The sequence below is a fragment of the Pseudomonas sp. GW822-FHT02G04 genome (assembly GCF_058802085.1).
The window spans coordinates 56,088-111,678 of the sequence record NZ_JBXANU010000003.1 but is presented as its reverse complement, the minus strand read 5'-3'; the positions used below and the strand labels follow the sequence as shown (position 1 = coordinate 111,678).

Annotated in this window: 54 protein-coding genes and 1 pseudogene (2 of these 55 only partly in view); 31 read left to right on the top strand and 24 right to left on the bottom strand. The window is 60.2% G+C overall.

The features are described from left to right. The 3 genes in view from AC1RO5_RS05340 to AC1RO5_RS05330 are tightly spaced (each overlapping or abutting the next) and all read right to left on the bottom strand, a layout consistent with a single transcriptional unit that may run on beyond the window. Window positions 1–606: the 5' portion of a tyrosine-type recombinase/integrase gene (locus AC1RO5_RS05340; RefSeq protein WP_493173367.1), read on the bottom strand. Its footprint begins 411 nt before the window's first position; only the first 606 of its 1,017 coding nucleotides appear in the window; it begins with the start codon at window positions 604–606; its stop codon lies off the left edge, out of view. After that, the gene (locus tag AC1RO5_RS05335) at window positions 603–1,595 is read right to left on the bottom strand and encodes a tyrosine-type recombinase/integrase (RefSeq protein ID WP_493173365.1); all 993 of its coding nucleotides are present in this window, start codon (window positions 1,593–1,595) and stop codon (window positions 603–605) included. The genes AC1RO5_RS05340 and AC1RO5_RS05335 overlap by 4 nt, the downstream gene beginning before the upstream one ends. Continuing rightward, window positions 1,592–2,851, bottom strand: a complete 1,260-nt coding sequence (locus AC1RO5_RS05330) for a tyrosine-type recombinase/integrase (RefSeq protein ID WP_493173363.1) — start codon at window positions 2,849–2,851, stop codon at window positions 1,592–1,594. The genes AC1RO5_RS05335 and AC1RO5_RS05330 overlap by 4 nt, the downstream gene beginning before the upstream one ends. Before the next feature lie 142 nt (window positions 2,852–2,993). Here AC1RO5_RS05330 and AC1RO5_RS05325 point away from each other — a divergent pair. Next, a pseudogene (locus AC1RO5_RS05325) lies at window positions 2,994–3,152 on the top strand (JAB domain-containing protein); the annotation flags it as partial. Window positions 3,153–3,221: 69 nt separating this feature from the next. Here the strand turns inward: AC1RO5_RS05325 and AC1RO5_RS05320 are convergent. Next, window positions 3,222–4,808, bottom strand: coding sequence for an ABC transporter substrate-binding protein (locus AC1RO5_RS05320; protein ID WP_493173361.1), 1,587 nt, complete (start codon window positions 4,806–4,808; stop codon window positions 3,222–3,224). 447 nt (window positions 4,809–5,255) lie between these two features. On the opposite strand from AC1RO5_RS05320, the gene rpmB reads away from it, so the two are divergent. Then, window positions 5,256–5,489, top strand: a complete 234-nt coding sequence (gene rpmB / locus AC1RO5_RS05315; protein ID WP_007894701.1) for a 50S ribosomal protein L28 — start codon at window positions 5,256–5,258, stop codon at window positions 5,487–5,489. Between the two features lie 11 nt (window positions 5,490–5,500). Further along, on the top strand, window positions 5,501–5,656 hold the full coding sequence (gene rpmG, locus AC1RO5_RS05310; protein ID WP_003177274.1) for a 50S ribosomal protein L33: 156 nt from the start codon (window positions 5,501–5,503) through the stop codon (window positions 5,654–5,656). A 115-nt stretch (window positions 5,657–5,771) separates the two neighbouring features. On the opposite strand, the gene AC1RO5_RS05305 is transcribed toward rpmG, so the two are convergent. Next, the gene (locus AC1RO5_RS05305; protein WP_493173359.1) at window positions 5,772–6,134 is read right to left on the bottom strand and encodes a cupin domain-containing protein; all 363 of its coding nucleotides are present in this window, start codon (window positions 6,132–6,134) and stop codon (window positions 5,772–5,774) included. Window positions 6,135–6,370: 236 nt separating this feature from the next. Here AC1RO5_RS05305 and AC1RO5_RS05300 point away from each other — a divergent pair, with 236 nt between their 5' ends. Further along, window positions 6,371–7,864 (top strand): aldehyde dehydrogenase, encoded by a 1,494-nt coding sequence (locus AC1RO5_RS05300; protein ID WP_086944351.1) that lies wholly within the window; start codon window positions 6,371–6,373, stop codon window positions 7,862–7,864. A gap of 157 nt (window positions 7,865–8,021) precedes the next feature. Next, on the top strand, window positions 8,022–9,167 hold the full coding sequence (locus AC1RO5_RS05295; protein WP_019650101.1) for an MFS transporter: 1,146 nt from the start codon (window positions 8,022–8,024) through the stop codon (window positions 9,165–9,167). 167 nt (window positions 9,168–9,334) lie between these two features. Here the strand turns inward: AC1RO5_RS05295 and AC1RO5_RS05290 are convergent, their stop codons facing one another. Next, the gene (locus tag AC1RO5_RS05290; protein WP_493173356.1) at window positions 9,335–10,903 is read right to left on the bottom strand and encodes a phospholipase D family protein; all 1,569 of its coding nucleotides are present in this window, start codon (window positions 10,901–10,903) and stop codon (window positions 9,335–9,337) included. Window positions 10,904–10,962: 59 nt separating this feature from the next. Next, window positions 10,963–12,384: an aminotransferase-like domain-containing protein gene (locus tag AC1RO5_RS05285; RefSeq protein ID WP_493173354.1), complete on the bottom strand. Its 1,422-nt coding sequence runs from the start codon at window positions 12,382–12,384 to the stop codon at window positions 10,963–10,965. A gap of 179 nt (window positions 12,385–12,563) precedes the next feature. Here AC1RO5_RS05285 and AC1RO5_RS05280 point away from each other — a divergent pair, with 179 nt between their 5' ends. Beyond that, the gene (locus AC1RO5_RS05280; protein ID WP_493173352.1) at window positions 12,564–12,809 is read left to right on the top strand and encodes a DUF1127 domain-containing protein; all 246 of its coding nucleotides are present in this window, start codon (window positions 12,564–12,566) and stop codon (window positions 12,807–12,809) included. Window positions 12,810–12,928: 119 nt separating this feature from the next. On the opposite strand, the gene AC1RO5_RS05275 is transcribed toward AC1RO5_RS05280, so the two are convergent. Further along, window positions 12,929–14,242 (bottom strand): NAD(P)/FAD-dependent oxidoreductase, encoded by a 1,314-nt coding sequence (locus tag AC1RO5_RS05275; protein WP_493173350.1) that lies wholly within the window; start codon window positions 14,240–14,242, stop codon window positions 12,929–12,931. A gap of 147 nt (window positions 14,243–14,389) precedes the next feature. Here AC1RO5_RS05275 and AC1RO5_RS05270 point away from each other — a divergent pair, with 147 nt between their 5' ends. Next, on the top strand, window positions 14,390–14,743 hold the full coding sequence (locus AC1RO5_RS05270) for a YkgJ family cysteine cluster protein (protein ID WP_007934627.1): 354 nt from the start codon (window positions 14,390–14,392) through the stop codon (window positions 14,741–14,743). Between the two features lie 3 nt (window positions 14,744–14,746). On the opposite strand, the gene AC1RO5_RS05265 is transcribed toward AC1RO5_RS05270, so the two are convergent. After that, window positions 14,747–15,235: an Lrp/AsnC ligand binding domain-containing protein gene (locus tag AC1RO5_RS05265; RefSeq protein WP_003177284.1), complete on the bottom strand. Its 489-nt coding sequence runs from the start codon at window positions 15,233–15,235 to the stop codon at window positions 14,747–14,749. A 156-nt stretch (window positions 15,236–15,391) separates the two neighbouring features. On the opposite strand from AC1RO5_RS05265, the gene dadA reads away from it, so the two are divergent. The 6 genes from dadA (at window position 15,392) to AC1RO5_RS05235 (ending at window position 21,539) form a co-directional block, all read left to right on the top strand. After that, window positions 15,392–16,696 carry a D-amino acid dehydrogenase gene (dadA, locus tag AC1RO5_RS05260; protein ID WP_493173348.1) on the top strand — a complete coding sequence of 435 codons (1,305 nt, stop codon included), beginning with the start codon at window positions 15,392–15,394 and terminating at the stop codon, window positions 16,694–16,696. Beyond that, on the top strand, window positions 16,668–17,021 hold the full coding sequence (locus AC1RO5_RS05255; RefSeq protein WP_493173346.1) for a RidA family protein: 354 nt from the start codon (window positions 16,668–16,670) through the stop codon (window positions 17,019–17,021). The genes dadA and AC1RO5_RS05255 overlap by 29 nt, the downstream gene beginning before the upstream one ends. A 110-nt stretch (window positions 17,022–17,131) precedes the next feature. Then, window positions 17,132–18,205 (top strand): alanine racemase, encoded by a 1,074-nt coding sequence (gene alr / locus AC1RO5_RS05250; protein ID WP_493173344.1) that lies wholly within the window; start codon window positions 17,132–17,134, stop codon window positions 18,203–18,205. A 127-nt stretch (window positions 18,206–18,332) separates the two neighbouring features. Next, window positions 18,333–18,881 (top strand): cupin domain-containing protein, encoded by a 549-nt coding sequence (locus AC1RO5_RS05245; protein ID WP_007894746.1) that lies wholly within the window; start codon window positions 18,333–18,335, stop codon window positions 18,879–18,881. A gap of 182 nt (window positions 18,882–19,063) precedes the next feature. Then, complete coding sequence (locus AC1RO5_RS05240) at window positions 19,064–19,477, top strand: c-type cytochrome (RefSeq protein WP_493173833.1); 414 nt, start codon at window positions 19,064–19,066, stop codon at window positions 19,475–19,477. Between the two features lie 136 nt (window positions 19,478–19,613). Further along, entirely contained in the window at window positions 19,614–21,539 is a 1,926-nt protein-coding gene (locus tag AC1RO5_RS05235; RefSeq protein WP_493173342.1) for an acetyl-CoA hydrolase/transferase C-terminal domain-containing protein, read from the top strand. A 122-nt stretch (window positions 21,540–21,661) separates the two neighbouring features. Here the strand turns inward: AC1RO5_RS05235 and AC1RO5_RS05230 are convergent, their stop codons facing one another. Beyond that, window positions 21,662–22,234, bottom strand: coding sequence for a xanthine phosphoribosyltransferase (locus AC1RO5_RS05230; protein ID WP_007934646.1), 573 nt, complete (start codon window positions 22,232–22,234; stop codon window positions 21,662–21,664). Window positions 22,235–22,291: 57 nt separating this feature from the next. Beyond that, entirely contained in the window at window positions 22,292–24,301 is a 2,010-nt protein-coding gene (gene rep, locus AC1RO5_RS05225; RefSeq protein ID WP_018927510.1) for a DNA helicase Rep, read from the bottom strand. A 262-nt stretch (window positions 24,302–24,563) separates the two neighbouring features. On the opposite strand from rep, the gene AC1RO5_RS05220 reads away from it, so the two are divergent. Next, window positions 24,564–26,237 (top strand): putative bifunctional diguanylate cyclase/phosphodiesterase, encoded by a 1,674-nt coding sequence (locus AC1RO5_RS05220; protein WP_493173340.1) that lies wholly within the window; start codon window positions 24,564–24,566, stop codon window positions 26,235–26,237. 142 nt (window positions 26,238–26,379) lie between these two features. On the opposite strand, the gene AC1RO5_RS05215 is transcribed toward AC1RO5_RS05220, so the two are convergent. Beyond that, complete coding sequence (locus AC1RO5_RS05215; protein WP_493173338.1) at window positions 26,380–27,777, bottom strand: NorM family multidrug efflux MATE transporter; 1,398 nt, start codon at window positions 27,775–27,777, stop codon at window positions 26,380–26,382. A gap of 157 nt (window positions 27,778–27,934) precedes the next feature. On the opposite strand from AC1RO5_RS05215, the gene AC1RO5_RS05210 reads away from it, so the two are divergent. The 3 genes from AC1RO5_RS05210 to AC1RO5_RS05200 all read left to right on the top strand — a co-directional run bounded on the left by AC1RO5_RS05210 (window position 27,935) and on the right by AC1RO5_RS05200 (window position 32,414). Continuing rightward, window positions 27,935–28,855, top strand: coding sequence for a LysR substrate-binding domain-containing protein (locus AC1RO5_RS05210; protein WP_493173337.1), 921 nt, complete (start codon window positions 27,935–27,937; stop codon window positions 28,853–28,855). 185 nt (window positions 28,856–29,040) lie between these two features. Continuing rightward, window positions 29,041–31,017 (top strand): methyl-accepting chemotaxis protein, encoded by a 1,977-nt coding sequence (locus AC1RO5_RS05205; protein WP_493173335.1) that lies wholly within the window; start codon window positions 29,041–29,043, stop codon window positions 31,015–31,017. A 182-nt stretch (window positions 31,018–31,199) separates the two neighbouring features. After that, window positions 31,200–32,414 carry an aldose 1-epimerase family protein gene (locus tag AC1RO5_RS05200; protein WP_493173334.1) on the top strand — a complete coding sequence of 405 codons (1,215 nt, stop codon included), beginning with the start codon at window positions 31,200–31,202 and terminating at the stop codon, window positions 32,412–32,414. 6 nt (window positions 32,415–32,420) lie between these two features. Here AC1RO5_RS05200 and AC1RO5_RS05195 read toward each other — a convergent pair whose 3' ends face one another. Further along, the gene (locus AC1RO5_RS05195; protein WP_493173333.1) at window positions 32,421–33,914 is read right to left on the bottom strand and encodes a YifB family Mg chelatase-like AAA ATPase; all 1,494 of its coding nucleotides are present in this window, start codon (window positions 33,912–33,914) and stop codon (window positions 32,421–32,423) included. Window positions 33,915–34,082: 168 nt separating this feature from the next. Here AC1RO5_RS05195 and AC1RO5_RS05190 point away from each other — a divergent pair, with 168 nt between their 5' ends. Together AC1RO5_RS05190 and AC1RO5_RS05185 are read left to right on the top strand one after the other, a co-directional pair. Then, window positions 34,083–35,066, top strand: coding sequence for a hypothetical protein (locus tag AC1RO5_RS05190; protein ID WP_493173332.1), 984 nt, complete (start codon window positions 34,083–34,085; stop codon window positions 35,064–35,066). A 396-nt stretch (window positions 35,067–35,462) separates the two neighbouring features. Beyond that, on the top strand, window positions 35,463–35,726 hold the full coding sequence (locus AC1RO5_RS05185) for a HigA family addiction module antitoxin (RefSeq protein WP_018927527.1): 264 nt from the start codon (window positions 35,463–35,465) through the stop codon (window positions 35,724–35,726). Between the two features lie 233 nt (window positions 35,727–35,959). Here AC1RO5_RS05185 and AC1RO5_RS05180 read toward each other — a convergent pair whose 3' ends face one another. Next, window positions 35,960–36,220 carry an accessory factor UbiK family protein gene (locus tag AC1RO5_RS05180; RefSeq protein ID WP_008007559.1) on the bottom strand — a complete coding sequence of 87 codons (261 nt, stop codon included), beginning with the start codon at window positions 36,218–36,220 and terminating at the stop codon, window positions 35,960–35,962. A 416-nt stretch (window positions 36,221–36,636) separates the two neighbouring features. Here AC1RO5_RS05180 and glnK point away from each other — a divergent pair, with 416 nt between their 5' ends. From glnK to sutA, 4 genes are all read left to right on the top strand, one after another. Then, on the top strand, window positions 36,637–36,975 hold the full coding sequence (gene glnK, locus AC1RO5_RS05175) for a P-II family nitrogen regulator (RefSeq protein WP_002555808.1): 339 nt from the start codon (window positions 36,637–36,639) through the stop codon (window positions 36,973–36,975). A gap of 35 nt (window positions 36,976–37,010) precedes the next feature. Next, window positions 37,011–38,348, top strand: a complete 1,338-nt coding sequence (locus tag AC1RO5_RS05170; protein WP_493173331.1) for an ammonium transporter — start codon at window positions 37,011–37,013, stop codon at window positions 38,346–38,348. A 213-nt stretch (window positions 38,349–38,561) separates the two neighbouring features. After that, entirely contained in the window at window positions 38,562–38,987 is a 426-nt protein-coding gene (locus tag AC1RO5_RS05165; protein ID WP_493173329.1) for a secondary thiamine-phosphate synthase enzyme YjbQ, read from the top strand. Between the two features lie 102 nt (window positions 38,988–39,089). Further along, entirely contained in the window at window positions 39,090–39,410 is a 321-nt protein-coding gene (gene sutA, locus AC1RO5_RS05160) for a dormancy-specific transcriptional regulator SutA (RefSeq protein ID WP_305447390.1), read from the top strand. 80 nt (window positions 39,411–39,490) lie between these two features. On the opposite strand, the gene AC1RO5_RS05155 is transcribed toward sutA, so the two are convergent. Genes AC1RO5_RS05155 through lptM form a run of 6 tightly spaced genes read right to left on the bottom strand, consistent with a single transcriptional unit; the run spans window position 39,491 to window position 44,101 of the window. After that, window positions 39,491–40,198: an HAD family hydrolase gene (locus AC1RO5_RS05155; RefSeq protein ID WP_493173326.1), complete on the bottom strand. Its 708-nt coding sequence runs from the start codon at window positions 40,196–40,198 to the stop codon at window positions 39,491–39,493. Next, on the bottom strand, window positions 40,195–41,094 hold the full coding sequence (gene xerC, locus AC1RO5_RS05150; protein WP_493173324.1) for a tyrosine recombinase XerC: 900 nt from the start codon (window positions 41,092–41,094) through the stop codon (window positions 40,195–40,197). The genes AC1RO5_RS05155 and xerC overlap by 4 nt, the downstream gene beginning before the upstream one ends. A 2-nt stretch (window positions 41,095–41,096) precedes the next feature. Next, complete coding sequence (locus tag AC1RO5_RS05145) at window positions 41,097–41,822, bottom strand: DUF484 family protein (RefSeq protein ID WP_493173322.1); 726 nt, start codon at window positions 41,820–41,822, stop codon at window positions 41,097–41,099. A 13-nt stretch (window positions 41,823–41,835) separates the two neighbouring features. Continuing rightward, complete coding sequence (gene dapF / locus AC1RO5_RS05140; protein ID WP_493173320.1) at window positions 41,836–42,666, bottom strand: diaminopimelate epimerase; 831 nt, start codon at window positions 42,664–42,666, stop codon at window positions 41,836–41,838. Window positions 42,667–42,670: 4 nt separating this feature from the next. Continuing rightward, a complete protein-coding gene (lysA, locus tag AC1RO5_RS05135; RefSeq protein ID WP_007941282.1) occupies window positions 42,671–43,918 on the bottom strand; it encodes a diaminopimelate decarboxylase in 1,248 nt (415 codons plus the stop codon). 9 nt (window positions 43,919–43,927) lie between these two features. After that, window positions 43,928–44,101, bottom strand: coding sequence for an LPS translocon maturation chaperone LptM (lptM, locus tag AC1RO5_RS05130; RefSeq protein WP_493173318.1), 174 nt, complete (start codon window positions 44,099–44,101; stop codon window positions 43,928–43,930). Window positions 44,102–44,339: 238 nt separating this feature from the next. On the opposite strand from lptM, the gene cyaY reads away from it, so the two are divergent. The 3 genes from cyaY to rnk all read left to right on the top strand — a co-directional run bounded on the left by cyaY (window position 44,340) and on the right by rnk (window position 45,500). Further along, on the top strand, window positions 44,340–44,672 hold the full coding sequence (cyaY, locus tag AC1RO5_RS05125) for an iron donor protein CyaY (RefSeq protein WP_018927535.1): 333 nt from the start codon (window positions 44,340–44,342) through the stop codon (window positions 44,670–44,672). Window positions 44,673–44,676: 4 nt separating this feature from the next. Next, window positions 44,677–44,895, top strand: coding sequence for a DUF1289 domain-containing protein (locus AC1RO5_RS05120; RefSeq protein ID WP_493173316.1), 219 nt, complete (start codon window positions 44,677–44,679; stop codon window positions 44,893–44,895). Between the two features lie 194 nt (window positions 44,896–45,089). Next, window positions 45,090–45,500 carry a nucleoside diphosphate kinase regulator gene (gene rnk, locus AC1RO5_RS05115; protein ID WP_305410493.1) on the top strand — a complete coding sequence of 137 codons (411 nt, stop codon included), beginning with the start codon at window positions 45,090–45,092 and terminating at the stop codon, window positions 45,498–45,500. A gap of 6 nt (window positions 45,501–45,506) precedes the next feature. On the opposite strand, the gene AC1RO5_RS05110 is transcribed toward rnk, so the two are convergent. The 3 genes from AC1RO5_RS05110 to AC1RO5_RS05100 form a co-directional block, all read right to left on the bottom strand. After that, on the bottom strand, window positions 45,507–48,353 hold the full coding sequence (locus AC1RO5_RS05110; protein ID WP_493173314.1) for a class I adenylate cyclase: 2,847 nt from the start codon (window positions 48,351–48,353) through the stop codon (window positions 45,507–45,509). Window positions 48,354–48,560: 207 nt separating this feature from the next. Beyond that, complete coding sequence (locus tag AC1RO5_RS05105; protein ID WP_007894898.1) at window positions 48,561–48,806, bottom strand: TIGR02647 family protein; 246 nt, start codon at window positions 48,804–48,806, stop codon at window positions 48,561–48,563. A 204-nt stretch (window positions 48,807–49,010) separates the two neighbouring features. Further along, the gene (locus AC1RO5_RS05100) at window positions 49,011–49,295 is read right to left on the bottom strand and encodes a hypothetical protein (RefSeq protein WP_493173312.1); all 285 of its coding nucleotides are present in this window, start codon (window positions 49,293–49,295) and stop codon (window positions 49,011–49,013) included. Between the two features lie 126 nt (window positions 49,296–49,421). Here AC1RO5_RS05100 and AC1RO5_RS05095 point away from each other — a divergent pair, with 126 nt between their 5' ends. Then, complete coding sequence (locus tag AC1RO5_RS05095; RefSeq protein ID WP_493173310.1) at window positions 49,422–50,081, top strand: glutathione S-transferase family protein; 660 nt, start codon at window positions 49,422–49,424, stop codon at window positions 50,079–50,081. 78 nt (window positions 50,082–50,159) lie between these two features. On the opposite strand, the gene argH is transcribed toward AC1RO5_RS05095, so the two are convergent. Beyond that, window positions 50,160–51,554: an argininosuccinate lyase gene (gene argH / locus AC1RO5_RS05090; protein WP_007941585.1), complete on the bottom strand. Its 1,395-nt coding sequence runs from the start codon at window positions 51,552–51,554 to the stop codon at window positions 50,160–50,162. A gap of 462 nt (window positions 51,555–52,016) precedes the next feature. Between argH and AC1RO5_RS05085 the strand changes: the two genes are divergently transcribed. The 4 genes from AC1RO5_RS05085 to AC1RO5_RS05070 form a co-directional block, all read left to right on the top strand. Then, window positions 52,017–52,763, top strand: a complete 747-nt coding sequence (locus AC1RO5_RS05085) for a LytR/AlgR family response regulator transcription factor (protein WP_007899317.1) — start codon at window positions 52,017–52,019, stop codon at window positions 52,761–52,763. Window positions 52,764–52,890: 127 nt separating this feature from the next. Further along, a complete protein-coding gene (gene hemC, locus AC1RO5_RS05080; RefSeq protein WP_019650122.1) occupies window positions 52,891–53,832 on the top strand; it encodes a hydroxymethylbilane synthase in 942 nt (313 codons plus the stop codon). Further along, the gene (locus AC1RO5_RS05075) at window positions 53,829–54,596 is read left to right on the top strand and encodes a uroporphyrinogen-III synthase (RefSeq protein WP_493173307.1); all 768 of its coding nucleotides are present in this window, start codon (window positions 53,829–53,831) and stop codon (window positions 54,594–54,596) included. Before hemC ends, AC1RO5_RS05075 begins: the two co-directional genes overlap by 4 nt. Before the next feature lie 16 nt (window positions 54,597–54,612). Next, window positions 54,613–55,591, top strand: partial view of a uroporphyrinogen-III C-methyltransferase gene (locus AC1RO5_RS05070; RefSeq protein ID WP_493173305.1) — the 5' portion only. The gene runs 176 nt beyond the window's last position; 979 of the gene's 1,155 nt are visible here — the first part of the coding sequence; its start codon is at window positions 54,613–54,615; the stop codon falls past the right edge of the window.

The window sequence follows — 55,591 nt, the reverse complement described above, 5'->3', positions numbered from 1 at the left end:
GGCCTTCGCCGTCTGGCTCCACAAGGGGCAGGTCCGCCACTTCGAGCCTTTGCCCAGCAATCGAACCTGGGCGGGCGACTGCAAATCGAGCTGGCCGACCGTCAACTGGGCCACTTCGGAGACACGCGCCCCCGTGTTGTACAGCAGCATCAAGAGCGCGCGATCGCGTATCGAGAGCCTGTCCTGAGCGGGAATGCTGGCGAACAAGGCTTCGACTTCATCGCGTGCAAGGAACTTCATCTCCGGCAGAGGGCAGCGCTTCATCGGAATGGCCGCGACCTTTGCGCAGGACGGTAGCATCTCGGGGACTGTGCGGCTGATGTACTCGTAGAGCGCGTGCAGCGCCGCCAGGCGCTGGTTGCGCGTGCTGATGGCGTTGCCACGTTCGACCTCCATGTTGCGCAGGAAAGCGAGCACCGCGTGGTAGTCCAGATGTTCCAGCTCCAGTTCGCTTACGCCCCGGTGATGCGCTCCGGCGACGAAGACCAGGAACAGGCGCAGGCTGTCGCGGTAACTGCGGATAGTGCTGGGCTGCAAGCCCTTGTGCCGGGGAAGGTAGTCCAGGATGTAGCCATGGATGACCGATGAAAAACTCTGGAGTTTCATGGCGTCACCTCTTCGGCAAGCAAGGGTGCAAAGGCCTCGAAGCGCTCGTTGGCAGCACTGAGCAGGTCACTGGTGATGGTCAGGTACACGGCCGTGCTGGCTGGGTTGAGGTGCCCGAGGAAGGTCGACAGATGATGCAGGCGATCGGCAGGCGCAATCCCCTGGCGATACCACTTCAGCAGCGTTCGGACTGCAAACGAATGACGCAGTCCGTGGACATGCGGTCCGAAGACACCGGCCGGGACATCCAGGGCCAATTGCGGCAGCAGGTCATCGCGGAACGTATTGCGGATGCTGTTCGTGCTGATGGGGTCTCGTCCATTCCAGGAGAACAGGAAGCAGGCACCCGCGCAGGCATAACCTCGGGCCTCGCGTAGGGCCAAATAGCTGCGCAGCCTGGCGGCCAGCTTGGGGCCGAATGGCACCAGCCTGTCCTTGCCAAACTTGGTGTTTCGGATCTCCAGGACTTCGCGCTCCGGGTCCACGTCGCCCCATTGCAGGCAGGCTACCTCTCCAACCCGGAGACCGAGGCCGGCCAGTAAGGCGAAAATCATCTCGTAGGTGGCGCCCCGCAGCGGCGCGCGCGAGTTGTCCTGCAATGCCTTGGCATGGGCCAGCAGTTGCCGGATGGCCTCGGGCGGGAACAGGAAAGGCAGCCGCCGGGCCGTCTGCGGCTGCGCTTTGGCTTGTACAGGGGACACCGCGAGCAGCTGCTGGCTGACGATCCAGTCGAACAGTCGTCGCACATTGCTCAGCAAGTTGTTGTAGCTGCGTGGGTTGGTGCGATGGCGGGAAATCAAGAAGGCCTGCAGGTATCCAGCATTGATCGCCTCAATGCTGTCGATGCCTTGTTCATCCAGGAACCGGTCGAGCAGACGCAGTTGGCGGTCTTCGTTGGCGAACTTGCATCCCATGGCCCGCTTGGCGCGCAGGTACTGTTCGATGTGAGGCGCGAGGGGGCTGTGAAAGCCATTCCAGTGGGCGGTCATAACACGTCCTCCGCGTTTGCGATGACCAGTTCGCGCAGCTTGTGCAGCGCCACCTTGCCGTAGACCAGTGTGGAGGCCGGGTTGCGGTGGCCGACGTAGTCGCCGATGACCTTGAAGGGAACATCGGCTTCGACGAGATGCTGCACACAGGCGTGGCGCAGGGTGTGTGATCCAGCTCGGGATACCTGGATGCCGGCGGCTCGCAGCCGGATGCCGACCATCGATGAAACCGTGGCGTGCTGCATGGGCGCGTAGGGCGACTTGACCGTGAGAAAGGCTTGGCGATGTACCACGTCGGTGCGTCGAACCTGCAGATACTCAATGACCGCTTCGCCGGCTGTCGCCGAGAGTGGATAGCGGGTCGAGTGCCCACCTTTGCGCATGGGAATACTGACCTGGGCGTGCTTCCAGTCGAAGTCGTCCAGGCAGAGGGCCGCGATCTCCCTAGCACGCAGCCCATAGCTGGCCAGCAGCACCAGAATGGCATAGTCGCGCTTGCCCTGGTCCGAGCGCCGATCGATGCTGGCAAGCAGTCGCTTGACATCCTCCCAGCGAATGGCGCGAGGAATGGAGGCCTGCCTGTAGCTACGCCCGCGCGGCACACTGCGCACGAGATCCGTGACCACGATGCCCTCTCGGTGCAGATAGCGGAGAAAGACGCGCAAGGTCCCTGCGCTGTTGAGCATGCCGGATTTGTGTAGGGTTTTTGCGCGCTCGCTGAGGAAATCGGTGATGCAAGCAGGCGTCAGCCCGGCCAAGGCGATACCGGCTTGCGCTAGGTACGACTCGAATGGACGCAGCGTGTAGATGTAGTTGTGCAGCGTGGTACGGAGCAACCCCTTCTCCTCCAGCAAAAAGGTGAAGAAGTCCGGGACGGAGACGGAAAACGGCATAGCAGGCTTATTGCTCGGTCGCGTGTAGCCGGACAAGGCCACGCACAACATCCGCTCCACGGGAATACGGCTTTGCGCGACAACTGCCGCCATGTCATGAGCGTTCTTGCACCAGCCGCCATGTTCGGCCTTCCATCGTTCGACGAAAGGATCGACATGATCGGGAAGCTCCTGCAACTGCGTAGCGCCTCTTGCGATGGCGAAATCGTTGAAGTGCGCGAGCGCCCGGACATGCTGCCGAACCGTGTCATTGGACGTGTGCCGCTCGTCGAGCGACTGGACGTAACGCTCAATCTGTGGGCCCAGCCACAGGGCCCTGATGCGGTCAATCGCCTTGAACGACCGAAAGTGATGTTCCAACATGACAACCACCTCTCTAGAAAAGCGAAGGAGATGTCATGCTGCGCTTGGCTTGCGGTTATGTGCCTTGATGCTGGGCCGAAATCCTTGATCTACGCCGGTGTGGCTACCTTCGGGCACATAAGAAAACGGGGCACATAACTGCCACAACCATCCGTCGGGTAACTCCAACCCCAGTCAAGCCGACCGAGTGCTGACCAAGCGCCTGCAAGAAGCGCTGGACCTGATCGATGTGCGGGTGCTCGACCATTTCATTGTCGGTGACGGCGAACCGTTGTCCATGGCCGAGTACGGGTGGATGTGAGAGGGGAAGGTGGGCAAATGAGTCCCTGTGGGAGCGAGCCCGCTCCCACAGGTTTTGTGGCGACGCTGATTACTTGAGGTTGACCTTCGAGTAATCCTGGCGACCAAACGGGCTGACCCGATAACCCTCGACGTCTTTGCGCGTCAGGGCGAAGGCCGTCGGGTGGGCCAGTGGCAGCCACAATGCCTGTTGCTGGATCTGCGCCTGGGCCTGTTCGTAGAGCTTGGTGCGTACACCTTGCTCGCCGGTGGTCTTGCCTGCGCTGATCAGCTTGTCCAGATCCTGGTTGCAGTAACGGGCGAAGTTGGTGCCGGCTTTGACCGCCGCGCAGGAAAACTGCGGCGTGAGGAAGTTGTCTGGGTCACCGTTGTCGCCGGCCCAGCCCATGAACAGCAGATCGTGCTCGCCGGCCTTGGCGCGGCGAATCAGTTCGCCCCATTCGATCACGCGGATCTCGGCCTGAATGCCGATTTCCGCCAGGTCGGATTGAAGCAATTGCGCGCCGAGGCTCGGGTTGGGGTTCAGCAGGCTACCGGAAGGGCGAGTCCAGATAGTGGTCTGGAAACCGTTCTTGAGCCCGGCCTTGGTCATCAATGCCCGGGCTTTCTCGACATCATGCGGGTAGCCCGGCAAGTTTTTGGCATAGCTCCAGGTATTGGGCGGGTAGGGCCCGTTGGCAGGCTCGGCGGTGTCTTCGAATACGGCCTTGAGGTAGTTGGCCTTGTCGAACGCCAGGTTGATTGCCTGGCGCACTTCCGGCTTGTCCAGCGGCGGATGCTGGCTGTTGATGCCGACGAATGCGGTCATGAAGGCGTCAGTCTTTTCCACCTTCAGGGTCGGCTCCTGCTTCGCAGCCTGTACGTCCAGCGGTTTCGGCGACAGGGCGATCTGGCACTCGTTGCGACGCAATTTCTGCAAGCGCACGTTGGCGTCCGGGGTGATCGCGAAGATCAACGGGTCCACCGATGGCTTGCCCTGGAAGTAGTCACGGTTGGCCTTATAGCGAATCGAGGCATCTTTCTGGAAACGCGTGAAGATGAACGGGCCGCTGCCGATCGGCTGGCTGTTGAGCTTCTCCGGAGTGCCGGCCTTCATCAGTTGGTCGGCGTACTCGGCCGAATAGATCGAGGCGAAGCCCATGGTCAGGGTCGGCAGGAACGTCGAGTCAGGGTGATCGAGGGTGAAACGGATGGTGAGTGGGTCCAGGGCGTCGATCTTCTTGATCAGTGTCGGTAACTGCATCGACTGAGCGTGCGGGAAGCCGCTCTGGGCGATTTTGTGCCACGGGTTTGCCGGATCGAGCATGCGGTCGAAACTGAATTTCACGTCTTCGGCGGTCAGGTCGCGCGTCGGGCTGAAATACTCGGTGTGGTGAAATTTCACCTGCGGATGCAATTTGAAGACGTAGGTCAGGCCGTCGGGCGTGACGTCCCAGCTGTCCGCGAGGCTGGCGACCACTTTACCGCTGGCGGTGTCGAAGTCCACCAGGCGGTTCATCAGCACGTCGGCCGAGGCGTTGGTGGTGGTCAACGAGTTGTATTGCACCACGTCGAACCCTTCAGGGCTGGCCTCGGTGCAGACGCTCAGGGCGGCGGCATGGGCCAGCGGGCTCAGCAGAAGCGGGGCGAGCAACAGTGGTAGGGCAGCGAGGCGCATGGTCGGATTCCTTTACAGATCGAAGGCCCATCTGCAAGTGCAGTCTGGAAAAGGCTTACCCTAGTGGGCTCTTTTGCAAATGACTATCCCCTTTTTCATTTTCAGGGGAGTATGGGCGATTGTTTTCGGTGAGTGATGGTTGAGAAAAACCCTGAATTGGTCCGTTGGCCGATTCTCTGCGACGAGCGGTCGCTATCGGGCTCAGCCTTTGTCCAAGGCACTCGGCGCCCGAAAAACCGGGTTTTTATCAACTCAATTCACACCGGTTGTTGTTGCTCTCTGGTCTTTCTGGTATAAAGCAGCGCTCTTTTCTAGGGGCCCGGTTCCTTCACTTGTAGGTGTAGCCGGTAAGACCTCTAAAGAAACGCGGCGCCTGGCGCCAAATGACTGAGAGATTAAGCGGCCAACCCATGCCGGGTTGGGCATGTGGTTTTAGAGGGCTGAGGCATGTCGAGAGTATGTCAAGTTACCGGTAAGGGTCCGGTGACTGGGAATAACATTTCCCACGCAAACAACAAAACCCGTCGTCGTTTCCTGCCGAACCTGCAGCATCATCGCTTCTGGGTTGAAGAAGAGAAACGTTTCGTGCGTCTGCGCGTATCTGCCAAAGGCATGCGTATCATCGACAAGCGTGGCATCACTGTCGTGCTGGCCGAAATCCGCAAAGCCGGCAAGATCTAAGGGAGCTAATCATGCGTGAATTGATTCGTTTGATTTCGAGCGCCGGTACTGGTCACTTCTACACTACCGACAAGAACAAGCGCACTACTCCGGACAAAATCGAGATCAAGAAATATGATCCGGTTGTTCGCAAGCACGTGATCTACAAAGAAGGCAAAATCAAGTAATTGATTTTTCCTCCTTACGAAAAAGGCCCGTATCGCGAGATACGGGCCTTTTTTGTTGCCGTTTTGCATCGTCTGTCAGGGCTCCATCGCGGGCAAGCCCAGACAGCACAAACCCTCAAGCCTTCTGTTCAAACACCACATAAATCTTGCGGCACGGCTCCAGCACTTCCCAGGTGCCTTTGAAACCGGCCGGAATCACGAAGCGATCGCCTATGCGCAGGGTCTTGGCGCCGCCGTCGTCATCGCGCAGCACTGAAACCCCCTGAACGATTTCGCAGTACTCGTGTTCGGTGTAGTTCACCCGCCACTGACCGATTTCGCCTTCCCAAACGCCTGCACTCATCTGGCCGCACGGAATGTTGTAGTGGTTGTACACCGCTTGCTCGGGGTCGCCCTTGAGGACTTTCGCCGGGTCTGGCCGATAGCGATCGGGCTGGGTGGTGGCCTGACTGAAATCGACAATATCCTGAATGCTCATGCTGGTATTCCCCCGTGATTACGGCGCGACTGGCTGGAAAATTGAAAGTCTATGTTTATTAAAATGAACATCGCAAGGCCGTTTAACGGCCTTATGTCAAATATATTGAAACTTCACCCGCCGCTGGTTTAGGGTAACGGTTGCCTTGAGCCGAAAAGCAGGCTGGCCGGGCAGAATTCCTGACAGCACCCGCGAAGAGCGCGGGCGCTCGTATTCAATAAGAGGAGGACACTCGTATGACCACCCTGACTCGTGCCGACTGGGAACAACGGGCTCGCGATCTGAAGATCGAAGGCCGCGCCTACATCAATGGCGAATACACCGATGCAGTCTCCGGTGAAACGTTCGAGTGCATCAGCCCGGTTGATGGCCGTCTGCTGGGCAAGATTGCCAGCTGTGACGCCGCCGACGCCCAGCGCGCCGTGGAAAACGCTCGCGCCACGTTCAATTCCGGCGCCTGGTCGCGCCTGGCGCCGACCAAACGCAAAGCCACCATGATTCGTTTTGCCGGCCTGCTGAAACAGCACGCCGAAGAGCTGGCCCTGCTCGAAACCCTGGACATGGGCAAGCCGATCAGCGATTCCCTGTACATCGACGTTCCCGGCGCGGCACAAGCCCTGAGCTGGAGCGGTGAGGCCATCGACAAGCTCTACGACGAAGTCGCCGCCACCCCGCACGATCAGCTGGGGCTGGTGACTCGCGAGCCGGTTGGTGTGGTCGGTGCGATCGTGCCGTGGAACTTCCCGTTGATGATGGCCTGCTGGAAACTCGGCCCGGCGCTGTCCACCGGTAACTCGGTGATTCTCAAACCTTCCGAAAAATCGCCGCTGACGGCTATTCGCATTGCAGCGCTGGCGGTTGAGGCCGGTATCCCGAAAGGTGTGCTGAACGTGCTGCCGGGTTACGGTCACACCGTCGGCAAGGCCTTGGCCCTGCACAATGACGTCGACACCCTGGTGTTCACCGGTTCGACCAAGATCGCCAAGCAACTGCTGATCTACTCCGGCGAATCGAACATGAAGCGCGTCTGGCTCGAAGCCGGTGGCAAGAGCCCGAACATCGTGTTCGCCGATGCGCCAGACCTGCAAGCCGCCGCTGAATCGGCTGCCAGCGCCATTGCCTTCAACCAGGGCGAAGTCTGCACCGCAGGTTCGCGCCTGCTGGTCGAGCGTTCGATCAAAGACAAATTCCTGCCATTGGTGATCGAAGCCCTCAAGGCCTGGAAGCCGGGCAATCCGCTGGATCCGGCGACCAACGTCGGTGCGCTGGTGGATACCCAGCAGATGAACACCGTGCTGTCCTACATCGAATCCGGTCACACCGATGGCGCCAAACTGGTGGCTGGTGGCAAGCGCATTCTTCAGGAAACCGGGGGCACCTACGTTGAGCCGACGATTTTCGACGGTGTCAGCAACGCAATGAAAATTGCCCAGGAAGAGATCTTTGGCCCCGTGTTGTCGGTGATCACCTTCGATACCGCCGAAGAAGCCGTTGCGATTGCCAACGACACCCCTTACGGCCTCGCGGCGGCGGTATGGACCACGGATATCTCGAAGGCTCACCTCACCGCCAAGGCTTTGCGCGCTGGCAGTGTGTGGGTCAACCAGTACGACGGCGGCGACATGACTGCGCCGTTCGGTGGCTTCAAGCAGTCCGGCAACGGTCGCGACAAGTCGCTGCACGCGTTCGACAAGTACACCGAGCTGAAGGCGACCTGGATCAAGTTGTAAGCAAGTGAGGGAGCCCGGTGGTCAATCGGGCTCCTGAACGACATAGATCCCCTGTGGGAGCGGGCTTTTGTGGTGAGGGGGCTTGCCCCCGTCGCCACAAAGGCACGCTCCCACACTGTTTTGTGCTGTACATAAAATATCCACAGGAGCGTGGAACATGCGTTGGGCGACTTATTTCGCCGTCTTGGCGTCTGTCTTGAGTGTCGGCCTGGCCCTGGGCGTCAGCATGCCATTGGTATCGCTTCGTCTGGAGGGTTGGGGTTACGGCTCGTTCGCGATTGGCGTGATGGCGGCGATGCCAGCCATTGGCGTGCTGCTGGGGGCGAAGATCTCTAGCCATCTCGCGGCCCGTCTTGGCACGGCCAATCTGATGCGCCTGTGCCTGTGGGCCGGGGCGGTGTCCATCGGCTTGCTGGCGCTGTGGCCGAGCTACCCGATCTGGCTGGTGCTGCGGTTGATGATCGGGGTGATCCTGACGCTCGTCTTCATCCTTGGCGAAAGCTGGATCAACCAACTGGTGGTCGAGCAATGGCGCGGCCGATTGGTAGCGCTGTATGGCAGCAGTTATGCGCTGAGTCAGCTGGCTGGGCCGTTACTGTTGGGTGCGTTGGGCACCGAGCATGATTACGGTTTTTGGGTTGGCGTCGGTTTGCTGATGACGTCACCGTTCCTGCTGCTGGGCCGTAGCGGAGCGCCCACCAGTGAAGCCTGCAGCGTGACCCTCAACGACTTGCTGAACTTCTGCCGTGGCCTGCCGGCAATTGCCTGGGCGGTGTCGCTGTTTGCCGCGTTCGAAGCGATGATCCTGACCTTGTTACCGGTCTATTGCCTGCGTCAGGGCTTCACCACGGAAATCGCCCTGGCGATGGTCAGTACGGTGGTGGTGGGTGATGCCTTGTTGCAATTGCCGATTGGCGCGCTGGCTGATCGCTTGTCGCGACGTACGTTGTTCACCGGTTGTGCGATGCTTTTGCTGCTGTCGAGCCTGGCGATTCCATTGCTGATTGATACGCTGTTGATCTGGCCGCTGTGGGTGTTGTTTGGCGCCAGTGCCGGTGGTCTGTTCACCTTGTCGCTGATCCTGATCGGTGAGCGTTATCGCGACGATGCGCTGGTGCGGGCCAATGCCCATATCGCACAGCTGTGGGGGATCGGTTGCCTGATCGGGCCGTTGGCGGCCGGTGCCGGGAGCCAGTGGATCAGCGGGCATGCCCTGCCGTTGCTGATGGCGGCGGGTGCGTTGGGGTTGGTGATTCTGGTATCGCGGCAAGGGGCGTTTGGAGTGGTTGCCGAGCCGGCCTGAGCGCTGCACAAAACCTGTGGCGAGGGAGCTTGCTCCCGCTGGGGCGCGCAGCGGCCCTAAATCATGTGCTGTCGCTTACTCAGGTAGAGCGCGGACGCCGATTTGCGACTGCTGCGCAGCCGAGCGGGAGCAAGCTCCCTCGCCACAATTTATCACCAGACTCCTGACTACAGCATCTTCTCCAGGCCGATCGTGCTGCTGAGCCATGAATTGAAATGCCGCCACCAACTCCCCGGTTCCTTGGTCAATGTGTGCTGTTTGCCGTCGTCTTCGGTGACCCAGACTATCTGACCCTTTTCCAGTCGCGCGTGATAGCTGAGGGCCGGCGCCATACCCTCCAGCGCCAGTTCGCGCACACGCCCGGCGAGTTCCGGGCTGTCCACCAGCACCCCGACTTCGGTGTTCCACAACACCGAGCGCGGGTCGAAGTTGAATGAGCCGATGAAGGCTTTTTGTCGGTCGAAGATCATGGCCTTACTGTGCAGGCTGGAGTCGGAGCCATTGTTGGAATTGCTATAAAACAGACGCGATCCGCTGCTGCCGTTGTCTCCGGGCTGGCGGCGTAATTCGAACAGCTGCACGCCATGCTCCAGCAAGGCTTTACGATAAGGCGCATACCCACCGTGCACGGCGGGTACATCGGTGGCTTCCAGTGAGTTGGTCAGCAAACTGACCGAAACCCCCGCATCGGCGCGACCGGTCAGGTACACCAGCCCCGGTTGGCCGGGTACGACGTAGGCGGAGATCATGATCAGCTCTTTGCTGACCCCATTGAGTTCAGGCGCCAACTGGGTGCTCAGCAGCAAGTGCGGTTCAGGTTCTCCGTCGGACAACACCTTGCTCGGTGCGTCCCACAGCGCCTGGTTCCAGGCCCAGATCAGCTCCCGCCGCCAGACGTCCAGGCGCGGGTGAGTGGTGTAGGTCATCAACTGCAGATAAAGCGCGTGGTTCTGTTTGCGCGTTTCTTCCAGAGACTCGGCCAGTCGGGTCCGGGTATTTCTCAAGTCCCTGGCGCTCGGCTTGCTTGAGAGAAACTGTTCGATCGGTTTGCTCAGGGCGCTGTTCCAGTACTGGTCAAAGCTATGTCCCAACTGCTCTGCAACCGGGCCGACGCTGAGCATGTCGATGTCGGTGAAATTCAGTTTGGTCTCGGCATCGAAATACTCGTCCCCCAGGTTGCGCCCGCCAACGATTGCCGCGCTGTTGTCCGCCACCCACAGTTTGTTGTGCATGCGCCGGTGCTGCAGCGATACGTTGAGTAAACGACCCATGGTTCGCGTGACGCCGGTGCTGCGGCCCAGGTGCAGGGGGTTGAACACGCGGATCTGGATCTGCGGATGCGCGGCAAGGGTTGCGATGATCCGGTCCAGGCCATCGCTGGTGGTGTCGTCGAGCAGAATCCGCACCCTTACGCCACGGTCGGCGGCGTTGAGCAGCTCGCTTATCAATATCCGCGTGCTGATGCCGTCATGAACGATGTAGTACTGCAGATCGAGGCTGCTTTGGGCGTGGCGAATCAGCTCGGCACGGGCGGTGAACGCCTCGGTGCTATCGGACAGCAAGCGAAAGCCTGATTGCCCCTGATGGGGAGCGGCCTGGGTCTGGATTGAACGACCGAACGCCGAGTCCACCGCAGGCAGGGCCTGACTCGGTTCGCGAGGGACGTGGAGCGTCGCGCAGCCACCCAGGAGCGAGGTGAGTAACAGCAGAGCAAGCAGGGGCTGTCTGATTCTCACGGGGGAATGTTCCGGTGGCGGCCGTTGTTAGCCTATGGACGCTGGATCCCGCAGAAAGGTCAGTCGGTTTCCGCCAGCAGTTTGATCGCCGCTGCACCGACCTTGCGCACCGCTTCTTCGATCTGCGGTGTGGGCTTGGCGGAGTAGTTCATCCGCAGGCAATTACGGTATTTGCCCGAGGCGGAAAAGATACTGCCGACGGCAATCTGTACGCCCTGGTCATGCAGTGCACGATTGAGTTTCAGGGTATCGAAGCCCTCCGGCAGTTCGACCCACAGCATAAAGCTGCCTTGCGGACGACTGGCGCGGGTGCCGGCCGGGAAATAACGGGTGACCCAATCGATCATCGCGTCGCGATTGCGCTGGTATTGCATACGCATCCGCCGTAAATGCGGTTCGAAGTGGCCAGCCTTGAGAAATTCGGCGATCGCAATCTGTGGTTGCGTCGCGGTGGAGCCGGTGCTGATGTACTTCATGTGCAGCACCCGCTCCAGATAACGGCCCGGCGCGACCCAGCCAATGCGCAGGCCCGGTGCCAGGGTCTTGGAAAAGGAACTGCAGAGCAGGACGCGGCCGTCTTCGTCGAAGGATTTGATCGTACGCGGGCGGGGGTAGGTGTAGGCCAGTTCGCCATACACATCGTCCTCGATAATCGCCACGTCGAAACGCTGTGCGAGGTTCAACAGCGCACGTTTGCGCGACTCCGGCATGATGTAGCCCAGCGGGTTGTTGCAGTTGGGGGTTATCTGTATGGCCTTGATCGGCCATTGCTCCAAGGCCAGTTCCAAAGCATCGAGGCTGATGCCGGTGAGCGGGTCGGTGGGGATTTCCAGCGCTTTCATGCCCAGGCCCTTGAGGGTCTGCATGGCGCCGTGAAAGCTTGGCGAATCCACTGCGACGATGTCACCCGGCCCGCAGATGGCGCGGATGCTGGTCGACAGCGCTTCGTGGCAACCGGTGGTGACCACCAGATCGTTGGCGCTTAACTGGCAACCGGAGTCGAGCATCATGCGGGCTATCTGTTCGCGCAGTTCAAGGGTGCCGCAGATGTTGTCGTAATACAGGCCTCGCATGTCCTGCTGGCGGCTGATTCGTGCCAGGTTGCGCAGTAGCGGTTTCATGGTCGGCGAGGTGATGTCCGGCATGCCGCGGCCTAGCTGCACGACATCCTTGCGCGGCACGGCGCGGATCAATTCCAGCACCTGATCCCATTGCGAAATATCCACCGGGCGTTGGGCGGGGCGGCCAATCACCGGCAGCTCCGGCAGCTCGCGGCTTACCGGTACGAAATAGCCGGATTTGGGTTTGGGCATCGCCAGACCTACGTCTTCCAGCACGCGATAGGCCTGCTGCACCGTGCTCAGGCTGACCCCGTGTTCGACACTCAGCGCCCGCACCGAGGGCAGCCGGTCACCGGGGCGATAGAAGCCTTGTTCGATACGTGTGCCGAGCAATTCGGCGAGGTTGACGTAAAGGGTCATGGTGCAGTCTCGATGTGGGTGATTCGGTTAACCAATACAGATGGGGCAAAAATATGCGATTCAGAGGCCGAAACAGAAAAACTGTATGGAGTTAATACAGCTCTGTTGAATCTGTAATGCTTTTTGCCGTCCGCGCATCATGAAAGCTCTGGCTACCCAAGTAAACAGGAGCGACGAAAATGAACGGCTTGAGCGATGTGCGGCTGACGTTACACAGTCAGGAACTGGCGGCAGGGCAACAGAACGGCGCGCGCGAGGCAGTCACGCGCAACGCACCGTCCTGCCTGGGTCGCTGGGGTCTGTTCTGGCATCGTCTGCACACACGCAAGGCGTTGCTGGAGCTGACGCCGGAGCAACTCAAGGATATCGGGTTGAATCGGGAGCAGGCGCGGGAGGAGGGGCTTAAACCTTTCTGGCGGATCTAGTACTGTTGATCGTTCCCTCGCTCTGCGTGGGAATGCCGCCTCGGACGCTCCGCGTCCGCTGTGACGCAGAGCGTCACTGGATGCATTCCCACGCAGGAGCGAGGGAACGATCATCTTCCTCAAACCAACTCTTTAAGTCGATGCCACAACATCCCCAGGGCCAATAACGGCGAACGCAAATGTTTGCCCCCCGGAAAGGTAATGTGCGGCACCTTGGCAAACAGATCGAACCCGCCGCTGTGCTGGCCGCTGATGGCCTCAGCCAACAACTTGCCTGCCAGGTGCGTGGCGTTTACGCCATGGCCGGAATAGGCCTGGGCGTAATACACATTCGGCTGGTCCTTGAGCCGGCCGATCTGTGGCAGGCGGTTGGCGCCGATGCCGATCATGCCGCCCCATTGATAGTCGATCTTTACCCCGGCCAATTGCGGGAACACCGCCAGCATCTTCGGGCGCATGTACGCGGCGATGTCGTTCGGGTCGCGTCCTGAATAGTGGCAGGCGCCGCCGAACAGCAAGCGTCGGTCCGCCGAGAGTCGGTAATAATCCAGCGCCACCCGTTGATCGCAGACCGCCATGTTCTGCGGCAGCAGCGCGTGAGCCTGTTCTTCACTCAAGGGTTCGGTGGCGATGATGTAACTGCCGGCGGGCAGCACCTTGCCGCCAAGTTGCGGGTTGAGATCGTTGAGGTAGGCGTTGCAGCCCAGCACCAGGGTCTTGGCGCGGACCGAGCCCAGGGCGGTGTGGACCTTGACCTCGGGGCCGTAATCGATGCGGGTCACCGCCGATTGCTCGAACAGCTTGGCGCCCAATTGCCGGGCGGCGGCCGCTTCGCCCAGCGCCAGGTTCAGTGGGTGCAGATGCCCGGAGCCCATGTCGATCAAGCCGCCGACATAGCGCTCGGAGCCCACCACGCTGTGCATTTCGTTGGCTTGCAGCAAACGGGTTTCGTAACGGTAACCGAGGCTGCGCAGCTCGATGGCGTCTTCAGCGAAGCCTTCCAGGTCATGGGCTTTGTTGGCGAGGTCACAGTAACCCCAGGTCAGGTCGCAAGGGATCTGAAAACGCTCGATCCGCTGTCGGACGATTTCCACCGCTTCCAGCCCCATCAGTTTCATCTGACGCACACCGTCTGCACCGATCACGTTGGTGAACTGATCGAGACCATGGCCGACGCCCCGAATCAATTGCCCGCCATTGCGTCCGCTGGCGCCCCAACCGATCTTGTGCGCTTCCAGCAGCACCACGCGCAAGCCTCGTTCGGCCAGTTCGAGCGCCGTGTTCAGCCCGGAGAACCCACCACCCACCACGCACACGTCTGCAACCAGCTCGCCTGTGAGCGCCGGAAGGTCGGGCTGCAGCAAGCTGCTGGCTGCGTAGTAAGAGGCCGCATGCCGGTGATTTGGGGCAGGTTGCTGAACGGGGGCGTTCATGTACGTCATCCTGATTCTTGTGTTTGAAAAAGTTGACGGAGCATAAGCCGCCCCTTCGGATACGGGCAACATTGGTCGGTTGGTGCTGTCTGGGTCGGGGCTTTTGCGTCAGAATCCCCATCTATTTCACATTCGGTCACCGTTTAGATGAGCTGCAACAGTCAGAAAATCCGCACGCTGCGCCAGCAGATTCCCACCTTCGAGTGCGTGCCTGGCTGCCATGACTGCTGTGGGCCGGTCACCACCTCGCCCGAAGAAATGTCCCGCCTGCCGCGCAAGACCCGGGCCGAGCAGGACGCAGCGATGGACGAACTCAATTGCGTCCATCTGGGGCCCAACGGCTGCACGGTGTATGACGAGCGACCATTGATTTGCCGTCTGTTCGGTACCACCAAGACGTTGCCTTGCCCCAATGGGCGGCGGCCGGTGGAGCTGATTCATCCGCGGGTCGAGAAGCAGATTCACGAATACATGGCCAGTACCCGGCAGGTGTTGGTGTAGGGCTCAATCCGGAATCGGCAGACTCAAACTCTCTTTCACTTCTTCCATCACGATATAGCTCTTGGATTCGCGCACATGCGGCAACTTGAGCAGGATGTCGCCCAGCAATTTGCGGTACGAGGCCATTTCGGAAATCCGCGCTTTCACCAGGTAATCGAAGTCCCCTGACACCAAATGGCATTCAAGGACGTGGGGCAGTTTCAGCACCGCACGTCGGAACTCTTCGAAAGTATCGCCGGATTTGTAGTCGAGACTGATCTCGACGAACACCAACAGACTACCCTTCAGGTGCTGCGGATTCAGCCGGGCGTTGTAGCCCATGATGATCCCTTCGCGCTCCAGGCGCCGTACCCGTTCAGTGCAGGGGGTGGTGGAGAGGCCGACCTTTTCCCCCAGTTCGGTGAAGGAAATGCGCCCGTCCGCTTGCAGGATCCGCAGGATGTTGCGGTCGATCTTGTCCAGCTCACGTTTGGTCTGAGTGTTGGTCCGCATAGGGGATGCGCCTCCGTGAAAAGGGTTTTTGCCGAGAATTGTCGCCAAATATAAGCACTTATATAGTGAAAAGCACTGGCTGATCTTTTTTAAACTGCCCACATCTTCGGTCTGCACAATAAACGTCAGCGGTAAGCCGCGATGAGGGATATGAAAATGCGCGTTCTGGTCTTGGGTAGCGGCGTCATCGGTACCGCCAGTGCCTATTATCTGGCACGAGCCGGCTTTGAAGTGACGGTCGTGGACCGTCAGCCAGCGCCGGCCATGGAAACCAGTTTCGCCAACGCCGGGCAGGTTTCGCCGGGTTATGCCTCACCGTGGGCCGCACCGGGCGTGCCGCTCAAAGCCATCAAGTGGCTGTTGCAGCGTCACGCGCCATTGGCGATCAAGGCCACCGCCGACATCGACCAGTACCTGTGGATGGCGCAGATGCTGCGCAACTGCACCGCCAGCCGTTACGCGGTGAACAAGGAGCGCATGGTCCGTCTGTCTGAGTACAGCCGCGACTGCCTCGACGAATTGCGCGCCGAAACCGGCATTGCCTACGAAGGCCGTAGCCTGGGGACTACCCAGCTGTTCCGCACCCAGGCGCAGCTCGATGGCGCTGCCAAAGACATCGCCGTACTGAAAGAGTCCGGTGTGCCGTTCGAGCTGCTCGACCGCGCCGGCATTGCCCGGGTCGAACCGGCCCTGGCCAGCGTCACCGACATCCTCGCCGGTGCCTTGCGCCTGCCGAACGACCAGACAGGCGACTGCCAGATCTTCACCACCCGCCTGGCCGAAATGGCTGTGAAACTGGGTGTGGAATTCCGCTTCGGCCAGGACATCCAGCGCCTCGACTTCGCCGGTGATCGCATCAACGGCGTGTGGATCGACGGCAAGCTGGAAACCGCCGACCGTTACGTGTTGGCGCTCGGCAGCTACTCACCGCAACTGCTCAAGCCGTTGGGCATCAAGGCCCCGGTGTATCCGCTCAAGGGTTACTCGCTGACCGTGCCGATCATCAACCCGGCGATGGCCCCGACGTCGACCATTCTCGACGAGACCTACAAGGTCGCGATCACTCGTTTCGACAACCGCATCCGCGTCGGCGGCATGGCGGAAATCGCCGGTTTTGACCTGTCGTTGAACCCGCGTCGGCGCGAAACCCTGGAGATGATCGTCAACGACCTTTATCCTCAGGGCGGCAATCTGGCCGAGGCGAGTTTCTGGACCGGTCTGCGTCCGACTACCCCGGACGGAACGCCGATTGTCGGTGCCACGCCGTTCAAAAACCTGTTCTTGAACACGGGCCACGGCACGCTCGGCTGGACCATGGCTTGTGGTTCTGGTCGTTTGCTGGCTGACCTGATGGCCAAGAGAACGCCGCAGATCAGCGCCGAAGGCCTCGATATTTCCCGTTATGGCAACAAACTCAAGGAGTCTGCAAAACATGTCAATCCAGCGCCAGCTCACCAATGAGCGCATGAGCCAGATCGTCGTCCATAACGGTACCGTGTATCTGGCAGGGCAGGTCGGCGACGACATGAACGCCGGGATTGAACAGCAGACCCGTGAAGCTCTCGCCAACATCGAGCGTTTGCTGGATCTGGCCGGGACGGACAAGAACCGCCTGCTGTCGGTGACGATTTACCTGAAAGACATCGAAGCGCACTTCGCGGGCATGAATTCGGTGTGGGACCAGTGGCTGCCAAAAGGCGTCGCGCCGGCCCGGGCCACGGTCGAGTCGAAGTTGTGCGAGCCGCAAATCCTGGTCGAGCTGTCGGTCGTTGCCGCGCTGCCATAAACGCTCTGCCAAAAATCAAGTCACAAAGATCCCTCTCCCGGTGCTGTTGGTGGTTCACGCTGTCAGCCAGCGCCGGTTTTTTTCCAATGACCGACTAGAAGTCTGCCGCCATGCGTCCTGCCCGTGCCCTGATCGACCTCCAAGCCCTGCGTCACAACTACCGGATTGCCCGTGAAGTCACGGGTGCCCGTGCCCTCGCGGTGATCAAGGCCGATGCCTATGGCCATGGCGCGGTGCGTTGCGCCCAGGCGCTGGAAGCCGAGGCGGACGGGTTTGCCGTGGCGTGTATCGAGGAAGCCTTGGAGCTGCGTGCCGCCGGTATTCGTGCGCCGGTGTTGTTGCTGGAAGGTTTTTTCGAAGCCGATGAGTTGGCGCTGATCGTCGAGCATGACTTCTGGTGTGTGGTGCATTCGTTGTGGCAACTCGAAGCCATCGAAAAAGCCGCGCTGAGCAAACCGATCACGGTGTGGCTCAAGCTCGACTCCGGCATGCATCGTGTCGGCCTGCATCCAGCGGATTACCAGGCGGCGTATCAGCGGCTGCTGGCCAGCGGCAAAGTGGCGAAAATCGTGCTGATGAGCCACTTCGCCCGCGCCGATGAGCTGCACTGCCAGGCCAGCGTCGATCAGGTCGCGGTGTTCGAGGCGGCGCGTCAGGGTTTGGCGGCCGAAATTAGCCTGCGTAACTCGCCGGCGGTGCTCGGTTGGCCGCAGATTCCGAGCGACTGGGTGCGCCCGGGCATCATGCTCTACGGCGCGACGCCGTTCGAAGAGGCCAATGCCGTGGCGTCCCGACTGCAACCGGTGATGACCCTGGAATCGAAAGTGATTTGCGTGCGTGAACTGCCGGCCGGCGAGCCGATTGGTTACGGCGCGAAATTCGTCACCCCCAAGCCGATGCGTGTGGGTGTGGTGGCGATGGGGTATGCCGACGGTTATCCGCGCCAGGCACCGAGCGGCACGCCGGTGCTGGTGGCCGGGCAGCGTAGTCAATTGCTGGGGCGGGTATCGATGGACATGCTCTGCGTCGACCTGACCGACGTACCGCAAGCCGGCCTCGGTTCGCCCGTCGAGTTGTGGGGCAAAAATATCCTCGCCAGTGACGTCGCGGCGGCGGCCGATACGATTCCTTATCAGATCTTCTGCAACCTGCGTCGGGTACCGCTGCTCTATTCCGGGGCCTGACAAACAGCGCTTCGACCGAAAGTCGCTTCGCCAAGCTGGATTCAGGTGCAAGTGTTGTAAATACTGAACGCTGTCGCCATGATAACGCTCAATATTCCTGCAACCTGAATCCCTGGAGGCGCAAGCATTGGACGTCGGTGAACGACTGCAATCGATCCGTAAGCTCAAAGGTCTTTCCCAGCGTGAGCTCGCCAAACGCGCGGGTGTTACCAACAGCACCATATCGATGATCGAGAAGAACAGCGTCAGCCCCTCGATCAGTTCGCTGAGGAAGGTACTGGGCGGGATTCCCATGTCCATGGTCGAGTTCTTTTCCGAAGAAATCCTGCAGGAAAAGCCGACTCAGATCGTCTACAAAGCTCACGAACTGATCGATATTTCCGATGGCGCAGTGACCATGAAGCTGGTCGGTCGGGCTCACCCGAGCCGGGCTATCGCGTTCCTCAACGAAATCTACCCGCCAGGCGCCGACACCGGTGACGAGATGCTCACCCATGAGGGCGAGGAAACCGGGATTCTGGTGGAAGGTCGGCTGGAGCTGGTGGTCGGGCTCGAAACATTTGTGCTTGAAGCCGGCGACAGCTACTACTTTGAGAGTACCAAGCCGCACCGTTTCCGGAATCCGTTCGATGCCCCGGCGCGACTAATCAGCGCAGCCACTCCAGCGAATTTCTAAGAGACACGGCGTCGTGCCCGGATTGCACAGACGCCCATGCGGTATTTCCGCCCTGGGATAAGACCCCTTCGACTTTGGGGTTGTTTCAGTGTGGCGGGCTTACCGCTATACTTGCGCCCGCCTGCGAACCGTGGCCGCGGGCGTGACTAGCCACCATTGAGGGTGTACGCGTGAACCTAATTATGAAAATGCTGGCCGCACCAGCAACCGTATTGGCCCTTTGGGCAGTCAGCGCACAAGCTGCGACCAACGATGAAATCGCCAAGCGCCTTGAACCAGTTGGCCAAGTCTGTGTTCAGGGCAAAGAGTGCAAGGGGATGGAAGTTGCCGCTTCCGCGGGTGGCGCTGGCGGTGCCAAAGCGCCGAAAGATGTTATTGCAAAACATTGCAATGCTTGCCACGGCACCGGCCTCCTGGGCTCGCCGAAAATCGGTGACAAGGCTGCCTGGAAAGAGCGCGCCGATCACCAGGGCGGCCTCGACGGCATCCTGGCCAAAGCCATTACCGGGATCAACTCGATGCCGCCTAAAGGCACCTGCGCCGATTGCACCGACGACGAGCTCAAGGGTGCAATCAAAGAGATGTCCGGCCTATAACAAGCCTGCATCTTTCGCGAAAAAGCCGCTTACGAGCGGCTTTTTTGTGCCTGCGATTTGCCTGAGGCTATTCTTTGCAGCAAAGACCCGGCAAGCTCGGTCCAACCCCAATTCATGGAGCGGGCGGGAGGATCAGATGGTGCAGTTGTGTTCTATCGAGCAGGCGGTCGATGACGTCCTGGCACGGTTACCGGCGCATATCCACATGGGCCTGCCGCTAGGGCTGGGCAAACCCAACCACTTCGTCAACGCGCTGTATCAACGCATCGCGCAACTGCCCGAGCGGCAGCTGACGGTCTACACCGCCCTGTGCCTTGGACGCCCGCCCTTGGGCGATGGTTTGCAAAAGCGCTTCCTCGAACCCTTCATCGAGCGGGTGTTTGGCGATTACCCGGAACTGGATTTCCTCGCCGACCTGCATCGCGACAGCCTGCCGAGCAACATCCACATTCATCAGTTCTTTATGCAACCGGGCAGCCTGCTGAACAGCGCCTCGGCCCAGCAGGATTACGTCAGCAGCAATTACAGCCACGCCGCGCGAGACATCAATGCCGCCGGTTTGAACCTGGTGGCGCAACTGGTCGCCAGCCACAGCGAACATCCCGATCGCCTGAGCCTGAGCTGCAACCCGGACATCACCCTTGACCTGTTGCCGATGATCGCCAAACGCCGGGCGGCGGGGGAGACGATCCTGATGGTGGGTCAGGTGCACAACGATTTGCCGTACATGCCCGGCGATGCGGAAATCGGCATCGACACCTTCGACCTGCTGATCGACGCGAAGGACAGCACCACGCTGTTCTCCACGCCGAACATGCCTGTGGGTTTCCAGGATCACCTCATCGGGCTGCACGCCAGCACATTGGTGCGCGATGGCGGCACCTTGCAGATCGGCATTGGCGCCATGGGCGATGCCCTGACGGCGGCGTTGCTGGCGCGGCAGGCGGACAACGACGGCTACAAGGCGTTGCTGGCGGACCTTGATCTCAGCCAGTGGGCGCCATTGATTGAGCGCGAAGGCGGCATCGAACCGTTCGCCAAGGGCCTTTACGGTTGCAGCGAAATGTTCGTCAACGGCTTGCTGGTGTTGGCCGACGCCGGGATAGTGCGACGCAGGGTCTACCCGGATGTGTCGACTCAGCAGCAGGCCAACGCCGGCACGTTGAACGAGGCCGCGCAAACCGACGGCATCTCGGTGCATGGCGGGTTTTTTCTCGGCCCGCGCAGTTTCTACGAGCGCTTGCGGGAGTTGCCGCAGAGCAAGCGGCTCGAATTCAACATGACCCGCATCAGCTACATCAACGAGCTCTACGGGCAGGAAGAACTCAAACGCTTGCAGCGCCTTGATGCGCGCTTCATCAACACCGTGTTCACCATGACGTTGCTCGGTGCGGGCGTGGCGGATCAGCTCGAAAGCGGGCGGGTGTTGAGCGGCGTTGGCGGGCAATACAACTTCGTCGCCCAAGGTCATGCGCTGGAAGGCGCGCGTTCGATCCTGCTTCTGCGCAGTTGGCGCGAGTCGGGCGGTGAAGTCAGTTCGAACATCGTCTGGGAATACGGCCACTGCACAATCCCACGGCATCTGCGCGACATCGTCGTCACCGAGTACGGCATCGCCGATCTGCGGGGCAAGACCGACGCGGCGGTGATCGAGGCGTTGCTGAACATCAGCGACTCACGCTTCCAGCCGGGGCTGATCGAGCAGGCGCAAAACGTTGGCAAATTGCCGAAGCATTTCCGCCTCGATCCGCGTTTCGCCGACAACCGCCCACAGCGTTTGCAGGCGATTCAGGCGCGGCATTCGAATCTGTTTCCGGAATATCCGTTGGGCTGCGATTTCACGGCGCAGGAGCGGGATTTATTGCGGGCGCTGAACTGGTTGAAGAGCAAGTTCAAGCTCACGGAGATTCTGGAGTTGGGCAAAGCGGCGCTGGATGCGCCAGAACCTTCGGAATTTCCCGTGCATCTGGAGCGGATGCAGCTGACGAAGCCGGAGGGGTTGAAAGAGGATTTTTTTCAGCGGTTGCTGCTCACTGGCCTCAAAGCCACCGCGCAAACCTGATCGTTCCCACGCTCTGCGTGGGAATGCAGCCGGGACGCTCTGCGTCCCATTCGAAAGCCGGAACGCGGAGCGTCCCTTGAAGCATTCCCACGCGGAGCGTGGGAACGATCATTGCGGGAGGGTTATTCGATGAAGGTTACAACGCCATCCTTCAGCGATTGCACCCGAGCCAACGATTCCACGCGATAACCCTGGGCATCCAGTTCCGCCCGCCCGCCCTGAAACGACTTCTCGATCACGATGCCCAGACCGGCCACGGTCGCGCCGGCCTGTTTGATGATCGAGATCAGCGCTTGCGACGCCTTACCGTTGGCCAGGAAGTCGTCGATGATCAGCACACGGTCGCTGCTGGTCAGGTGACGCGGGGAGATCGCCACGGTGCTTTCGGTTTGCTTGGTGAACGAGTAAACGGTTGCCGACAGCAGGTTTTCGGTCAGGGTCAGGGACTGATGCTTGCGCGCGAAAATCACTGGTACGCCAAGGTTCAGGCCGGTCATGATCGCAGGCGCTATGCCCGAGGCTTCGATGGTGACGATCTTGGTGATGCCCGAGTCCTTGAACAGCGTGGCGAATTCGTCGCCGATCAGCTTCATCAGCGCCGGGTCGATCTGGTGGTTCAGAAAAGCGTCGACTTTCAGGACCTGGTCGGAAAGCACGATGCCTTCTTCGCGAATTTTCTTGTGCAGTGCTTCCATGAAGCTGTCCTCTGTTGGCGTCTTTTGCGCCGAAGGTCTAAATAAAAGTGGTCAATTCTAGCGCTTTAACATCGCGCGTATATCCGCCAATGCGCTGTTGCCACGAACGGCTTTGACTTCGGTCGGCGTGTCGTCGTTGCCTTCCCAGGCCAGGTCGTCCGGCGGCAACTCATCGAGGAAGCGGCTGGGCGCGCAGTCGATGATCTCGCCGTATTGCTTACGCTTGGCGGCGAAGGTGAAGGCCAGCGTCTGACGCGCTCGGGTAATCCCGACGTAGGCCAGGCGACGTTCCTCTTCGATGGTGTCGGCTTCGATGCTGGAGCGGTGCGGGAGGATTTCCTCTTCCATGCCCATGATGAACACGTAAGGGAATTCCAGCCCCTTGGAGGCGTGCAAGGTCATCATCTGCACACCTTCGGCGCCGTCTTCCTCTTCCTGCTGACGCTCCAGCATGTCGCGCAGCACGAGTTTGCCGATGGCGTCTTCGACGGTCATCTCGCCGTCTTCGTCTTTTTCCAGCGTGTTCTTCAGCGCCTCGATCAGGAACCAGACGTTACCCATGCGGTAATCGGCGGCCTTGTCACTGGAGCTGTTGGTGCGCAGCCAGTTCTCGTAGTCGATGTCCATGACCATGCTGCGCAGGGCGGAGATCGGGTCTTCGCCGGCGCACTGCTCGCGGACCTTGTCCATGAAGCGCTTGAAGCGCGACAGGCGATCGGTGAAGCGGCTGTCCAGGTGTTCGCCCAGGCCGATTTCGTCGGTGGCGGCGTACATCGAGATTTTTCGCTCGGTGGCGTAGTTGCCCAGCTTCTCCAGGGTGGTCGAACCGATCTCCCGGCGCGGGACGTTGATCACTCGCAGGAAGGCGTTGTCGTCGTCCGGGTTCACGATCAGGCGGAAGTAGGCCATCAGGTCCTTCACTTCCTGACGTCCGAAAAAGCTGTTGCCGCCGGACAGTCGGTAAGGTACCTGGTGATGCTGCAGCTTCAGCTCGATCAGCTTGGCCTGGTAGTTGCCGCGATACAGAATCGCGAAATCGCTGTAGGGCCGGTCGGTGCGCAAGTGCAGGCTGAGGATTTCCACGGCCACGCGCTCGGCTTCGGCGTCCTCGTTGCGGCAGCGGATCACGCGGATCTCGTCGCCGTGGCCCATTTCACTCCACAGCTGCTTTTCGAACTCGTGAGGGTTGTTCGAAATCAGCACGTTGGCGCAGCGCAGGATGCGGCTGGTGGAGCGGTAGTTCTGCTCCAGCATCACCACTTTCAGGGACGGGTAGTCGTCCTTGAGCAGCATCAGGTTTTCCGGGCGGGCGCCGCGCCAGGCGTAGATCGATTGGTCGTCGTCGCCTACCACGGTGAACTGGTTGCGTTTGCCGATCAGCAATTTCACCAACAAATACTGGCTGGCGTTGGTGTCCTGGTATTCGTCCACCAGCAGGTAGCGGACCTTGTTCTGCCATTTTTCCAGGATGTCGTCGTGTTCCTGGAACAGTTTTACCGGCAGCAGGATCAGGTCGTCGAAGTCCACCGCGTTGAACGCCTTGAGCGTGCGCTGGTAGTGGGTGTAGACGATGGCGGCGGTCTGTTCCTTGGGGTTGCGTGCGTTTTCCAGGGCTTCGGGCGGCAGGATCAGGTCGTTTTTCCAGGCGCCGATCATGTTCTTGATCTCGTCGACGCCGTCGTCGCCCGAGTATTCCTTCTGCATGATGTCGGTCATCAGGGCTTTGACGTCGGTCTCGTCAAAGATCGAGAAGCCCGGTTTATAGCCCAGCCGCACATGTTCCTTGCGGATGATGTTCAGGCCCAGGTTGTGGAAGGTGCACACCGTCAGGCCGCGGCCTTCACCGCCCTTGAGCAGCGTGCCGACCCGTTCCTTCATCTCCCGCGCGGCCTTGTTGGTAAAGGTCATGGCGACGATGTACTGGGCACGGATGCCGCAGCTCTGGATCAGATGCGCAATTTTGCGGGTGATCACGCTGGTCTTGCCGGAGCCTGCGCCGGCGAGCACCAAAAGAGGGCCGCCGACGTAGCTCACGGCTTCTTGCTGCCGGGGATTGAGTCGGGACATACGAAATCAGGGAGTCGTTAGCGAAATGGGCCGGCATTTTAACAGGCTCAGAGAATTGTGCTGCTCTCTCCGACTTGTGACGCAACACGCGATCTCTATTTGCCGGTTTTGATACTTTCACGCAGGATGCGCAGTGAATTCGCGTCTAATGTACGTATTCAAGACTCGAAGTCGTGTTTGATAACCGATGTCATTGGGTCATTGGTTACCCGAGCGGCATAATGCGCGCCGCCTACATCTTTGCAGAGTCTAGGGAGCTAGCTTGTCTACGCCTGTCGAACCCTTGCGTTTGCTGCTACTGGCCCAAGAGCCAGCGTGGGCAGCGTTGTTGCGCGAGTGTCTGGCTCCAATGGGGAGTTCGGCAGTGCTGCTCAGCGCGCCGAACTGGGAGTCGGTCAGCAACCTGTTCGATGACAACCGCAGCGCGGTGTTGTTGACGATTCCTGCTCTGCAGCCGGCACCCGGCCGTTGCAACCTGCCGACGGTGTTGCTGCTCGAACACGAGCCGTTGGCGCCTCCCGACGGTGTGAGCGACTGGCTGGTGCGCAATCTGCTGGATCCCGGCATGTTGCGCCGCTGCCTGCGTCATGTGCGTGAGCGCGGGGTGTTGGAAAACACCTTGCAGCGCCTGGCCGAGCAGGATCCGTTGACCGGCATCGCCAACCGTCAGGGTTTCCAGACCTTGCTGGCGGCGCGTCTGGCGGACAACGACGGCCGCGGCCTGGCCCTCGGTCACCTCGACCTCGACAACTTTCGACACGCCAACGACGCCCTCGGCCATCAGGCAGGCGACCGGTTGATCCTGCAAGTGGTCTCGCGGCTGAAAAGCCAGCTGGAGGTCGGCGATCAACTGGCGCGGCTGGGTAGCGATGAATTCGCCCTGCTGATCGACACCCGCCGCGCGCCTCAGCGCGCTGAATGGATGGCCGAACGGATTACCGAAGCCCTGTCCGAGCCCTACTGGATCGACGGCGAAAGCCTGTTGATCGGTTCCAGTCTCGGCATTGCTCACGCCCGAGCGCTGGCCGGTGCCGACCCGCTGATGTGGCACGCGCACATCGCCATGCAGCAGGCCAAGAGTACTCAAGGCTGCACCTTTCACGTCTTCAACGAGCGGATCAATCGCAATGCCCGCAGCATCGCCGACCTTGAAAGCGAGCTGCGCCGGGCCTTACGTCGCGATGAGTTGGAGTTGCATTACCAGCCACGCCTGAACCTTGAGGACGGTCAGATCGTCGGCCTCGAGGCCTTGGTGCGCTGGCGTCATGGCGAACGCGGTTTGCTGCCCCCCAGCGAATTCGTGCCACTGGCCGAGCAAAGCGGCTTGATCGTGCCGCTGGGTTACTGGGTGATTTCCCGGGCCCTGCGGGACATGCAGGCGTTGCGCGAACGGGGTCTGCCGGCGCTGCACATGGCGATCAACCTGTCGTTCCGGCAGTTTCAGGACAGCCAACTGCTGACGACCCTGAGCCGGCTGATTGCCGAGCGAGGCGTCGAGGCGCAATGGCTGGAATTCGAACTGACCGAAACCGCGGTGATGCGTCGCAGTGACCTGGTCAAGCAGACCATGGACGCCCTCGGGCGGCTCGGTGTGCGCTTTTCGCTGGACGATTTCGGCACCGGGTTCTCATCGTTCGTGCACCTCAACAGCCTGCCGATTGCCTTGCTGAAGGTCGACAAGAGCTTTGTCGGCGGCATGGAAGAACGGGAAGAGAATCGTAAACTGGTGCACGCCATGATCAACCTGGCGCACAACCTCAACCTCGAAGTGGTTGCCGAAGGCGTGGAAACACCGGAGCAGCTGGATTTATTGCGCGGGTTTGGTTGCGATCAGGTGCAGGGGTATCTGATCAGCAAGCCGTTGCCGTTGGCGGAACTGGTTGAGTATCTGACCTTCGGTTCCAGCCAGCAGCCAGCGCTGGAAGTCGTGAGCTGACCACAAACAACTGTGGGGTGCTTTTGTGGCGAGGGAGCTTGCTCCCGCTCGGCTGCGAAGCAGTCGCAAAGCTTTTTGGTCCGCTTCGCGACCCAGCGGGAGCAAGCTCCCTCGCCACACAGGCTCGCTCCTACAAGGGATCTCAGTCTGGCTGGGCGGCTGTGAAACTATTCTGCGGCGCCGGCTCGCGCCGAATCATCCGCGTCATCTTCCACTCAAACGCCAGCGTCAGGCTCACCGCCGCACACGCCAGCCCCAGCGCCAACCCCCACCAGACGCCCGTCGGCCCCCAGTTCAGATGGAAGGCCATCCACCAGGCGGCCGGTGCACCAATCAGCCAATAGCAGCCCAAACCTACCAGGAACGTGGTCTTGGCATCTTTGAGTCCGCGAATGCAGCCCATGGCAATGGTTTGTGTGCCGTCGAACAGCTCGAACCACGCCGCCACCGCCAGCAGGCTCACGGCCAGTTCGATGACCGGGCGAAAGGCCGGGTCGTTGTGGTCCAGGAACAAGCCGATCAACTGATTCGGCAGCAGCCAGAAGACCATCGCAAACCCCAGCATCGACACAGCCCCGAAGGCGATCCCGACCCGTCCGGCCAGCCGCGCATCCAGCAATTGCCCGGCACCGTAATGCTGACCGATGCGCATAGTGATCGCGTAGGAAAGCCCCGCCGGCACCATGAACGCCACCGAGACGATTTGCAGGGCGATCTGGTGCGCCGCCAATTGCGTACTGCCCATGGTGCCCATGCACAGCGCGGCGAAGGCAAACAGGCCGACTTCCACCGCGTAGGTGCCGCCAATCGGCAGGCCCAGGCGCCACAACTCCTTCAAGTACAGACGATTGGGCCGCGACAGGCCCTGACGCAACGGATAAGCGTCATAGGCCGGGTGCCGACGAATGTGCAGCGCGAGCGCCAGCGCCATGAGGTTGGCCACGATCGCCGTGACCAGACCGATGCCCATCAGGCCCATTTTCGGTAGGCCGAACATGCCGGTGATCAACGCGTAGTTGAGCAGGAAGTTGGCCACGGTGCCGCCGAGGCTGATGACCATCACCGGCGTCGCCCGGCCGATGGCGCTGGTGAAGCCGCGCAGCGCCATGAAACTCAGGTAGCCGGGCAGGGCGAACGGCAGGATCAACAGAAACTGGCCGGCAGCCTGGACGTTGGTTGCGGTCTGGCCGAACAGCAGCAGCACCGGTTTGAGGTTCCACAGCAGCAGGCCCGCCACCAGCGCCATCAACCAGGCCAGCCACAACCCGGCCTGGGTCAGCCGCGCCGCGCCGATGATGTCGCCCGCGCCCTGACGGATCGCCACCAGGGTGCCGACTGCCGCGATCACGCCGATGCAGAAGATCGACACGAACGAATACGTCGCCGCGCCCAGACCGCCGCCGGCCAGCGCCTCGGGACTCAGGCGCGCCATCATCAAGGTGTCGGTGAGGACCATCAACATGTGCGCCAACTGCGAGGCAATCAACGGCCCGGCCAGCCGCAGGATGGCCCAGAGTTCAATACGCGCTGGATGCTGCATGATCATCACGCTCGATTGTCAGAGAGAGCAGGAAGCGTCGATTCTCGGCGCTCTGCGGGGTTTCCACAAAGGGATAAAAAGGATGGGTGGCATGATTAAAACTCATGCCAAGGACTTTCTGATAAGTTGAGGTAACCGCGCTATAGGAGCTTTCCCAATGTCTCGTCGTCTTCCTCCCTTGTATGCCCTTCGAGCATTCGAAGCGGCGGCGCGGCATAGCTCGTTTACCCGCGCCGCCGAAGAATTGTCGATCACACAAAGTGCGGTCAGTCGGCACATTCGTACGCTTGAAGAGCATTTCGCCTGTCGGCTGTTCCATCGCAGCGGGCGCAACCTGCAACTGACCGAGTCGGCGCGGCTGATCCTGCCGGGCATACACGAAGGCTTCACCGCCCTTGAACGGGCCTGCAACACCTTGCGCGCCGAAGACGACATCCTGCGCATGAAAGCCCCGTCGACCCTGACCATGCGCTGGCTGTTGGCGCGGCTCAGCCGTTTTCGCCACCTGCGACCGGGGAACGAGGTGCAATTGACCAGTGCCTGGATGGACGTCGATACGGTGGACTTCAACCACGAACCCTTCGACTGCGCCGTCATCCTCAGCAACGGGCATTTTCCACCGGACTGGGAGACGACTTTGCTGTTCCCCGAAGAGCTGATTCCGGTGGGCGCGCCGAATCTTCTAAAGGACCAACCGTGGGACGTTGCGCGCCTGGCCAGCACCGAACTGCTGCACCCGACGCCGGACCGCCGTGACTGGCGCAACTGGCTGGAGCGTATGGGCCTGAGCGATCAGGTCTCGCTCAAGGGCGGGCAGGTGTTCGACACCCTGGAGCTGGGCATGATCGCTGCCGCCCGCGGCTACGGCGTGTCCATGGGCGATTTGCTGATGGTGGCGGAGGATGTCGCGCAGGGACGTCTGAGTTTGCCGTGGCCGACAGCCGTCGCCAGTGGTGAGAATTATTACCTGGTCTGGCCGAAAACCCGTCCCGGAGGTGAACGTTTGCGCCGGCTCAGCGATTTCCTGCAAGGCGAAGTCCGGGCCATGGAATTGCCGGATGTCGAACGCCTGGGCTGAATCGATGGAGCCGCTGCAATGGCGGCCTTGAGCCATATCCCCGTTAATCACTCAAGTATTCGGCTTTGCCGCCGAAAATCTGCTGATGGAACCTTCGTGCCAGGCTCCACGCTTTCCCCATTATCAGAAATTTTGCCAAGTGCGACGGGATCAGGATGATCCGGCCCACTGGGCCAGGAGCTGTCATGTCTCAACCTCGTGCTCGGATTGCCTCACAGCTGGGTCTTGCGCTTGCCGTGATACTGGCGGTTGTCATCAGCGGCAGCACCGTATTTGCCCTGCGCTCGCTGGACGCCGCCAACCTCGCCACCCGCGAAGAGCACCTGGCCAGCGAGGCACGGCTGCTGGCCGATCAGCTGAGCACGTTCCACGGCACGTTGCGTGAAAGTACCCAGCGCCTCAGCGGCCTGTTCGAGAAGCGCTTCAGCGCCGGTTTGAGCGTGCACCCGGATGAGCCGGTGACCGTGGCGGGTGTGCAGACCCCGGGCCTGCACCTGGGCGGCGAAGTGTTGAACAACAACTTCAAGGAAGTGGACGAGTTCAAGCAAATGACTGCCGGCGTCGCGACGCTGTTCGTGCGCAGTGGCGAAGACTTCATTCGGGTCAGCACGTCCCTGAGCAAACAGGACGGCACCCGGGCCATCGGCACATTGCTGGACCACGCTCATCCGGCTTATGCGCGCTTGATGGCCGGGCAGAGCTACGTCGGTCGCGCCTTGCTCTTCGAACGGTCCTACATGACTCAATACACCCCCGTACGCGACAGCGGCGGTAAGGTGATTGCCGTGCTGTTCGTAGGATTCGATTACACCGACGCACAGAACGCTCAGTTCGAAAACCTCAAACGCTTCCGCATCGGCCAGACCGGCTCGCTGGCGCTGCTCGATGAGCAGAACAAATGGCTGGTGCCGATCGCCGGTGTGCAAGCGTTGGATGTGGCAGTCCCGGCCATCGTCGGTCTGGCCAAGACACCGGGCAAGGGCGATTTCTGGAGCGACACGTCGCAAGACTTCTACAGCATTGCCGTGCCGTTCGAAGGCGGGCCGTGGTCGGTGGTGGCGAGCATGCCGAAAGCCGAAATCCGCGCGGTGACCTGGAGCGTCGGCATTCGACTGGCCATCGGCAGCCTGCTGGCGATGTTGCTGGCGGTGGGTTCGGCGGTCTGGTTGCTGCGCAGCAAACTGGCGCCGCTGGGCGATCTGGTGCGTCAGGCCGAAGCCTTGGGTGCCGGTGATTTGAGCGTGCGCCTGAACGTGTCGAGCAACGACGAAATCGGTCAGTTGGCCCGCGCCTTCAACCAGATGAGCCAGGCGCTGTCGACGATGGTCGAACACATTCGTAGAGCCTCGGAAGAGGTCAACAGCCGCGCCCAAGCGTTGTCTGGCTTGTCCGGTGGTGCCTATGAAGGGATGGAGCAGCAGTCCGGCGAAATCACCAGCATGGCTGGCGCGGTGGAAGAATTCAGCGCCACTTCGTTGAACATTGCCGACAACATGGGCAACACCCAGCGTCTGGCGCAGGAAAACGCACAGCAAACCCAGATCGGTCGTACGTCGATGGACGAAGCATCCTCGTCTCTGGAACAAATCGCCGGTGCGCTGAACAGCACCGCGACGGTGATCAACACCTTGGGTCAGCGCTCACAGGAAATTGGCGGCATTGTCGGGGTGATCACCGCGATCGCCGAGCAAACCAATTTGCTGGCGCTCAACGCTGCCATCGAAGCCGCGCGTGCCGGTGAGCAGGGTCGTGGGTTTGCGGTGGTGGCCGATGAGGTGCGCAACCTGGCCTCACGTACTCGCCAGGCCACTGACGAAATTTCCGGGATGATCCAAAGTATCCAGCAGGAAACCGGCAACGCGATCAGCACCATGGAGCAGGGTAACGTGCTGATGCAGGAAGGCCTGTCGCGCAACGCCAACGTCGCCTCAGCCCTGGCGCGGATCGATGAGCAAAGCCGCTCGGCCGGTCAGCAATTCGCCGCCATCACCACCGCGACCCAGGAACAAAGCAGCACCGCGACCTTGCTCAGCAGCAACCTGCAAAGCATCGCCTTGGCGAACAGTGAGCAGCGGGAAGCGGTGTCGAACCTGGCGGTGACTGCCAAAGAGCTGGAGAAGCTCGCGGCGGACTTGCGGCATGAGGTTGACCGGTTTCGTTGAGGCGCTGCCCAAATCGCCATCGCGAGTAGGCTCGCTATGGCATCAACTCAAATCTCCGCGTTATCCACAAACCCCATATCGACGATCATTTGGCATTTGCCGTCGTGATCTCGATTTTTATGCTTGCTGAAACGTTTCTTCAAGTTTATAAAAATGGCACAACTCCAATAAAGGCTGCTGCCATGACCCCGCTCAAACTCTTCGTTGCCCTCAGCGCACTGTCCGCTGCTTCTCACGCCATGGCCTGGGATTACGTCCTGCTCGATACCGACAAGGCCGCCCAGAACTGGCAAATCACCAGCCAGCAACTCGGGGTAAAAACCGACAAACCCTTCTCCGTGACCCTGCGCACCTTGCACGGCGGTCGGCAGGAGGGTGTCAGCATCGTCGACATCGATAACGGCGCGATGAAACTCTCGGTGGTACCGACTCGCGGCATGAACGTCTTGCAGGCCTCTGTCGGCAATGTGCGCATGGGCTGGGATTCGCCGGTCAAGGAAGTGGTCAACCCGTCCTTCATCGAACTCAACGGCCGCGGTGGCCTGGGCTGGCTGGAAGGTTTCAATGAGCTGGTTACCCGCTGCGGCTACGAATGGGTCGGCCATCCCGGCATGGACAATGGCGAACTGCTTACCCTGCACGGTCGCGCCGCCAACATCCCGGCCAACAAAGTCACCCTGCACATCGATGAAAAACCGCCATACGCCATCAGCCTGCGCGGTGAGCTAAAAGAGCAGGCATTCAAGAAAGTCGACTTCTCCGTCGCGACCGAACTGGTCACCGAACCTGGCAGCGTAGTGTTCGCCCTCAACGACACCCTGACCAACAACGGCGACTACCCGAAGGAATATCAGGCGCTGTATCACAGCAACTTCAGCACCCCGTTCCTGGAACAGGGCGCGCGTTTCGCCGCTCCGGTGAAGCAGGTGTCGCCGTTCAACGACAAAGCCAAAGGCGATCTGCCGGACTGGCAAACCTACCGCGCGCCGACCAAGGACTACGACGAAACGGTTTACAACGTGGTGCCGTACGCCGATGCCAAGGGCGATACGTTGACCGTGCTGCATAACAAGGCCGGCAGCCTGGGTGTCTCGGTCGGCTTCAATACTCAAACACTGCCGGTGTTCTCCCTGTGGAAAAACACCGATACCCAAGGCCAGGGCTACGTCACGGGGCTGGAGCCGGGGACGAGCTTTTCCTACAACCGCCGATATCAGCGGCCACTGAACCTGGTACCGACGATTGGGCCGAAGGAGCAGAAGCAGTTCCGCATCAGCTACAGCTTGTTGGCGGATAAAGCGGCTGTGGATAAGGCATTGAAGCGGGTGAACGAGATTCAGGGCGGGCGGGAGACTGAGGTGCGGCAGACGCCGTTGGTTGATCTGACCAAGGGGTGACACCAACTAGAGTGTTGTTGGCCGATATTGCAGCGCTTCGGCCAGGTGTTCGCGTCTGATCCCGTCAGCCTGCTCAAGGTCCGCCAGCGTGCGCGCGACCTTGAGCAGTCGATGGGCCGCTCGCAACGACAGCGTTAAACGCTCGCAGGCGGATTCCAGCCAGTTTTCATCGACTGTGGATAACTTACAGTGTCGGCGTAGGCCTGGCAGGTCGAGGACGGCATTGGCGCAACCTTGGCGTTTGTGTTGCCGCTCTCTTGCATCGGCAACCAGCTTGGCGGCGGTGGCTGTATCGTCGCCGGGTTTTAACGCAGGATTCAGCGCCGTAGCCTCCCTAGCAACCGTCAGGTGCAGATCGATGCGGTCCAGCAGTGGCCCCGACAGCTTGTTGCGATAGCGCTGCACCATGTCCGGCGTACAGGAACAACGGCCACTTGGCTCGCCAAGATATCCACAGGGGCAAGGATTCATCGCAGCGACCAGTTGAAAGCGTGCCGGGAAGCGTACGCGGTCCTTGGCGCGGGAAATTACGATGTGGCCGGACTCCAATGGCTCTCTCAATACCTCCAATACCTTGCGATCAAACTCTGGAAGCTCATCGAGGAACAGCACGCCATGGTGGGCGAGAGTGATTTCGCCGGGTTGCGGTTTCGAGCCGCCACCCACCAGTGCCGGGCCTGAGGCGGAGTGGTGGGGTTGTCGGAAGGGGCGCTGCGGCCAATGGCTCAGCGGCACACAACTGGCGACCGATTGAATCGCCGCGACCTCCAGTGCTTCGCTCTCGGCCAATGGCGGTAACAGCCCCGGCAGACGACTCGCCAACAACGTTTTTCCCGTCCCTGGTGGACCGCTGAACAACAGGTTATGAGCCCCCGCCGCTGCAATCAGCAAGGCTCGCTTGGCCGCAAGTTGCCCCTGCACTTCATTCAAGTCTGGATAGGGTTTGCTGGCGTAGAGCAAACCATTGGAAGCGTAGGGTTCGATGGGCGTGTGGCCATTGAAATGCGCGACCGCTTGAAGCAGATGATCCACCGCAATCACCTTCAACCCCGACGCCAGGCATGCCTCCTCGGCATTCGCTCGCGGCACCACCAGCGTGCGCCCGGCCTTGCGCGCCGCCAGCGCCGCCGGCAACACCCCGCGAACTGCACGCACCGCGCCCGACAGCGCCAACTCTCCCAGGCACTCCACGTCATCCAGCGTCAACGTCGGCACCTGCACGCTGGCCGACAGAATCCCCAAGGCAATCGCCAGATCGAACCGCCCGCCATCCTTCGGCAAATCGGCAGGGGCGAGATTCAAGGTGATGCGCCGTGCTGGAAATTGCAGGCCGGAATTGATGATCGCGCTGCGCACCCGGTCCTTGCTTTCCTTCACCGCCGCCTCGGGCAGCCCGACCATGGTCAGCGACGGCAAGCCGTTGGCCAGATGCACTTCTACGGTGACGGCGGGCGCATCCACGCCAACTTGGGCACGGCTGTGGACGATGGATAGGGACATGGTCGTTCCTTGAGCTGACGGGGAACCGCTTCCTGCGGTTTTTGTGGAGCCTACTTCTAATGGTGGTGAAATCCTACATATTAGGCTCGATAAAGAAGGTGACTTTATTGATGCTTGGCCTGAGGGTTTTTTCGAAGAGCGTCTTAAGGAAAAACTGGGGATTAATGGATGATAACTGAGTTTTCGCTTGATAAAGAGTTTTTCGATTCTCCTGTTCTACACGATGTTAGCATGAGCGCGGTTCATGATTTTATAACAGAGAATTGGATAGAAAGAGGCGCGCTAGTCATTCCGGGTGCAGGGCATGGAGATCTCCTCGGGTTTATAAATAAACTTCCTGAGAAATTTAAGCAGCGCTGGTTAAGAGCGGTTGAGTATGGCATAAAAAGAGATGTTGATAATGAATGGTGGAACTTTGGTGATTATGGCTCGTTCGATGAATTATGTAAGCTAAGCACTCTGTTCAAAACGGCCTTTGCCGAAGGAGCAGTTGCGTATGTTATTAGTGGAAGTGATGAACAGAAACGGCGTTGCATAAATACTGGGTTCGAATTGCTAGGAGCTGGAGTGTGTAGCGAATCCGAAAATTTACAAAGATCATATTTGCTCTCTAGGGCTGATATAGCGCCAACTGATGCTGCGCCGGATGTATGGGATCAGCGACTTAAGCCGTTTGCACAATGCTCTAAGAAAATTCTGATCGTAGATAGGTACCTTTTTACAAATGTTCGAGAAGCAGCAGCACGCGGCCAAAACGAAGATAGTTTAAGGAATTTTTTTATCTATCTATCCCAACTAAATTCCAGGCATAACGTAAAAATCATTTCTTTCGGCGATCAAAAAGATAGCGAGTTGCATGCCGGCGTTCATGATCGAATAAATCGTACTATCTGCAAGATCCCCGCTTTGAGTCGTGGACTAGCAAGTCTTGATTTGGTTTCGGTAGCTGATAATTTTTTCAGGGACGAAGCGCACGATCGCTTTATTGGCTTCGGTAGGCATATCTGTCAAATCGGCCTCGGAATGGCTGTGTTAGGGCCATTACCAAAAGGTAGAAGCACATTTACTGCTAAGTTCGATGTAGATGGAGAACTATCTGCCAGAGAAACCGCCAGTCGCCAATTTAGACTCTGGAGTGAGTCTATGATTTAGTTTGTTTGTGGTTTTAGTAAGAAAATCAGTTAGATTGCCTTTAAAGCATGGAGTGGCGCGTTTGCCATAACTACAATCAGTTAAGCCATAACACGATCCGTAGCAGCTGGCGGAGCCGGCGTACGGCTGCGCAGCAGTCGTAAAATCAGATCACGCGGTGCATCAGGCAAACCGTACAACTTGGATTTACGACTGCTGCGCAGTCGAACGCAGCCTTCGGCAGCTGCTACACAGGTTACGTCGCGGCTGGTATTTGGGCGTAATCAACTGAGGAGCTAGTTTTTTTGTAGGACCGGGCCTGGATAGATGAAGGACTTCGGTGAAAGAGCTCGGACGCTCTTGTCGGATCGGGGTGGCTGCTTATGATCACAGTTGATCAAGCCCTCAGGAGGGGAGATGAGCAATTCTGGAATGCGGCCGATTCATCCTGGCGAAATCCTTGAAAAGGAGTTTCTTGAGCCAATGGGCATTACGGCGGCTGGTTTGGCTAGCTCGTTGAATGAGGTTGGAGATGAGGTGAGTGCCCTTGTGATGCAGGAGAGCGATGTAGGCCCTGACCTTGCCGAGAGGCTTTCCATTTACCTGAACACCACGCCCGAACTCTGGCTAAACCTGCAATCGACCTACGATCAGCGCAGGGCCGAAATCGAGCGTGGTTGAGCTTCGGGTGCTTGCATCACCCGCGAAGCACGCTTCCACCAAGAGGCATTGAGCGGACGGCGGCGGAGGAAGTTGCCGGGGTGTTTGCGGGGCTTAAGATCAAAAGATCGCAGCCTTCGGCAGCTCCTACGGGGCGGTTGTTCCAGCGCGGGGCGGCTGGAACACCGTGGTGACTCTAATCGCGAGAAGGCTCGCCCCCACAGTAGATCCTATTGCCAAGGGAACCGGCGGGGTTATTCGGTGGGTGGATTGAGCTTCGCTTCCAGCTCCGCCACTTTCGCCTCAAGGCTCTCCAACCGTGCCCGGGTCCGTGCGAGCACAACCATCTGGCTATCAAACTCTTCCCGGCTCACCAGGTCCAGCTTGCTGAAGCCGCTCTGCAACAAAGCCTTGAACTGGCTTTCGATTTCGCTTTTCGGCAGTGGGGTGTCGCCGCTGAAGAGGCGGGAGGCGGTGCCGCTCAGGGCGTCGAGGAAGTCTTTTGGCGCGAGCATGGGAAATGTCCTGTCAACAATGGCAGGCAGTGTATCACGCAGTGTCTATAGTCAATCTCGAAGGCTGGGATGCACGCTTTTCGCGCATACGAGTGGGTGGTCGCGCACTGTTGTTGTGCGTAACCGTTTCGTCAATCGACTGGAAGGGCCTGTGGCAGCGGCCAAGGGCTTGAAATCAATGGGTTTTGGATAGATGGCAAGCTTTCTGCTTAGTCGCTGGTGACCCATGCACTGATGCAGTCGCTGTGACGAATGCAGTGCGCCAAGCGGAACGGGGGAAGTTTCGTGCGGAGTGGTTAGCTGGCGTCGGATGGGCAGGTAAGGCCGACGATGCGTTACAAAGCCAGGCACTGCGCTTAGACTTGAGTCGGGTTTGTTTTCCTGGGGCAAGTCCACCAATTCGGGAGAGAGTTTTCATGAAGCTAGTCACTGCCATCATCAAGCCGTTCAAACTGGACGACGTGCGCGAGTCGCTGTCCGAGATCGGCGTGCAGGGCATTACCGTTACTGAGGTCAAAGGCTTCGGTCGGCAGAAGGGTCACACCGAGCTGTATCGCGGCGCGGAGTACGTGGTCGATTTTCTGCCCAAGGTGAAGATCGATGTCGCCATTGACGACAAGGATCTGGACCGGGTTATCGAGGCGATAACCAAGGCCGCCAACACCGGCAAGATCGGTGACGGCAAGATCTTCGTGGTCAATCTGGAACAGGCGATTCGCATCCGTACCGGCGAAACCGATACCGACGCAATCTAAGCCGCCACAAACCCAACGCCCCAGGAGAAAACAATATGACTCTGCGTAAAATCGCAGGGCTAGGAGCCCTGTTGTCCCTCGTAATGCCCGGCCTGGCCATGGCGGCAGACGAAGTGGCGGCCCCAGTCCTCAACTCCGGCGATACCGCCTGGATGATGACCTCGACAGCCCTGGTGCTGTTCATGACCATTCCCGGCCTCGCGCTGTTCTACGGCGGCATGGTTCGGTCGAAAAACCTTCTTTCCGTGATGATGCAGTGCTTCGCCATTACCGGTCTGATCAGCGTTCTGTGGGTCATTTATGGCTACAGCGTCGCGTTCGACACCACCGGCATGGAACAGGGCGTCATCAATTTCAACTCGTTCTTCGGGAGTCTGAACAAGGCCTTCCTCGCCGGTATCACGCCTGCGAGTCTGACCGGGCCTGCGGCACTGTTCCCTGAGGCAGTGTTCGTCACCTTCCAGATGACCTTCGCCATCATTACCCCGGCGCTGATCGTCGGCGCCTTCGCCGAGCGGATGAAGTTCTCCGCCATGCTGATCTTCATGGGCGTGTGGTTCACCCTGGTTTACGCACCGATTGCGCACATGGTCTGGTCCGGCAACGGCGGCCTGTTGTGGGACTGGGGTGTTCTGGACTTCGCCGGTGGCACCGTGGTTCATATCAACGCCGGTGTGGCCGGTCTGATTGCCTGCCTGGTACTGGGCAAGCGTAAAGGCTTCCCAACCACTCCGATGGCGCCGCACAACCTCGGTTACACCTTGATGGGTGCAGCGATGTTGTGGGTCGGCTGGTTCGGTTTCAACGCCGGTTCCGCTGCGGCCGCCAACGGCACTGCCGGCATGGCGATGCTGGTGACTCAGATCGCCACCGCCGCTGCGGCGCTGGGCTGGATGTTTGCCGAGTGGATCACTCACGGCAAGCCAAGTGCACTGGGTATCGCTTCGGGTGTGGTGGCCGGTCTGGTTGCAATCACTCCGGCGGCTGGCACCGTGGGCCCGATGGGCGCTCTGGTGATCGGTCTGGCAGCAGGCGTGGTGTGCTTCTTCTGCGCGACTACCCTGAAACGCAAACTCGGTTATGACGATTCCCTGGATGCCTTCGGCGTGCACGGTATCGGCGGTATCCTCGGCGCGATCCTGACCGGTGTGTTCGCGGCACCGTCCCTGGGTGGCTTCGGCACCGTCACCGACATCGCGGCTCAAGTCTGGATTCAGTGCAAAGGCGTCGGCTTCACGGTGATCTACACCGCGATCGTCACCTTCATCATTCTCAAGGTGCTGGACGCTGTCATGGGTCTGCGTATCACCGAGGAAGAAGAGGCAGTCGGCATCGATCTGGCGCTGCACAACGAACGCGGCTACAACTTGTAAGCACGCCTGTAAAAAAATGCCCGGCTTGCCGGGCATTTTTTTGTCTTGATTTTGTCAGTGAAGGAAAGGCTGAAAGGTTTTTTCATACACGTTCAGGGGCGTTTACAACGGGTGTTTTTCTGCGGCCAATGGCTTACACGATTGAAGGAATATTAGGGCCTTTGTTTTTTCCCAGAGCGCGCTAGAATGCGCCCCGAACGTGCGGAGAACTGTATGTGGCAACAGACTCTGATTACCCTGCGGGCACGGCCCCGGGGCTTTCATCTGGTAACGGACGAGTTACTCGCCGGCTTGCCTGAACTCAAGGCGTGTCGGGTCGGTCTGTTGCATTTGTGGCTACAGCATACCTCGGCGTCGTTGACCATCAACGAGAACGCCGATCCGGCGGTACGTCGCGACTTCGAACGATTTTTCAATCGTCTGATCCCACAAGGAACGGACGACTATGAGCATAACGACGAAGGCCGGGACGACCTCCCGGCGCACTTCAAGGCCAGCGTGCTTGGCTGTCAGCTCAGTTTGCCAATCTCGGCAGGCCGACTGGCGTTGGGAACCTGGCAAGGCGTTTATCTGGGCGAGCACCGTGATCATGGCGGTGCTCGTAAAGTCCTCGCCACCGTGCACGGTGAAGGGGCATAAACCGCTGGTCACCAGCGGTGGTTGAATTTTTTCCGGCAGCCTTCGACAGGAGGCAAAGCTGGGCTATAACTAATCTGCTTTTCGCAAGTCATGAGGTAGAACATGAGCGACGATGATCTGGAAAACGACGACCTCGAAGTAGGCGACGACGAAACCGAAGAAGGCCTGGAAGCGGCGGCTGAAGACGTCGCTGAAGACGACGGTGGTGATGTGCCCGTTCCGACTGCCAAAGGCAAAGCCAAGGCAGCGGTATCGGTCGATGAGCTGCCGAGCGTTGAAGCCAAGAACAAGGAACGCGATGCCCTGGCCAAGGCCATGGAAGAGTTTCTGGCACGGGGCGGCAAGGTGCAGGAAGTGGAGGCCAATGTGGTCGCCGATCCTCCCAAGAAGCCTGATAACAAGTACGGCAGCCGGCCTATCTAAGCGCCTGCTTCCTGCTTGCTGAAAAAGCCCGCCGTCGCTGCGGGCTTTTTCATGGGTGAAAATCAAAAGATCGCAGCACCTCAAATATCGGCTGAGTTCCAGCGCGCCAACAACCCCGGCAACTCGGTCAAACTGCGAATCTCGGCATCCGGCGCCTTCTCGGCTTCCCACACTTTGCCCGCCGGGTTAAACCAGATCGCTCGCAACCCCGCCTGCTGTGCTCCGGCAATGTCATCGCCAGGATGATCGCCGATATGCACCGCGGTTTCAGCGGTCGCGCCGCCACGGCTCAGCGCTTCATGAAACAGTCGCGCATCCGGTTTGGCGATGCCGATGTCTTCGGCGCACAGGGCAAACTTGAAGTAATCCGCCAGGCCCAGTCGGCGCACATCGGCGTTGCCGTTGGTCACTACACCGAGGGCGTAGTGCTTGGCCAGCGTCTCCAGCGTCGGCTCGACTTCGGGGAATACTTCCAGCTGATGCCGGGCATGTAGAAACACTTCAAAACTTTGATCCGCCAGGTCTGAGGCTTGACCGTGGTCGTAACCAGCCTCTTCCAGAGCATGGAAAAGCACCCGTCGACGCAGCGCGCTGATACGGTGCTTGAGGCTCGGCTCGTTGCTCAACACCCGCTCGCGAATCGACCACAAATGCTCCACCGGCACCGCGCCCAGGTTCGGCGCATGCTCGGTCAGCCATTCACGCAATATGGCTTCGGCGCTGGCGATTACCGGTGCGGTGTTCCACAGGGTGTCGTCGAGATCGAAAGTGATCAGTTGGATGGTCATGAATCATCGCCTTTAATGCGTTTGGCCCGTGGATGGGCGCTGTCGTAGACCGTCGCCAGGTGCTGGAAGTCCAGGTGGGTGTAGATCTGGGTGGTCTTGATGTCCGAGTGGCCGAGCAGCTCCTGCACGGCGCGCAAGTCCTGAGAGGACTCCAGCAAATGGCTGGCGAAAGAGTGTCGCAACATGTGCGGGTGCAGGTTCTGCCCCAGTTCGCGCTCGCCGGCGGCCTTGACCCGCACCTGAATCGCCCGGGGGCCAAGGCGCCGGCCTTGCTGACTGACAAACACCGCGTCATCCGCCGGGTTGGTCATGACTCGTAACGGCAACCATAGTTCCAATGCTTCGCGAGCCTTTTTGCCGACCGGCAACAGTCGGGTCTTGCTGCCTTTACCGAGGACCTGAACCATGCCGTCAGCCAGGTCCAGTTGATCAAGGTTGAGCCCGGTCAGTTCGGAAAGGCGCAAGCCGGAGGAATAGAACAGTTCCAGAATCGCCTGATCCCGACGCGCCAGAAAATCATCCTCTACCCCGCCTTCCAGCAGTTGCAGCGCACGGTCAGTGTCGAGGGTTTTCGGCAGGCGGCGTTCGCCCTTGGGCGGTGCCAGGCCATTGGCCGGGTCGTGGTCGCACAGGCCTTCACGGTTCAGATAGTGATAGAGCCCGCGCACCGCCGAGAGCAGCCGCGCCAGGCTGCGGGACGATTGGCCTTGTGCATGCAAGCGAGCGATCAGGCTGCGCAGCCGCTGGATGTCCAGCGCGGCCCAACTGCCGATGTTCTGTTTGACGCACCAGCCAAGCACTTTGTCGAGGTCGCGGCGGTAGGCGTACAGCGTATGCGGCGACACTTGCCGCTCACTGCGCAGGTGTTCGCAGTAAGCGTCCAGTTGCCGTTCCACGATCAGCGTACCGAGCGCAGGGAGTTGTTGACCCGTGGCAGCACGCGGCCCATGACTTCGGCGATGTAGCTGAGGAACAACGTACCCACCGAACTCTTGTAGTGCTGCGGATCGCGGCTGGCGATGGCCAGAACACCGTGGATGCCCTGGTGGCTGATGGCGACGACGGCAGTGGAGCCGATCTGCTTGCGTTGTTCTTCGCCAAACAGGAAATCCAGTTCATGCTCACGCAGGCTGCCGCAGACGCTTTTGTCTTCCGAGAGCAAGCCACCGATGGCTGTTTGCGCTTCAGCATGCGTCACCCAGCGACCTACCGGCATCGGGTTGTCGCCCAGCAGGATCAGGCTGACGAAGGGCACCTGGAAATCCTGGCGCAGGCTGTCTTCGACGCTGATCACCACGTCTTCCAGGCTGGTCGCGTCCATCAATGTGAGAATCAGACGGCGGGTCTTGTCGAACAGGCGGTCGTTGTCGCGGGCCACGTCCATCAAGTGCGAGAGACGATGACGCAACTCGATGTTGCGATCGCGCAGAATTGTCATCTGGCGTTCGACCAGCGAAATGGTGTCGCCGCGCTGGTGCGGAATGCGCAGGGCCGGGAGCAGTTCTTCATGCTCGATGAAGAAATCCGGATGAGCCTCCAGGTACGCGGCAATCGCCGCCGCCTCAAGGCTTTCGGAAGGGGATTCGTCGGGCTGTAGGGCGGGAACCTGGGGCTTGTCGGTCATGGATTTCGCTCACTCAAAGACGCACTTGTCCTTCGTATACGCGTACTGCCGGGCCGGTCATCATGACCGGTTGGCCAGGGCCTGCCCATTCAATGGACAGACGCCCGCCGGGCAGGTCGATCAATAGTGGCGAATCCATCCACCCCTGGCTGATCGCGGCCACTGCGGCGGCACAGGCGCCGGTTCCGCAGGCCTGGGTTTCCCCGGTCCCGCGTTCCCAGACGCGCAACTGCGCGCGGTTCCGGTCGATGACCTGGAGAAAACCGACATTGACCCGCGCCGGGAAGCGCGGGTGATGTTCGATTTTCGGCCCCAGTTCATGCACCGGTGCATTGTTGATATCGCTGACCCGCAACACGGCATGGGGGTTGCCCATGGACACTGCGGCCAGTTCAACCGGGGTGCCATCGACGTCGACCTGATAGCTCACGGCCTGGCTCGGGGCTTCGAACGGAATCTCGGCCGGCACCAGGCGCGGGGCGCCCATGTTGACGCTGATCTGGCCATCGTTGCGGATGTCCAGTTCGATGATGCCGCTTTTGGTCTCGACGCGAATCTGCCGCTTGGCGGTCAGGCGCTTGTCGAGCACGAAGCGGGCGAAGCAGCGTGCACCGTTACCGCACTGTTCCACTTCGGAGCCGTCGGCGTTGAAGATCCGATAGCGGAAATCCACGTTCGGGTTGCTGGGCGCCTCGACGATCAGCAGCTGGTCGAACCCGATGCCGGTGTGCCGATCGCCCCATTGCTTGGCATGCTTGGGCAGGATGTGCGCGTGCTGGCTGACCAGGTCGAGAACCATGAAGTCATTGCCCAGGCCGTGCATCTTGGTAAAACGCAGCAGCATGGGGTTACTCCGGCAGCAGGCTTTCGCCAGCAAACAACTCGGCTACCGTCTCGCGGCGACGCACTTCGATTGCCTGATCACCGTCCACCAACACTTCAGCGGCGCGGCCGCGGGTGTTGTAGTTGGAACTCATGACAAACCCGTAGGCACCGGCCGAATGCACGGCCAGCAGATCGCCTTCTTCCAGGGCCAGCTGACGGTCCTTGGCCAGGAAGTCGCCGGTTTCGCAGATCGGGCCGACGATGTCGTAGGCACGCGCCGCGGTATCGCGAGGGCGCACGGCGGTAACGTCCATCCAGGCCTGGTACAGCGCCGGGCGGATCAGGTCGTTCATGGCCGCATCGACGATGGCGAAGTCTTTGTGTTCGGTGTGCTTGAGGTACTCGACCTGGGTCAGCAGCACGCCGGCGTTGGCGACGATAAAGCGGCCTGGCTCGAACACCAGCGCCAGGTCACGACCGTCGAGACGTTCGCGCACGGCCTTGATGTAGTCGGCAGCCAATGGCGGCTCTTCATCGCGATAACGCACGCCCAGACCGCCACCGAGATCGATGTGGCGCAGGTAGATGCCGCAATCGCCGAGGCGGTCGACCAGGCCCAGCAGGCGGTCGAGGGCATCGATGAAGGGCGGCAGGGTGGTCAGTTGCGAACCGATATGGCAATCGACGCCGACCACTTCCAGGTTAGGTAGTTGCGCGGCGCGGACATACACGTCTTCGGCGTCGGCGATGGCGATGCCGAACTTGTTTTCTTTGAGGCCGGTGGAAATGTACGGGTGCGTGCCGGCATCGACGTCCGGGTTGACGCGCAGCGAGATCGGCGCGCGAACGCCCAACTCGGCGGCCACTACTTGCAGACGCTCGAGCTCATCGGTGGATTCGACGTTGAAGCAATGCACGCCGACTTCCAGGGCGCGACGCATGTCGTCACGGGTCTTGCCGACACCGGAGAACACGATCTTGTCGGCGCGGCCGCCAGCGGCCAGGACACGCTCCAGTTCGCCACGGGAAACGATGTCGAAACCGGCGCCCAAACGGGCCAGGACATTCAGTACACCCAGGTTGGAGTTGGCCTTGACCGCAAAGCAGACCAGGTGCGACGTGCCGGCCAACGCATCGGCGTAAGCCAGGTACTGGGCTTCGATGTGGGCACGGGAGTAGACGTAGGTCGGTGTACCAAAGCGTTCGGCGATGGCGGACAGGGCAACACCTTCCGCGAACAGCTCACCGTCACGGTAGTTAAAAGCGTCCATGGCGTTCCCTTATTGGTAGACGTCGTGCTTGTGTGCTTTCGACGGAGACTGTTGCGACGACTTGGCCTGCTCTGCAGGATCCTGGCTGTCATCGGGCAGGTACAGCGGGCCTTTTTGACCACAGGCCGACACCAGGCAGGCAATCGCGACGAGAGCCGCAAGGGAAGAGATCAGGCGCTTCATGGCGAAATCCTTGAAAATGCATTAATTGCGCCGGAGTATACCGGCCACCCGGCAGCTTGCCTATGTGACGCGGCTCCCGTCCGGCGGGCCTTTGACTGTGGCGCAGTAACTTGTCCTGCGGCGCGCAGGGATATTTCGTACCGCACCTCGTCCTTGGTGGTTATTCTTTGCAATCATCGGGGCTCGCCCGTATCTTGCGGCGCTTGAGCGTGAGTAGACACTTTTTGAGGTTCCCGTAATGAGTTTGACTGAAGCCCGTTTTCACGACCTGGTCGATGCCACCCAGCAGACGCTGGAGGATATTTTCGATGAGAGTGACCTGGATATCGATCTGGAGAGCTCGGCCGGTGTGCTCACCGTCAAGTTCGAAAACGGCAGCCAGTTGATCTTCAGTCGTCAGGAGCCATTGCGGCAGTTGTGGCTGGCGGCGGTGTCGGGCGGCTTCCACTTCGACTACGACGAAGAGAGCAAGCGCTGGATGTGTGACAAGAGCGACGAGCAACTGGGCGAGATGCTCGAGCGCATCGTCAAGCAGCAAGCCGACGTCGAACTCGATTTCGAAGGTCTGTGAGATCGTGACCCAGTCTGCGCCCGTTCGCCCGCCCAAACCGCTCTATAGCAACGTCAGCCCGGCAGTGCCTTCGCCATGCAGCGGTGTGTGTCGGCTGGATGAGCAGAAGGTTTGCCTGGGGTGTTTTCGGCATGTCGAAGATATTCGCGAATGGCGCTCGGCCGATGATGAGCGGCGGCGGGTGATTTGCGTGCAGGCTGCACAACGCAAAGTCTTGGCTTAAGGGCTTTTGTGGCGAGGGAGCAAGCTCCCTCGCCACAATGGTCAGCGCTGGGCCGTGGTCGCCCCCGGCTTGTTTATTTATTGAGCTGTGATAGTGTCCAGATACGCCTCAACCCATCGAGGCTCGTGAAAACCCCGCCTTTTTCTGGCGGGGTTTTGCTTTTTTCGTGCAGAAGAAAGGAGTCTGCCCTGATCATGACCGCACCTTCCATCACCCTTACCCGTCTGGACGTGCAACGTCTGGAGCGCCTGATCGACAGCCTGGATGACTCGCTGCCGGGCGTTATCGCGCTGCAAACCGAACTGGATCGCGCCGACACCCTGGTCGGTCACGAAGAGGTGCCGGCCGATGTCGTGACCATGAATTCTAAAGTGCATTGCCGCGAAGAAAGCAGTGGCAAGGACTATCACCTGACCCTGGTCTACCCCAAGGATGCCAACGCCGACGAAGGCAAGATATCCATTCTGGCACCGGTCGGCAGCGCACTGCTGGGTCTCAAGGTTGGTCAGCACATTGACTGGCCAGCTCCGGGTGGCAAAACCCTGAAACTGACCTTGCTGGCAGTCGAATCGCAGCCTGCCAATGGCGGCGACTTCCCGGAATAAAGCCCCTCAGACCTGCTCGAGCGCCTCGTTCAACGCGCGCTCCAGGTCGGCCTTGTAACGCAAATACAGATTGCTTGAACTCTGACCATCACCGATCAGGCCCGACAGGTCCAGGTCGGTGATGTAGCCGCGATAGCGTTCGGTCTCGCGGCGCTGTTCGACGATTTTACGGGCGACCACGCTGAACAGTTGGTCGCCATGCTCCAGCTCTGAAAACTCCCGCTGATTGCAATACAACGTGACCTGCACCTGCCCCGGTGCGGCTTTGCCGACGATCGCCTGCACGTCATAGAACGGTTTGTTGACCGGAGTTTGCGGCGCCGGCCGGGCTTCGACCCGACGCGCCCGTGCGGTACCTGAAGGCAACAACTGGTAATACAAAGTTTCCAGGCTCAGCGGCTGGGCGGCGTCCATCGGTAGCAAGGCGTCGCGCCGGTACTGGATCGATTGCAGGAAACGTTGCAGCGGCACCAGCAGGCTCTGTTCGTCGTGATAGGGCAAGCGTTGTTGCCACAAGGCATTGAACTCATCCAGTACGTACATATCGGCCTGGTGTTCGTTGATCCGGTAGAACACCTGAACGCAGTTGGGTTGCCCCATGGGCAGGATCAGCGCCAGGTCGTGGTCTTCCAGTGCCATCGGGTCCAGATGCAGCGGGCTGTAGCTCGCCAGCTCTTCGCCGAGGTAGTCGAGCAGCGCCGGCAGCGTGGCGAGGGCAACGTGATTGACCTGGCCGGGCACCAGCTCCAGCACGTGGTAATGCTGCTGGACCTGAATCAGGTAACGATGATTGAGTTTGCTCAGCAGCAGGTTTTGCGCGGTATCGAGAACTTCCTCGACCCGTCGGGCAATGAATTGCGCGCGGTTGTGGCAGAAGCAACGCACCCGCAACTTGGGCTGCTGTGGGCCGCTTGGCAAGTTGTTGAGGTAATCGCGCAGGCAGTCGAGCAGGGCGTGGGGGCCGTCAAAGCGGCTGACCAGCACTTCGTTCCAGCTATTGAGCGTGATCTGATCCAGGGTTAGCACCAGATTTTCCCGCACGCCAGCATAGCTCAGGGAGTCGGTTCGCTCGGTGGTCATCAGGATGTTCATGTCGCGATGGTGCTTGAGCGGATCGACGCCGACGTTCACCAGAATCAACACTTCGCTCGGCACACTGGCGCGCAGCAAAGGCTCTTCGGCGACGGTAGCCAGGGGCAGGGCGATGCTTTGTTGCAGGCTGCCGAGCAGGTTGAACAGTTCGAACTCGCTCAAGTCGCTGGTGCCTGGGTGCAGGGCCAGGCGGGTGCTGCTGTCGATCACGCCGTTACGGTGACACCAGGTGAGCAGTTCGAGTAACTGGCGGCTGCGCTTGATCGGCGCGAAATGCTCCCACTCGTGGGCGGTCAGGCTGCCATTGTACAAACCCCATTGGGTTTGCCCCGGTTCTCTCTTGTTCGGGGCTTGCACCAGCGTCAAGGTGTCTTCGGCCAGATCGGGGGCGATGCCCGGGTTGATGAATTCGACCTTGTCGGCCTTGCGCTCGAAGGCCGCGTACAACCGCCGGCCCAGCACATTGAGGTCGCGCTTGTTGATCAGGCTGGCGGTCTGCTCGTTACGGGCAAACTGTGTCAGGAAGCGGTAGCTGTAATTCAGTTCGCCGACCAAGGCCCGGCGTTCGGCGCTGACCTGGCGGACTTTCCACTGGCTGCGGCTGTCGAGCAACGCCAACTGACGCTGATCCCAATGCCATTCGTGGGCCAGGCGTTCGAGCAACGAACGCTGCCAGCTCTGGGTGCGACCGCTGCTGCCGGTGAGCTTGCGATTGACCTTCAGGTACAGCGCACGACGTACCAGCTCGAGCCGCTCCGGTTCGCCCCGAGCCGTGAGGTATTCCTCGATGCGCCGGTAAACCACCATGTACGGGTCCAGTTCGTCGAGGTCCAATTGATTGGCGAACACCGCCTTTTTGAAGCGCAGGCTCAAGCAGTGGACCTTCGGGTGTTCACTGGCGTAGACCTCGGTCAGCAGCAGTTTGAGCACTGATTTGTAGGGTGACTCGATGCCTTTGAACAACTGCCAGAGCCCGGCGCCGATGAATTCCCCGGGCGGGATGTACGCCAGATGCCCCAGGTCCAGGGTTTCGTCTGCACGGATGAAACGCTTGGAAAGCAGCGTGTGGGTGTAACGGTTGTACGCGGCCTCTTCGTAAACCGGCACCAGCCACCAGATGGGGGTGCGTCCGGCCAGCCAGATCGCGGTTCGATAGAACTCGTCCAGCAGCAGATAGTGCTGGGTGGTGCCACAGTCTTCCGAGCTCAGCTGCGTATCGCGCTCGCCGAGCACGAAGCGGGCCGGGTCGATCAGGAAAAAATGCGCCTCGGCGCCCTGGCTGGCAGCCCAGACTTCCAGCAACTGGCATTTTTTGCGCAGCTCGGTGAGTTCGCTTTCGCTCAAGTCCGGCCCGTGACAGACCCACACATCCATGTCGCTCTGATCGGCCTGGGCCAGGGTGCCGAGGCTGCCCATCAGGAACAGGCCGTGAATGGGGCGCGGCGGATTGCTGCCATGGCGCGGCTTGTAGGAAAACGAGCGGGTCAGGCGTTGGGCTTCGGCGAGGGTGTTGGTGTCGGGTTCGTAATTCGACAACCCGGCCGGGGTGCTACCCGAAACATAACCCGGCAACAGTGGATGATTGACGTGGAAAAACAGCGGCAACAGGGTCAGCACCGTTTGCTGTCGGGTCGACAACCCTTCCATCGCGCGGGCCATGCGGCCCTCGTTGAGCTTCAGAAAACGGGCGCGCAGCTGACTGAGAACCTTGCGGTCGATTCCCTCGTCCAGATCGGGGCGGATTTCATGGGTGCGGGTCATGTCAGCTCAATCCGGCTCGCGGGGCTCGGACGTGGGAGGGCTCAGGATGAGGGGCAGTTTAGCGCCTCGGCCCCGGGACTTTTAAGCTGATTTTGTTTTCCTGGCGTCAGATTTCTATCGTTTGGCGACGGCAGGTAACAGGGTCGGTCATCAAGTGTGCCCGCGGAAATCCCGTGACAGAGCTTTCCGTGGGCTATGCAGTGATGCTCAGGCTGTTTCCCGCACGGACAGAATGGTGAGAACGGTTTGCACGTTTTGTGCGGCGTCACGCCCCAGGCTGGTCAGATAACCGCCATCGGGCTGAGTGATCAATTCTTTATCGAACAGTCTTTGTGCGGCGGCAATGGCTTTCGGGGCAGCGGTCTGATGAATTTTCAAACCTTCCTGGGAACTGTCCAGGTTGAAGAGTGCGAGGATTTCCAGTTCGGCAACCAACTCAGGGGTAAGCGACATAAGGACTCCAGACTTTCTAGGAATTAGACGATAGCGCCCCTAAGGTGAACCCGTCGGTGAGGCATGTCCAGTGCTCGCAACAGGGTTTTTTCGCCCCGGGGGCAGTCCCCGGTCTGAAATACGGATGCCTGAAATCAAAAGATCGCAGCCTTCGGCAGCGCCCACAGGCGCGTAGGAGCTGCCGAAGGCTGCGATCTTTTGATCTTATTTCTTTTCCGGCGGCAACTCTGGCAGCGCGCGCAGCGCCGCTTCGTACCATTCGGTGTTGAACGCGCGGTCTTCTTCGAGGATCGCGTCGATTTCCACTGCCAACACGTGGGCCATCAGATTGAGGATTTCTTCACGCTCGTAACCCACCAGGGTCAGCTTGTTGAAGGTTGCCTTGGCCGCTGGCGGGTTGTCGCTTTCGATCTGGTTCTCGATCGCTTCGATCAGCGTCGTTTCAGCGAATTCTTCTTCGTCGTTGTCGATGTCGTTTGGCTCGCTCATGGCAGGCTCCTCAAGGAAAGGCGGCCAGTTTACCTGCATTCAGCGTTGTGATGCTGCTGGCAAGAAGCGCCCGGGCGTTCTATAACTGGCGCTGCCAACCCCCCTGCACGGCCTGGAGGCTATGTAATGCTCAAGCTTTATGGATTTTGCGTCAGCAACTACTACAACATGGTCAAGCTGGCGTTGCTGGAGAAGGGACTGCCGTTCGAAGAAGTACCGTTTTACCCGGGCACCAGCCCCGAGTCGCTGGCCATCAGCCCGCGCGGCAAGATTCCTGTGCTGGGCGTCGAGCAAGGTTTCGTCAACGAAACCAGCGTGATTCTCGAGTACCTCGAGCAGAGTCAGAAAGGCACGCCGCTGCTGCCCAGCGAGCCCTTCGAGCGAGCGCAGGCGCTGGCTTTGGCCAAGGAAATCGAGTTGTACATCGAACTGCCGGCGCGCGCCTGCTACCCCGAAGCGTTTTTTGGCATGTCAGTGCCGGAGGCGATCAAGGACAAGACCAAGGCCGAGCTGCTGCTGGGGTTCGCCTCACTGGGCAGGCACGGCAAGTTCGCCCCTTACGTAGCGGGCGACAGTCTCAGCATTGCGGATTTGTATTTCCTGTACAGCGTGCCGGTGGCCTGTGCCTTGGCGCAGAAACTGTTCGATATCGATCTGCTGGCCGAGATGCCGGCGGCCAGGGCGCTGCTGGAGCGTCTGGGGCAGAATCCGAACGTGCAGCGAATTGCGGCAGACAAGGACGCAGCAATGCCCGCGTTTCTGGCGATGATCGCGTCGAAGAAATAGATTGTGTAACGATCTTGAGAATGCCTTCGCGGGCAAGCCTCGCTCCTACAGTAGGAGCGAGGCTTGCCCGCGAAGCTTTTAACGGCCGGCGAGCAACGCCTGACCGCGAGCCACGGCAGCCTTGACCTGCGCCGGCGCGGTCCCGCCGATATGGTCACGGGCATTCACCGAACCTTCCAGGGTCAGCACGGCAAACACGTCCTGCTCGATCTGGTCGCTGAACTTGCGCAATTCTTCCAGACTCATTTCCGCCAGGTCCTTGCCGCTGTCCACGCCGTATTTCACCGCGTGGCCAACGATCTCGTGGCAATCACGGAACGGCAAGCCGCGACGTACCAGGTAGTCGGCCAGGTCGGTGGCGGTCGAGAAACCGCGCAGGGCTGCTTCGCGCATCATGGCGTGCTTGGGTTTGATCGCCGGGATCATGTCGGCAAAGGCCCGCAGCGAGTCGCGCAGGGTGTCGGCGGCGTCGAACAGCGGTTCCTTGTCTTCCTGGTTGTCCTTGTTGTAGGCCAACGGCTGGCCTTTCATCAGGGTCAGCAGGCCCATCAGCGCGCCGAACACCCGGCCAGTCTTGCCGCGAACCAGCTCCGGCACGTCCGGGTTTTTCTTTTGCGGCATGATCGAGCTGCCGGTGCAGAAACGGTCCGGCAGATCGATGAACTGGAACTGCGCACTGGTCCACAGCACCAGCTCTTCGGAAAACCGCGACAAGTGCATCATCGCGATGCTCGCGGCCGAGCAGAACTCGATGGCGAAGTCGCGATCGGACACGTTGTCCAGGGAGTTGCCGCCGACAGCGTCGAAGCCCAGCAGTTGAGCGGTGTACTCGCGGTCGATCGGGTAGGTGGTACCGGCCAGTGCGGCGCTGCCCAGCGGCATGCGGTTGGTGCGTTTGCGGCAGTCGACCAGGCGCTCGTAGTCGCGGCTGAGCATTTCGAACCAGGCCAGCATGTGGTGCCCGAAGGTCACCGGCTGCGCGGTTTGCAGGTGAGTGAAACCCGGCATGATGCTGCCGGCTTCGCGCTCGGCCTGCTCCAGCAAGCCTTTTTGCAGGCGGGTGATCTCGGCCAGGATCAGGTCGATCTCGTCACGCAGCCACAGACGGATGTCGGTGGCGACCTGGTCGTTGCGGCTGCGGCCGGTGTGCAACTTTTTACCGGTCACGCCGATGCGGTCGGTCAGGCGCGCCTCGATGTTCATGTGCACGTCTTCGAGGTCGATGCGCCAGTCGAACTGGCCGGCCTCGATTTCACCCTGGATGGTCTTCAGGCCATCGATGATGCTGTCGCGCTCGGCATCGGTCAGCACGCCGACCTTGGCCAGCATCGTGGCGTGGGCGATCGAGCCCATGATGTCGTGGCGATACAGGCGCTGGTCGAAGGTGACGGAGGCGGTGAAGCGGGCAACGAAGGCGTCGACGGGTTCACTGAAGCGGCCGCCCCAGGACTGATTGGTCTTGTCAGTGCTCATGAATTCGCTCGTATCGGCTTGAAGAAAGATGGCGTGGAACGCTGACGCGGATAATAACAGGGTTGCCAATCCTGTCGCTGACACTGGTCGATACGTTTTTTTCTCATGGGGCGCCCCATACTCGAGGCAAGCGATGCGCAAATTGCGCAACGATATTTCTCATTTGCGCAATATCGTCGCGGCAACCGTCTACAGTTGGACAGTAGGATCAGCGCACTTCTCGATGCTGCAGCTGACTATAGAGAGAAGAGGGGTGTTCATATTGTGTATCAGCAAACCCTATGGCGATGCCTCGCCAACGCGGGCCTGGGCCGTCAGTCACCCGGCAGATGAAAATTTAGCCGCCGGTCTCGCGGCACTTTTTGGCCCTCGCGCTAGTCTTAGCGTGGATCGCGGTGACGGACGTCACTTCACCTGTCTACGCTATCTTTGTGCGAGACTCACGCAGGAATCCAGCGCAATATGAATGTCCTGATCGTTGATGACGAACCCCTTGCCCGCGAGCGCCTGAGCCGAATGGTCGGCGAACTCGAGGGGTACAACGTCCTGGAGCCCAGCGCCACGAATGGCGAAGAGGCGTTGGCACTGATCGACAGCCACAAGCCGGATATCGTACTGCTCGATATTCGCATGCCGGGCCTCGATGGCCTGCAAGTGGCGGCACGATTGTGCGAACGCGAAACCCCGCCCGCCGTGGTGTTTTGCACAGGGCCCGATGAATTTGCCGTGGAAGCCCTACAGGCCAGCGCCGTGGGCTATCTGGTGAAGCCAGTGCGCACAGAACAGTTACATGAAGCATTGAAAAAAGCCGAGCGCCCCAATCGTGTCCAGCTCGCAGCCTTGACTCGTCCTGCCGCCGAAACCGGCAGCGGTCCACGCAGCCATATCAGCGCCCGCACCCGTAAAGGTATTGAACTGATCCCGTTGGGCCAGGTGGTCTACTTTATTGCCGACCACAAGTACGTGACCTTACGCCATGAAGGTGGCGAAGTGCTGCTGGATGAGCCACTCAAGGCCCTCGAAGACGAATTCGGCGACCGTTTCGTGCGGATCCACCGCAACGCACTGGTCGCCCGCGAACGCATTGAACGGCTGCAACGCACCCCCCTGGGGCATTTCCAGCTGTTTCTCAAAGGCCTGAACGGCGACGCCCTGATCGTCAGCCGACGCCATGTGGCCGGCGTGCGCAAAATGATGCAGCAGCTGTAATCGGGCGGATTTCTACCCTGTTTTCGGACCTTGAGGGCCAGGGAGGCCATGCAGTTTCTGATACAAGTCAAAGTGGATTTGGCTGAGCTGTTATTATCTGCCGTATCTATTCAGTACGGATTGATCCATGTCCTCTCGCGAAATCCGCATCGCCACCCGCAAAAGTGCTCTCGCCCTGTGGCAGGCCGAATACGTCAAGGCTCGTCTGGAACAGGCCCATCCGGGCCTGCTCGTGACGCTGGTGCCCATGGTCAGTCGCGGCGACAAGCTGCTCGATTCGCCCCTGTCGAAAATCGGCGGCAAGGGCCTGTTCGTCAAGGAGCTGGAAACCGCGCTGCTGGAAAACGAAGCCGACATCGCCGTGCATTCGATGAAAGACGTGCCGATGGACTTCCCCGAAGGCCTCGGTCTGTTCTGCATCTGCGAGCGCGAAGACCCGCGCGATGCATTTGTCTCCAATACCTTCGCCAGCCTGGATGAGTTGCCGCCAGGCAGCATCGTCGGCACCTCCAGCCTGCGCCGCCAGGCTCAGTTGCTGACCCGTCGCCCGGACCTGGAAATCCGCTTCCTGCGCGGCAACGTCAACACGCGCCTGGCCAAGCTCGATGCCGGCGAATACGACGCCATCATCCTCGCCGCGGCGGGTTTGATTCGTTTGGGCTTCGAAGACCGCATCACCTCGGCCATCAGTGTCGATGACAGCCTGCCGGCCGGTGGCCAGGGCGCGGTCGGTATCGAGTGCCGTAGCGCCGACACTGAGATTCATGCACTGCTCGCGCCGCTGCATCACCAGGATACGGCCATCCGCGTGACCGCTGAACGTGCCCTCAACAAACATCTGAATGGCGGCTGCCAGGTGCCGATCGCCTGCTACGCCGTGCTTGAAGGCGAGCAGATCTGGTTGCGTGGTTTGGTGGGCGATCCGAACGGCGGCCTGCTGCTCTGCGCCGAGGCCCGAGCGCCACGCAGCGAGGCCGAGGCCTTGGGCGTGCAAGTGGCCGAAGACCTGCTGAGTCAGGGCGCCGACGCCATTCTCAAAGCAGTCTATGGCGAGGCTGGGCACGAGTGACTGGCTGGCGCCTGCTGCTGACGCGCCCTGCGGATGAATCGGCGGTGCTTGCCCGTGTGCTGGCTGACGCGGGGGTTTTCAGTAGCAGCTTGCCGCTTTTGGACATCGAGCCGATGCCGGCCTCTGCCACAATGCGCGCAGTGATTCAGGACCTGGATCGCTATTGCGCGGTGATCGTGGTCAGCAAGCCGGCCGCCAGAATCGCTGTAGAGCTGCTCCACCAGTATTGGCCGCAACCACCGGTTCTGACATGGTTCAGCGTCGGCGCGGCGACGGCGCAGATCCTTGAGGCCAACGGGCTGGACGTGAGCTTTCCGGCCGACGGCGATGACAGCGAAGCCTTGCTTGAACTTCCACGGTTGCGCGAGGCTATCGCCCGTCCCGATCCACGGGTGCTGATCGTGCGCGGGGAGGGTGGGCGCGAGTTGCTGGCTGAGCGTTTGCGTGAGCTTGGTGCTAGTGTCGAATATCTGGAGTTGTACCGACGCGGCTTGCCGCAGTACCCACCGGCAACGCTGCCTGAACGGATCGAGGCGGAACGCTTGAACGGGCTGGTGGTCAGCAGTGGACAGGGTTTTGAGCACCTGTACCGATTGGCTGGCGATGCCTGGCCGATCATGGCGCGGTTGCCGTTATTTGTTCCAAGCCCCAGGGTCGCCGAGCTGGCACGCGCCGCCGGGGCCCAAACAGTTGTGGATTGTCGTGGCGCCAGTGCCGCGGCTTTGCTGACGGCGTTACGGGAGCACCCCGTACCCGTTTTCTAATGCAAAGGATGGATACGTGAGCAAAACAGCCTTGCCTAAAGATGACATCCAGCCGGTGCTCGATGCGCCGGTAGAAGCACCGGTTGAAACCGGGTCACCTGCTACTGAGCCGCGCCGAGGCAATGGGCTGGCAATCGTCGCGCTGCTGTTGGGCGCTGCCGGTGTTGCCGTGGGCGGTTGGGGAGTCTGGCAGGTGCGTCACCTGCAAGCCAATAACCTGCAACAGTTGAGTCAGGTACAGGCGTTGAACGATCAGGCGCAGAGCCTGAAGCTCAACGAGCAGCGCCTGACCGCTCGCCTTGAACAAATGCCTGCCGCCGAAGAGCTCGATGCGCGCAGTCGCTTGGTCACTCAACTTCAGGGCGATCAACAACGCTTGAATCAGCGCCTGGAAACCGTTCTCGGTGCCAGCCGCAAGGATTGGCGTTTGGCCGAGGCTGAGCATTTACTGCGTCTGGCCAGCCTGCGTCTGTCGGCGTTGCAGGACATCAGCAGCGCCCAGGCCCTGGTGCAGGGTGCCGATGAGATTCTCCGTGAACAGAATGACCCTGGGGCTTTTGCCGCTCGCGAGCAAGTGGCCAAAACCCTGGTGGCCCTGCGCAGTACCGAACAGCCGGACCGCACCGGGTTGTTCCTGCGACTGGGTGCCTTGCGCGATCAAGTGATCAGCCTCACCGAGCTGGCGCCCGAGTACAAGGACCGTGGCGAATCCCTGTTGGGCCTGACGGCCGATGGCGACGGCGCCAGTCGCTGGGCGCAATGGTGGGATCAGATCTCGCGTTACATCCGCATTGATTTCAACGCCGACAAGAATGTTCGTCCATTGCTGGCAGGGCAGAGCCTGAGCCAGGTGCGTCTGGCCCTGAGCCTGGCGCTGGAACAGGCGCAGTGGGCCGCGCTCAACGGTCAGGCTGCGGTTTACACCCAGGCGCTGACCGAAGCGCGGGACGTGCTCAAGGGCAACTTCAACCCGGACAACCCTCAGAGCAAGATCA

Coding starts and splice junctions, on each gene's coding strand:
- AC1RO5_RS05335 (WP_493173365.1), bottom strand. CDS start 1,595: ATGACCGCCCACTGGAATGGCTTTCACAGCCCCCTCGCGCCTCACATC.
- AC1RO5_RS05330 (WP_493173363.1), bottom strand. CDS start 2,851: ATGTTGGAACATCACTTTCGGTCGTTCAAGGCGATTGACCGCATCAGG.
- AC1RO5_RS05320 (WP_493173361.1), bottom strand. CDS start 4,808: ATGCGCCTCGCTGCCCTACCACTGTTGCTCGCCCCGCTTCTGCTGAGC.
- rpmB (WP_007894701.1), top strand. CDS start 5,256: ATGTCGAGAGTATGTCAAGTTACCGGTAAGGGTCCGGTGACTGGGAAT.
- rpmG (WP_003177274.1), top strand. CDS start 5,501: ATGCGTGAATTGATTCGTTTGATTTCGAGCGCCGGTACTGGTCACTTC.
- AC1RO5_RS05305 (WP_493173359.1), bottom strand. CDS start 6,134: ATGAGCATTCAGGATATTGTCGATTTCAGTCAGGCCACCACCCAGCCC.
- AC1RO5_RS05300 (WP_086944351.1), top strand. CDS start 6,371: ATGACCACCCTGACTCGTGCCGACTGGGAACAACGGGCTCGCGATCTG.
- AC1RO5_RS05295 (WP_019650101.1), top strand. CDS start 8,022: ATGCGTTGGGCGACTTATTTCGCCGTCTTGGCGTCTGTCTTGAGTGTC.
- AC1RO5_RS05285 (WP_493173354.1), bottom strand. CDS start 12,384: ATGACCCTTTACGTCAACCTCGCCGAATTGCTCGGCACACGTATCGAA.
- AC1RO5_RS05280 (WP_493173352.1), top strand. CDS start 12,564: ATGAACGGCTTGAGCGATGTGCGGCTGACGTTACACAGTCAGGAACTG.
- AC1RO5_RS05275 (WP_493173350.1), bottom strand. CDS start 14,242: ATGAACGCCCCCGTTCAGCAACCTGCCCCAAATCACCGGCATGCGGCC.
- AC1RO5_RS05270 (WP_007934627.1), top strand. CDS start 14,390: ATGAGCTGCAACAGTCAGAAAATCCGCACGCTGCGCCAGCAGATTCCC.
- AC1RO5_RS05265 (WP_003177284.1), bottom strand. CDS start 15,235: ATGCGGACCAACACTCAGACCAAACGTGAGCTGGACAAGATCGACCGC.
- dadA (WP_493173348.1), top strand. CDS start 15,392: ATGCGCGTTCTGGTCTTGGGTAGCGGCGTCATCGGTACCGCCAGTGCC.
- AC1RO5_RS05255 (WP_493173346.1), top strand. CDS start 16,668: ATGTCAATCCAGCGCCAGCTCACCAATGAGCGCATGAGCCAGATCGTC.
- alr (WP_493173344.1), top strand. CDS start 17,132: ATGCGTCCTGCCCGTGCCCTGATCGACCTCCAAGCCCTGCGTCACAAC.
- AC1RO5_RS05240 (WP_493173833.1), top strand. CDS start 19,064: ATGAAAATGCTGGCCGCACCAGCAACCGTATTGGCCCTTTGGGCAGTC.
- AC1RO5_RS05235 (WP_493173342.1), top strand. CDS start 19,614: ATGGTGCAGTTGTGTTCTATCGAGCAGGCGGTCGATGACGTCCTGGCA.
- AC1RO5_RS05230 (WP_007934646.1), bottom strand. CDS start 22,234: ATGGAAGCACTGCACAAGAAAATTCGCGAAGAAGGCATCGTGCTTTCC.
- rep (WP_018927510.1), bottom strand. CDS start 24,301: ATGTCCCGACTCAATCCCCGGCAGCAAGAAGCCGTGAGCTACGTCGGC.
- AC1RO5_RS05215 (WP_493173338.1), bottom strand. CDS start 27,777: ATGCAGCATCCAGCGCGTATTGAACTCTGGGCCATCCTGCGGCTGGCC.
- AC1RO5_RS05210 (WP_493173337.1), top strand. CDS start 27,935: ATGTCTCGTCGTCTTCCTCCCTTGTATGCCCTTCGAGCATTCGAAGCG.
- AC1RO5_RS05205 (WP_493173335.1), top strand. CDS start 29,041: ATGTCTCAACCTCGTGCTCGGATTGCCTCACAGCTGGGTCTTGCGCTT.
- AC1RO5_RS05200 (WP_493173334.1), top strand. CDS start 31,200: ATGACCCCGCTCAAACTCTTCGTTGCCCTCAGCGCACTGTCCGCTGCT.
- AC1RO5_RS05195 (WP_493173333.1), bottom strand. CDS start 33,914: ATGTCCCTATCCATCGTCCACAGCCGTGCCCAAGTTGGCGTGGATGCG.
- AC1RO5_RS05190 (WP_493173332.1), top strand. CDS start 34,083: ATGATAACTGAGTTTTCGCTTGATAAAGAGTTTTTCGATTCTCCTGTT.
- AC1RO5_RS05185 (WP_018927527.1), top strand. CDS start 35,463: ATGAGCAATTCTGGAATGCGGCCGATTCATCCTGGCGAAATCCTTGAA.
- AC1RO5_RS05180 (WP_008007559.1), bottom strand. CDS start 36,220: ATGCTCGCGCCAAAAGACTTCCTCGACGCCCTGAGCGGCACCGCCTCC.
- glnK (WP_002555808.1), top strand. CDS start 36,637: ATGAAGCTAGTCACTGCCATCATCAAGCCGTTCAAACTGGACGACGTG.
- AC1RO5_RS05170 (WP_493173331.1), top strand. CDS start 37,011: ATGACTCTGCGTAAAATCGCAGGGCTAGGAGCCCTGTTGTCCCTCGTA.
- AC1RO5_RS05165 (WP_493173329.1), top strand. CDS start 38,562: ATGTGGCAACAGACTCTGATTACCCTGCGGGCACGGCCCCGGGGCTTT.
- sutA (WP_305447390.1), top strand. CDS start 39,090: ATGAGCGACGATGATCTGGAAAACGACGACCTCGAAGTAGGCGACGAC.
- AC1RO5_RS05155 (WP_493173326.1), bottom strand. CDS start 40,198: ATGACCATCCAACTGATCACTTTCGATCTCGACGACACCCTGTGGAAC.
- AC1RO5_RS05145 (WP_493173322.1), bottom strand. CDS start 41,822: ATGACCGACAAGCCCCAGGTTCCCGCCCTACAGCCCGACGAATCCCCT.
- dapF (WP_493173320.1), bottom strand. CDS start 42,666: ATGCTGCTGCGTTTTACCAAGATGCACGGCCTGGGCAATGACTTCATG.
- lysA (WP_007941282.1), bottom strand. CDS start 43,918: ATGGACGCTTTTAACTACCGTGACGGTGAGCTGTTCGCGGAAGGTGTT.
- lptM (WP_493173318.1), bottom strand. CDS start 44,101: ATGAAGCGCCTGATCTCTTCCCTTGCGGCTCTCGTCGCGATTGCCTGC.
- cyaY (WP_018927535.1), top strand. CDS start 44,340: ATGAGTTTGACTGAAGCCCGTTTTCACGACCTGGTCGATGCCACCCAG.
- rnk (WP_305410493.1), top strand. CDS start 45,090: ATGACCGCACCTTCCATCACCCTTACCCGTCTGGACGTGCAACGTCTG.
- AC1RO5_RS05110 (WP_493173314.1), bottom strand. CDS start 48,353: ATGACCCGCACCCATGAAATCCGCCCCGATCTGGACGAGGGAATCGAC.
- AC1RO5_RS05105 (WP_007894898.1), bottom strand. CDS start 48,806: ATGTCGCTTACCCCTGAGTTGGTTGCCGAACTGGAAATCCTCGCACTC.
- AC1RO5_RS05100 (WP_493173312.1), bottom strand. CDS start 49,295: ATGAGCGAGCCAAACGACATCGACAACGACGAAGAAGAATTCGCTGAA.
- AC1RO5_RS05095 (WP_493173310.1), top strand. CDS start 49,422: ATGCTCAAGCTTTATGGATTTTGCGTCAGCAACTACTACAACATGGTC.
- argH (WP_007941585.1), bottom strand. CDS start 51,554: ATGAGCACTGACAAGACCAATCAGTCCTGGGGCGGCCGCTTCAGTGAA.
- AC1RO5_RS05085 (WP_007899317.1), top strand. CDS start 52,017: ATGAATGTCCTGATCGTTGATGACGAACCCCTTGCCCGCGAGCGCCTG.
- hemC (WP_019650122.1), top strand. CDS start 52,891: ATGTCCTCTCGCGAAATCCGCATCGCCACCCGCAAAAGTGCTCTCGCC.